Origin of the sequence: uncultured Pseudoteredinibacter sp. (assembly GCF_947500695.1) — a bacterium.
Classification (GTDB): domain Bacteria; phylum Pseudomonadota; class Gammaproteobacteria; order Pseudomonadales; family Cellvibrionaceae; genus Pseudoteredinibacter.
The window spans coordinates 1-57,086 of sequence record NZ_CANMSS010000013.1; the positions used below are offsets into that span (position 1 = coordinate 1).

A 57,086-nucleotide genomic window follows, 5' to 3' on the forward strand; every position below is an offset into this window, starting at 1 on the left:
CTCGCTTGGGTATCAATCGCCGGTGAATTATGAAAAACTATGTGCATGAAAGTGTCCACAAAAGTGGTAGCAGATCACCACCTCTGCTTTGGGCGTTATACCAATGTATGAATCAATAGATACACCGAAGCCAGAATTGTGGGCTGTTACAGCAAATATTGTAAAAACGCGAGAATTTGGCAGCGAGAAAGAACGTAGAAATGGCACAAGGTTTTTTTCAGGTGGTGCCAAGGTATTTGTTGTAGCTGTATTTTGTGGTGCGTGCGTTGATGTGATTGTTGTTGGGCGTCACCGGGGCTCAAAAAAATATATCCATTCGGTAGTTAAAGTGAATTTATTGGAAAACCTCAGGCTTAATCCTATATATAGCCCGAAGGTTCATGAGCTGGCCTCGAATATATCAGAAAATGGGGCGTGGGTGACTACCTCGAAACAAGATGCCCAAGAAATTTTAACTATTTTGCCTCGTTGGCAGGCGAGTTGGGTATAACAAGCGGCTGTAGTCGCCTCACGGGGGTTGGGGCGGCCTTTCCGTTGTTTGTTTATGCGCTTTTCGCTACGCTAGCGCACACTATTAGCTACAAGTCCGCCCCTAAGCCGAGCGTTATATGTACATGAGGTACCCACTATCAAGCTAACAGAAGAACAAGCTTATCTAGCTATGTTTTCCTTTCTGGAAGAGTATTACAGCCTGACTAAGTCCGATGATGTCGGAGCACTGCTGGGCAGTATGACCTTGCTGAATGATGGAACTTCATCTGATCCAGCAATAATTGAAGACTGGAAAGAGGCTGTGAATCGTACTTTGGAAGAAGGTATAGATGCCAAACTTACAATCAAAAGCACATAACATGGCAAAGCAGTGGGCGTCGCAAATCGTCACACCCTTTGCTTTCGCGAAGGCTGCGCCAATTTACTTCGACCGCTGTTTTCGGCGTTATGTGTAAAAGATAATTATGAATTTCAAGTTCAAATGGTACAGCATTCATATACTTGCGATAGCAACGCTACTATTTCTCGTTTATGGTATTTTAATGAACATTAGATTTTTTCTGTTTAACCTCGAGTTTTCGGATATTTCTGATATTGAAATTCGCTTTGTACCAAAACTAGTTCTTCCCGCTTTTTGTTTTTGGGTGTTTATGCTTCGTGACTACTTTAAAAAGCGTCGGCCATCTATCCCAAAGTATTGGGGCTGGTGCTTGGTTGTGTTTAATTTCGCATCTTTGCTTGCCTATTTTACATTAATCTGGAGGCCGAAAGCGCGTGAAGTTAACGCATAACAAGTGCCGGCTAGCGACGTTGCAAAAAGCGTAACTTGATCTGTAACCACTTTCATAGACAACAATTTACTAAACACAAACCTAGCCTTATTTTCTTTCCTGGCTGCGTTGAAAGAGTGATAAATATTACTGATAAAGACCAGTTAATAGAGGCTAGGGCTAGGTCTGCGCACGGCTTGTATTGTAGAAACTAAAATAAAGAACTGGCGCCACCATCTTCTTGCAGCGCCACCAATTTGCTTCAGGCACGCCTAAAACAAGCTATACAACTTATACAAACCAAGACAAGAAACCAAAATCACTACAAATCCGCCTAGACAGTTGGCTAGTGTGCCGTTTTTATAGGTACCCAGTAATTTCTCTTGGTTCATGGCGAGCAATAAAAATATCGCAATTAATGGCAGCAGTAAGCCATTGGCCGCCTGGGCAAAAATAATCGCTGCTAGTGGTTTGGTGCCGGCGATAGCGAATACTGCACCGGTTAGCAATACCACAAACCATACAGCGCGAAAGCGTAGATTGTTAAACTCCGTCGACCAGCCCAAGGCGCCACATACGGCAAAAGCGGCGGCTAGTGGCGCGGCAATGGCGCTGGTCAAACCTGCGGCCAGCATGCCAATGGCGAAGCAATACTTTGCGGCCGGGCCCAGTAGGGGTTCTAGTTGTTGAGCTAGCTGTGCCGCTTGAAAGCTATCGCTCTGGCCAAAAAAGGCTGTTGCTGAGGTGGCGATAATAGCTAGGGTTATCAAGCCACCAAAACCAATTGATAGCCCGGTATCCCAGCGGCTATTACTCAGTGCTGCATCTATATCTTGCTCGCCAGATTCCTGGAAAGATTTGCTTACGCTGCTGGCGTGCAAAAATAAATTGTAGGGCACTACGGTGGTGCCAATCAGGGCAATCACCAATAGTACGCTGCCATCTGGAATGCTAGGGGTAAACAGGCCTTTTAATATGCCAGCCCAATCTGGGTCAACCCAAAATAAAGTTAGCAAGAAAACAAAACTCATTAAAACGACTAATGCAATGAGCGATTTTTCGATGAGTTTGTATTGCCCGCTGGCCAGCAAGGCAAAAGCCAGCAATGCAATAATGGCAGCGGCGGCTTGGTTGGAAAGCTCAATCGCGCTATTAATACCCAGCGCGGCACCAGCGATATTGCCGGTCTGATAGGCTGCATTGCCAAGGCCAATAGCCGCTACAATAAGGAATATACTCAGGTTTTTTAGCTCTGGGCTTTTAAAGCTAGAGCGCACTGCCTCTGCTAGGCCTTTGCCAGTCACCAAGCCTAATCTGGCCGCCATCTCTTGCAATACGATGGTAGCGAATACGGAAAACAGCAATGCCCATAATAAGGCAAAGCCAAAACCTGCCCCGGCCTTGCTGGCGGTGGCTACCGTACCGGGGCCGATAAAGGCTGCAGCGACTAATAAGCCGGGTCCGAATTTTTTCATGGTGAGTGTTTGCCTATCGATTATTAAGAATTGATATTTTACAGAGAATGTAGAGATTTAAAACTGAGGGCCGCGCCTATATTGGGGTATAGGCGCGATGCATTTTAAATGCAGTCGATGTAGCAGGTATTGCCGGCAGGGATTAAGGTGTTAACTGAGCACTGTTGAAACATAGGAGGCTCTGGCATACGGCCATTGTTGGGGCAGCCGCTTGGTAGTTGAATGCTTTTAATTTCTAAGGTGATACCGCTGTCATTGCGATAGTCGTTACTGGTGCCGCCTGAAATTGTATGACTATTTTGTGTGCGGCCGTTAATGGCGATAAAGTTGCCGCTGGCTTGGCTGCTTTCAATTATGCTAATTCCGCTACCTGCGCCAAACAGGATTAGGGATCCAGCTGCTAACAAACCAACATGCAGTTGAGCATGTCCTTTGGCTTTAAACCTATAGGCTACATAGCCGAGTAAGCCACCCAAAAGCAACAGCAGTGGAGCGCCAAAAATGGGGACTTCTTGCGGGCTTGGCGGACCAATAACAATTTGTGCATGGCTGGCTTGGCTAAACAGGAAAAGAGCAGCAATGCTGCCTAAAGCTCGAAGTTTCATAACTCACCTTATGATTTTAGTTTTTGCCCAGCCTTGCTGGGTGCATATATTGAATTTGGAATTGCTACACTAACTACAGAATTACAGGCAATCGATACGACAGCGTTCGCTAGCCGGAATTAGAACCCCGACTGCGCATTGTTGTACGCCTGGAAGGCTGGGTATGGGGTTGTTGGGGCAGTTGCTGCTCGGCAAGTTTATGCTTTTAACTTCAAGCGTGATGCCGGTATCGTTTCTATAATCGTTAAGATCACTTGGCAGAATGTTGTAGCTGTTGTCACCTTGTAGAGTGATGACTACAAAGTTTCCGGCCGTCGCTTCAGAGTACTGAACGAATCCGATACCACCGCCTAAGGACAGTAAGGCTGTGGCTCCAGCTAGCAATAAGCCGCTTTTTAGTCGGATAAGCTTTGGTCCGCGAAAACGATAAGCAATATAGCCTAAGAGGCCGCCAAGAATGATTAATAGTGGGGTTCCCATGATGGGCACTTCTTGGGCAGCCGGGGCGCCAATGACAATTTGGGCTGAGGCGAGCTGTGAAAACAGGCTAAGACATAGAATAGAAAAGCACAGGGAAAGAATGCGCATCTGCAGAACCTCTAAGACATCATTTCTAGTTATTGTTGTTATTTTGAACTCTAACAGATGATATGAAGGCTGTCGATACAGGCGACATCAGAAGTCGTGAGGCTTGGTTTTCTTCTGGCGCTCTCAGGTATTCCAGCCCTAATTGACGCTCGTCCAAATCATCCTTGGGTAGCCTTTTCGCCGTTCTAAACAGGTGGTCATAGATCGACAAAATAGTACCGTAATTGCTATCGGTATAATGCCGTTCACTGAGGTGATGCACCCGGTGGAAATTAGGTGTTGCGATAACGGTTGCCAGAATCTTATCCAACCAATCGGGCAGTAAGGTGTTGGAATGATTAAAGGCGATGAGCAGCATGCGAATAACAGGGTGCCATACCGCTACCATAATAGGTACGCCAATAATGACCATAAACGGAGCCCCTAAAAAGCTATTCACGATAAGCTCTAGTGGGTGATGGCGATGTGCGGTGGTGGCATCAATTCTAGTGTCTGAATGATGGGTGGCATGCAGGCGCCATAGTAGCGGAATGCGATGAGCAAACCTGTGCAGCATGTAGTCAATCAACTCATAGGCTAAAACACCGGGAATAAAATAATAAATCCAGTGCCTGTCGGTTTTGCTTAACGGCGCTGCCCAACTAAACGCTTCTTGCAGCCATTGCCCGATGGCTTGGCTAAAGGGAAGTAAAACCGGCTCTAAAGCGTAAACAACTAGCAAGGTGTTTAGTGTGGCTAGGAATAAATTACCCGGCCAACGTTGCTGGATATTTTGACTGCTGCCAGATCTTTTGTTGATATCATCCCAAAGCAAAAACAACATCATGCTAATGATGGTGCCAGCGATAATGACTAGCTTGGAATTGTGAAAAAGAAAATCAGACAAGGCTCGCTCCGCAACAAGTAGTACCTAATGGCCTCAATGGCTGTTGTTGCGGAAGAATACCGATTTTAACCAGCCAAGGGTACTATTATCGCGCATTACCCAGCGGTCGAGGTCTTGTTGATTTTGTTGGTAGAAGTCGCCGTCTTGAAACATTAGCTCGCGTTTCAGCATGCGGCGATTAGGGTTGAGCTTTTTTATTACCTTGGCGGGGTTACCACCAACCACAACATTATCCGGCACGTCTTTAACCACAACTGAGCCTGCGGCAACCACAGAGTTTTCTCCAATGGTGACCCCTTTGCCCACTTTGGCGCCGTGGCCAATCCAAACATTATCTTTCAATACAATGGGCTTGCTGCAGCGAAATGGACGAAGACGATTGTATAGGCCATGCCAGTCACTATCCGCAATATAGCAATCGGCTGCGAACATACAGTTATCGCCGATGGTAATAGAAACTGCCGAGGTAATGGTTGTGCCAGGAGATAGCAGGCAGTAGTTGCCTATTTTGATTTCACCATCAAGGTTCTTGCCGCTCCATGAGGTTAACCGTACAGGGTTGTAGTTAGAACTGATAATGTGCGGGTAATCCCCAACGTGAATATTGCGGCCAAACACCTCCACAGTTCTGGGTTTTAAAATAGCAGCGCCTTTGCCAAGGTGATCGAACTGCGGGCGCAGAAACCTTTCAATCCACCAAGCTTCAAATCGGCTGACGATATTTTTTAACCAAAAGGGGCGATGCTCTTGTCTCACGGTGTTTTTCCAGTTTTTTATATGTCCTAAGCATATCAGTTTGGCTGGCTTGGGTATGTGGTGTATTTGCACAAATTCAGCGCGTACAAGCTGTTTTTTTGAGCGTTCTTGCGATCTACTGGTGCGCAAATCACTTGCAGCAGTGCTGTGGTGCGCAAGAATAATGAGCTGGCTAATTGGCATACATCTTGAAGTACAGCTTACAGAATATGTAAGAAAAGGTGTCCAATGAAGTATTTAAATCGTCGCGCTGTAAAACATGCTGACTTAAACCCTGCGGCCAAATTATTTGGTGGCGCACTATTAAGCTGGATTGATGAAGAGGCAGGAATTTACGCAAGTTGCCAATTAAGCACTAAGCGATTGGTTACCAAATATATGTCCGAGATTAATTTTTTATCATCGGCGGTTTTGGGGGATATTGTTGAAATCGGGATTGAAACAGTGGCGGTGGGGCGAACGTCGATTACTCTAGCCTGTGAGGTAAGAAATAAAGAAAGCAAGCAGGGGATTATTCGGGTGGAGCAGATTGTGATGGTGGCAGTAGATGCCCAGGGCAAGCCCCGGGCGCATGGAATTGAAAAAGCTTAAGGACCATTACAATCAATTGCACAAAAACTGCCGTCAGCGATGGTGGCGCCAGCGGTACATCGATTGGCGGTTGGGGAGTCAGCGCAAGCTCCTGGCAAGCTAATGCTGATGACTCGTAAAGTAATACCGCTATTATTATCGTATCGATTGTAACCATCGTATACGTTCATGCCTTCACTATCACCGTTAAGAAAGATGCTGTGGCTAGCTTGGCTGTTGCCGGCAATATTTACGCTGTGGTTGCTATTTATTCCAGCTTCCACTTTGATTGCGGGGTAAAGTGCTGCGCTAATGCTGGCAAATCCAAGAACGCCACATAAAATCGCTAAAGAAGTGCGTTGTGCTTGTTTAGTAAACCCCAGCTTATAGGCTAAAAAGGCCAGGAACCCGCCTAGTGCGATCAGTAGAGGAGCGCCAAAAATGGGGACCTCTTGTGCAGTTGCCGGGCCTATTACGATTTGTGCATTTGCACTTGAACAGATAAAGAACAAAATAAAGGCAAGCGCTGCCTTTGTTTGGTGCTTCACAAGCATGGGGTCACTCCTAAGTATTGTTTTGATTGATGTGCGCGGAGTGTATCTAGCTTAACGTGATGTTCTCAACCACTATTACTAGTGTTTAGCGTTAAAAGCGAGACTTGGCGCAACTTTTGTGGCGTTTATGCGCTGCTAATTGAAGTTTTTTGGCATTGCTTTGCGCTGGTTTTCGCTATTAAATGCCTATCTTCGTAAAGCGGTTAAGCTATTTTTAGGAGCAAGCATGAGCATTGAGCTACCCATCGATATTGATCAAATTAAGGGCTTTTTAGCCGAAGATGAAGGGGAGGCGCTGTTCAATTTTGCCCAGCAATCGGCTCAGCTAGGCCCGGTACTGGAAGTGGGTAGCTACTGTGGTAAATCGACGGTTTATTTAGGTGCGGCCTGCAAGGGAAGCCCCAATGTTGTCTACGCCGTTGATCATCATCGCGGTTCTGAAGAGCACCAATTGGGTGAGGAATACCACGACCCAGATCTGTACGATAGCGGTGTCGAGTTGATGGATAGCTTTAAGGCTTTTCGCTCTACCATGCGTGCGGCTGGCTTAGAAGATACCGTGGTGCCGATTGTGGCAAGCTCGGCTTTGGCCTCCAAAGGTTGGAACACGCCACTTGGTATGGTGTTTATCGATGGCGGTCACAGTGAAGAAGCCGCTCAAACGGATTATCGCAGCTGGGTATCCCATATTAAGCCCGGCGGCATCTTAGCGATTCACGATATTTTCCCTAACCCGGCGGATGGTGGCCAGGCGCCATACAATATTTGGAAGCTTGCTAAGGCATCTGGCCTATTTGAAGAGTTACCGATGGTGAATACTCTGGGCTTGTTCCGCCGTAAGTAATCGCCTTCTGTTTTAAGGCAGCCAGCCGGCTGCTATTTTCCTTTTTAATTCATCCAAATTAGCGCAGAAGATAAAATCTGTTGAAATATATTAGTGCTAATATATTATGCTCTAATGAATAATAAAAACACCTTAGAGTCAGAGCTTGGCCTAGGTCAGGCTTTGCGCCGTCTGCTTGATCTTAGTGATAACGATATGGACAGTTGGTATCAGCAATTGTCTTTCCCCTATCGGGCGCGTTATACCCCCCTATTAAGATTGCTTGCCGATGGCCCGCAGATGGTGGGGCAGTTGAGTGAACAGCTGGCTGTTACCCAAGGTGCGGTTAGCCAAACGGTTCGTCTTATGCTGGACGATGGTTTGATCGAAAAAGCTGCCGGTAAGGATGCTCGCCAGAGTGTGATATCTCTTAGTGCATCCGGTAAAGAAGCTTTGGAGCTATTGCGGCCACATTGGCAAGCAATGCTGCGAGCTGTGGATCAATTGGAATCTGAGCTTGGCTGCCCCTTGCGCGATAATTTAAGCGCTGCGGCTGAAGCTTTGGAGTTAGAGCCCTTCAGTGAACGAGTAGAGCGACAAAAAATGGCGCCTATAGAAAAACGTCCGGCTGCTGTTCAACAACAGAACCCATTTTCGATTGCCTCTGCAGAATATCAAAAATTTCGTCCCAGCTATCCAGAGCAGTTAGGGCAAGCCCTTGCTGAGTTGTGTGAGCACCATGATGTGGCCGTTGATGTTGGTTGTGGTAATGGCCAGTTAAGTACAGTGCTGGCGGCTTATTTTAAAAAGGTCATTGCTGTAGATAATAGCGCGGAGCAAATTCAGCATTCCCAGCAACAAGAAAATATTACTTACCAAGTAGGCTCTGCGGAATCTCTGGGTGGCGATATTCATGGTGCAGGTCTGATTGTTGCAGCCCAAGCCGCCCATTGGTTTGATCTAAATAGCTTTTACGGGGAGGCTCGTCGAATTGCTAAGCCCAACGCAAGCATCGCCTTAATTAGCTATGGTGTGCCCTATATTGAAGGGCCGTTAAACGCTATTTTTCAGCAGGGTTATTGGCAAGATTGTTTTTCTTATTGGCCCAGCCAGCGTCGCCCTGTCGAAAACGGTTATGCGGATTTGTATTTTCCTTTCGAAGAAACAAACTTGCCTAATGTGAGCATTGAGCAAGAGATGAGCTTTGAAGAATTGCTTGGCTATATATCCACTTGGTCGGCCTATAAGGCGGCGCAGAAAAAAGATGAATTGGCGGTATTTCACAGCTGGTTTGAGCGCTTACAAAAGCAGTGGGGTGATAAGCCAAAACAAAAAGTGCTTTGGCCTATTGCGGCGAGAATTGGCAAGCTAAGCTAATTTGGATTTCTCAGCTTAGCTTTTATCCTAAAAAATTTGCCGATTAGGCTTCTCGTGCCGCTTGTTTTTCGCTAAGTGATTTTTCATTACTTTTACAATCATAGCGTTGAAACTGGCAGCACTGAAAGATATCCCAAGCGGCGGTGTGCTGGGTTAGTGCATCGGCCGCAAGTAAAATGGCGCCTGCTGTCCAGGTAGTTTTCTCTTCTGGCCAGATGATTTTTTCTTTGTATTGATAGCCTGTCCAATAAGCGCCGTCGTTATTGTCGCGCCATTGATGTAACCAGCTGTAAACTTGTACCGCTTTTGCATGTTCGTCTGCCGCTAACAAGGCCATGGTTAGCTCGCAAGATTCGGCGATGGTTACCCAAGGTTCGTCGCTCACACACAAGCAGCCCATATTGTCCCGCACAAAGGTATCCCAACGTTCGGCAATACGTTTTTTGGCAGCTTCTCCTGTGATAGCACCTGCAAGAATTGGGTAAAACCAATCCATCGAAAAGCGCTCTTTACTCTCCCAGGTGCGGTCGAAATACTCAGGGTGATTAGCTAATGCCGTGCCGAGTTTTTCATAGGCTTGTAGGTAGCTGCTGCAGTCTTCATCAAGTTCTTCAGCGATAGCGATGGCACATTCAATACTTTTGTAAACCGAAGAGCAGCCTGTAACAAGTGCATCTTTAAAGGCGCGGCCATCGGGTTCTATAGCCCAATAGATTTCACCGGTGGGTGCTTGCAAGGATACGACAAGATCGATCGCCTTCTTAACGGCCGGGTACATACGTACCAAAAAGTCCCGATTCTGGCTGATGCGGTAATGGTGCCAAACGCCAGTTGCGATATAAGCAATAAAATTGGTTTCGCGTTTTTCTTTGTAGACTTCTTTGCCGTCTAGATAATTAGCGTACCAGCTGCCATCAGCTAGCTGATTATCAGCTAGCCATTGATAGGCTTTTTCGGCCGCCTCATATTCGCCCGCAATAGATAAACCCATAGCGGCTTCGCTGTGATCCCAAGGGTCGGCCTTATGGCCTTCAAACCAAGGAATCAAGCCGTCTTCAAGTTGTTGGCTAAGAATATAGTCAACGGTTTTGCGAAGAAATTGTTCGGGGAATAAACCCTTGCTTAGCAATAAACCGTCCATCTTATTCGCCTGTTGTTGCGGCATGTGTTGTTGCGGTTGTCGCCGTTGGGTCTTTCTTAAAATACATCACGATACTCTTACCCATGATGGGGTTTAAGATTTTGTCTAAAGCCTTGGTGAGTAATGGCTGCTGCATTAAATCCCAAACTAAAAACTTATGATAATGACGCAGCGCCCATACTTGATCATCTTCTTGGCCCCAGTATTTACACTTCAGCCACCAGTAAGGAACGTGCAGAGCATGTGCCCAGTGGCGGTAATAGCGTGACCAACCTAAGTCTTCTACCTCTTGGCGCAAATGCATGGCATTAAAAATGCGGATATGGCCACCGGGGGTGCGGTGATAGTCTTCGCTTAAGCGCCAGCAGATATCTTCCGGCCAAGCGCGTGGTACGCTGATAGCAATTACGCCATCGTCTTTTACAACTCGCTGAAGTTCTTTTAATACGCCTTGGAAATCTGGAATGTGCTCCAGCACTTCAGAGCAAATCACTTTATCGAAGCTATTGTCTTCAAACGGCAGCTCTAGAGCATTGGCGGTTTGAAAGTGCAGGCTACGATTTTTGTTTTCTGGGTCAACAAATTGTTCGGCTCGCTCACGGGCGGTGGCTAAATCTTTTTCGCTGAGATCAACGCCAATAGCTTCTACATCGGCATGCAAGTATGCCCCGATAGTGTGACGTCCTTCGCCGCAACCGACATCTAAAAATCGTTCGCCGTTTTTTAATTCAAGGCGATCAAAATTAATGGTTTGCATAAATCCTATTTCCGTTCGGCCAGCATCTGTTGGTAGTATTGACCGAACTGTTCTGCGGCAACCTTCCAGCTAAATTTTTCTTCTATTCGTTCACGACAGCGTAAGCCCATCTCTTTTCGGCGCTCAGGATCTTGCAACAACTCAGCAATGGCCTTACTCAAGGCTTCGGCATTACCGGCTGGTACTACCACGCCAACATCACCAACAATTTCAGGGAGGGCGCCACCGTCACTGGATATTACCGCAGTGCCACAGGCCATGGCTTCGCCTGCCGGTAGGCCAAAGCCTTCATATAAAGAAGGTGAAACGGCGATGCTAGAGGCGTTGTAGTGCTGCACTAATTCTTCGGTACTGATACCCGATACAAAACGCACCTGCTGCTCTAGCTTCAGCTTCTTTAACTGCTTAGCGGTATCGCCATCTTCACGCAGTTTTCCGACCACAAGTAATTGCAGCTCAGGAAAATTCTCGCGCAAATTCGCCATTGCATCTAATAAATAACGCAGGCCCTTAAGGGGCTGGTCGGCTGAAGCTGTGGTGATGAGTTGCAGAGGTTGTTTCTCAACGTCGCTACGTGGTCGAAAGGTTTCTGTATCGATGCCGTTATAGACTAGGCTAATGCCATCACTGCTAATATCAAAAGCATCAGCAATATCATGGCGTGATTGCTCAGATACCGTAACGATATGGTTTAGCTTTTGAACCACACGCTTTTGCATTCTTAGAAAAGAATGCCAGCGTTTTACTAATAGTCGATCTTTCCAACCTTGGGCGGCATTCAGTGCCAACTGGCGATCCCGGGTAATTGGGTGATGCACGGTGGCGACTACCGGTAGGCCGCGCTTTTGAATGCTCAGCAGTCCCCATCCGAGGCACTGATTGTCATGCACCAGATCATAGCGGTGGCCGTGTATTTTTAAATACTTAGCGGCGCGGCGACTGAAGGTATAAGGCTCCGCAAAGCCACCGGTTAACATGCTCCACCATTCAAAGGTGTCACTGAAAGATTTCAGATGTTTTGGGCGTAAAGCGGTGACATGGTTGGGGGCACTAAATAGATCCAAGCTTGGCATCTGGATCAGCTTAACGCGAGGGTCTAGATCTGGATAAGGAGGCCCGGATATCACATCCACTTGATGCCCAGCGTCTACCAAAGCCTTACTGAGATACTTGATATAAATACCCTGGCCGCCAACGAAGGGCGCGCTGCGGTAGCCCAGCAGGCAAATTCTGAGGGAGCGTTGTGCGTCGGTATCGGCACGGTTATTGGCATTGCTATCGGCAATGTTTTGGCTAAAGCTGTTCACGATGGATAAAGGCTGCTTTTCTGGCTGCTAATTGCGCTCATTGTTAGCGCCGAAGGCGGTAACAATGACTCTGTGAAATTGCCGCACAGTGTGACACAGCCTATAATCCCTCGGCAATTCCCTCACAGGTAATGACGATCACCTGAAGTAGGGGGAGCTCATTCCTAAAGGTAGTGCTGCCAGGGCAGCTGGGGGAAACATTGAGCCAAGACGAGCTCTCAGATAAGTCCGAGTTAGATGATCAGCCGCAAGAGGCCGCATTTGGACGCATGCTTAAATTTTGGCGCTCCCAAAGTGGTCTATCGCAAGCCCAGCTTTCCGCACGCTTAGGTACTTCTAGCCGCCACATTAGCTTTCTTGAAACCGGTCGCAGCCGGCCCAGTCGCGCTATGGTCCAGCGCTTGCAGCAAGAGTTTGACTTGTCTTCACGTGAGGGTAATTTGCTGCTGCAATCGGCGGGTTTTTTACCTAATAGTGTCGCGACTCGGCAGGTCTTGGGTGAACGCCTGAAGCGCCAAATGGGCTGGATGTTAGAAAAGCACGAGCCTTACCCTGCGTTTATCGTGAATGATCTTGGTGATGTGCTGTTATTTAACCGTGCCTGGTTAAACCTCATGCAGCAGGCGGGTTTGAAAGCGGGTTGTGAAGCCAGCGGTATTCAGATGAATATGTACCACCTGTTTTTCTCAGAAGAAGGCATGCGCTATGTGATTGATGGCTGGGAAGATTTTAGTTGCGCTTTATTAATGCAGGTAAAAGAGCAGCAGCTACTGACCAATGACAGCAAGCTTAATGAATTGATGGAGTGGTTAGAGGCTTATCCAGGTATACCAAAGAATTGGTCAGAGGTTGCCAGGCAGGTGCGCTTTGATTCAAGTTACGATATTCGCGTGACTTTGCCGCAAAGCGATTACTCTATGAAAACGGTAGTCACCGCCATTGAGCCCATCACTTTAAGTGCAAATGGGACTTTTAAACTTCACAGTTATTTTCCGGGCGATTTAGCAACGCAGCAGTGGTGGCAATCGGCGGCGACTCGCAAAGCTTATGGCGAGCTAAAACATCCGCTTCTAGCAACTGCCACCTAGACAGCAATAAAGCTTAGTGATCGCCGTGATCTACACGCTCATCGATGGCATATGCCAACAAAGCTCCGACAGTCAAAATCGCAAAAATTCCCGCCATGAAAACGATCATTACAGCAGCGGTTACAGTCATTGTCTTCTCCTCGACAGATAATTAATGGGTTTTCTGTATGGCTAAGACTACGCCTGTGCTTGGCTTAGCTTATTGATTCACGTCAACAATTGCTCCGCTATATTGAATTTTGCTAATTTACGTGTAAGCCTTTATTTTAAGTGCTTTTGAGTAATCTGTGCCGCTGGTGTTTGACCCCGGCTGAGCGGCCTCATAGACTGATGCCCGCATGCCCATACTGGCCACTTAAAATAAGAACTTAATATGTCCCTAGCCGAGTTACTCCCCCGTATTGAAACCGCTTTAAATCAATTTGCCGATGCTATGTGGAGCACACCGCTGGTAGTGCTATTAGTCGGTGGCGGTTTGTTTTTCGCGATCTATTCCAGATTGCAGCCCTATCGTCATCTTGGTCATAGTGTTGCGGTATTGCGAGGTCGCTACGATGACCCGAATGCGCCGGGGCAGGTTTCCCATTCGCAGGCTTTGTCGACAGCTTTGGCAGGCACCATGGGGCTGGGCAATATTTCCGGTGTTGCTATCGCCATCGCGGCTGGTGGGCCTGGTGCAATATTCTGGATGTGGGTAACCGCGGTTATTGGCGTGGCCACAAAATTCTATACCGCTTCATTAGCGGTGATGTTTCGCGGTAAAGACAGCCTCGGGGAAACTCAGGGCGGTCCGATGTATGTCATTCGAGAGGCTTTACCTAAGGGTTTCTTGCCGTTGGCTTATTTGTTTTGCTTAGCCGGAATGATCGGAACCTTGCCGGTGTTCCAAGCTAATCAGTTTATCCAGCTGCTGCGTGATGCCGTTGCGATTCCGGCAGGCTGGGCCACCGCTGAAAGCCATATCGGTTTTGATTTTATTGCCAGTAGTTGTGTGGCCTTGCTAACGGTGGTGGTGATCATTGGCAAGATTCAGCGAATTGGGCGCTTAACAGTGCGCTTGGTGCCGGCTATGGTGGTGCTCTATTTGCTCTTTACCGCCGTGGTGCTGTTCCAATACATCGATCAAATTCCAGCGATGCTGGCGTTGATTGTTAGCGATGCTTTTACTGGACAAGCCGCTGCCGGAGGTGCTTTAGGCACAGTGATTATGATTGGTGTGCGTCGTGGGGCATTCTCTAATGAGGCGGGTATTGGTACTGAATCCATGGCCCATGGTGCGGCCAAAACCGATGAGCCTATTCGTGAAGGCGTCGTAGCAATGATTGGCCCGGTAGTAGATACCCTAGTGGTTTGTACCTGTACCGCACTGATTATTTTGCTGACGGGCGTGTGGCAAGATCCAGTGGCCGGGGCTGGAGTGACTATGACCGCGACCGCGATTGAAAAGGTATTTCCTGGTGGTGGAATCTATTTGCTACTGGTCATGGTGGCTTTATTAAGCTTTAGCACCATTGTTACTTACTGGTTCTATGGTGCTAAGTGCTTGGGCTTTTTAATAGGAGCTCAGAGGCAGCATTATTATACGCCCTGCTACATTTTCTTGATTGTGCTTGGTGCTGTCGTCTCGCTCGACGTGGTGAATGGATTGCTGGTTGGGGTTTATGCCATCATGGCGATTCCAACCATGATCTCTAGTTTCGTGTTGGCCCCCAAGGTTAATGCGGCCGCTAAAGATTATTTCCGACGTTTGAAAGGTGGAGAATTCGATTAGCCGCTTGTCATAAAGTGTAAGGAAACTTACTTGATCTGTAAGGCGTCTATCACTACATTGGACCTCTAGTACAAGGAGGTATTCTGATGGATTTGGTATTTCAAGCAAGCTGGCCAGCCCTCTGGGCAGCATTGCTAAGCCCGCAAGGCATCATTGCGAGCTGTTTGTTTTGTATTGGGGTGTTGGGTTTTCTGCTGTTTCAAGATATAGGGGAAAACTTGCGCTCTTCGTTGCTGTCGCTAGCGCTTTTTGCATTGCTAGCATTGGCCTATTCTTATTTGCAGTTCAGCCAGCCAGCTATCCCCCCAGCACTGGCTAGTGCTCCTCCTATTAACGCAGCTGCTCCAAAGGAAATTAATAGAGGTATCATTACTCGCGGAGAAGGTGGTTTATCTTCTGACGAAGCGGGTTATATCTATATCGGGCGATACCATAAAAGAAATTGGCAAAGCGCTTTGTTTAACGATCCTGAGGGGCCGCTGCGAACAGGTGATGTTTTGCAGCTGAACACTCATCGCGAGATGTTTGCCTGTGCTCCATACCGCAAGAAGATGCTAGATTTGCGCTTTACCTACTGCAAGGAGGTCATTGGGCAGGCTCAAGCCGAAGACAATGTGCGAGTCGTAAGACCGCCTATTATCGTGGGCTTGAGTAATGTTTGGGTTTACGTCACTAAGGTGAGTGGTTAGCGCTGTTAGCAGTCAGTACCGGTGCAAGTTAGTAAGTAAGGGTCTCTAATAGAGCCGCCTAGACTTGCGTTGGCTTCATCTGAATAGCCACCAATTTCCATTAGCCATAACCAAGAGTGAACTCGCCAGCCTTCTGGGTCGCGTGGTAAATCTAGTTCTTTTTGCTCCATCGTATCGAAGATGCAATTTAAATTGTCTTTAGTGATATGCAGCCGAAAGAACTGTTCTTTGCTGAAAGTCTTGTTGTCGAAGCTGTCGCTATAAATCGATTTTTCAAAAAATCGGCACTGCTCATCACTTTCTTCGGCAGCAAGAAGTGGTGCAGAAACAAAAGCTGAATATCCATCGTGAGCACTGAAGGCGGGGTAGACTCCGCGCATATCGTACAAATTGGCTAAGACACCGATAATTTGCCCGCTGTCGTTTTGTAAATAAACCACCATAGAGGATTGCCCAATCGCTTTTCCTTTGGGTGAATTGGTGTCGCGATAAAACTGCGGCAGGCGATGGAAAAACTGAAATGTCAGGCTCCAGTCTGCCTCATTGCTCCAAGGCCTCGGTGCGTCTTCGATGTCATAAAGGTATTGGTAAGCACAGTGTGGGCCTCCGCCGTTAACAGCTTGCCAGTCAAATTGCCAAGTATTAATCATGCAGCCCGCCTGGTAGCCGTGCAGTTGGATGGCGCTGCTCCCAGTCGGAGGTGCTAGGTCAAACTCCCCAAATTGGTTTTCGGCGTCGGTATGAAATCCCGTGTAATAACCGACATCATAGCTAATATTTTGCTCGGCAGCGTTTGGACCTAAGTGTCTGATAAAAAGCTGCGGCTTATTAGCTTCATAAGGATCAACAGTTATTAAGCCGTTTTGAACAACGATATGATCTTCTGGTGAGCTAATAAATTGTGGGCTGGTGTAGATTTGTCCGATTTGCGCGTGGGCGTGATTGATGGCAAGCCCCGACACTAAAAGAGAAGCAAGTGCAGATCTAAAAAACATTACTTTGGTGTCCATTCCAGAAAATTTGTCTTCAGTTTATATCAGGATGCAATTGAGTCCCTGCGCCCTGATATAAACGGTAACTTCTGCGGCATGAGTGTTATGTATTAGCTATTTTCCGTTTGATATTGAAAGACCTCCTCTAACGGGCGCTGAAATACGGCTGCAATTTTAAAAGCCACTTCTAAGGATGGGGAGTAGCGCCCCGCCTCAATAGCTAAAATGGTTTGCCTAGTGACCCCAACCGCTGTAGCCAGTGCTTGTTGGGTCATTTCATCATGTTCAAATCGCAGGCGGCGTATTTGATTGCTAATTTGGCATTTGCTCATATCACCTCCGACTGCGATTAGATACCGCGATATAGATAATAAAGCTGGCGCCCTGCGTTACTTAGCTCGGCCAAGATTAAGCCGATTAATAACAGTAATAGTGGGTGGGCTAGGCTTAGTTCACCGCGGTCGCCACCAAATTGAACGGTCAGGCCAAATTGCACTAGGGCCAGTACGATGGTGGTTTGGCTAATGGTTGCGGACCAATATGCGCCAAGCTGGGCTGCCTGTTGCTCTCGTTCGTCGCGTTCGTCTTCCGCTTCTTTATTTGCGACGATGGCGATTGCGATATGGCAGAGAATATAGGCGATAACGGCCATAAAGAGCACGCTAGCGACCACCTCATAGGCTTGTTCAATGTTAAATAGAGCTTCATTGCCCGCTAAAATCAATTGCTTCACGGTATATCCGATTAAGCCCAGCATAATTAGGGCGTCGACCCATAACACTTGTTCACGATAAGCCATTACTTCCTCCTTGGTATAACTTGATTAACTTGGTGTTAATAATATTTGACATGGCGAATCCTAGTTTGGCTTTAACACCATGTCAAATATACTTGACATGGTGTTTGTAAAACTTAACAAGCGCCACTGTATTTATGGCAACTTAGCCGGAAGCGCGGTGCTGGCAGCTTAGAGTCTTATGAAAAGATGGCGGTGAGAGAGGGACGAGAGGAAACGAGAAGAACTAAGCTGATCTAGAGGTATAAAAAAGGCCCGGTGTAGCGGGCCTTGTGTACGATTTAGCGCTGCGCTAGTAGGGCGAGTGCGCGCCCTGCGGCTTGGCGAACCTGATCGGGGGCGGTGCCTCCAATGTGGTTACGAGCGGCGACTGAACCTTCAAGAGTAAGAACTTGGAAGACATCGTCGCTGATCTGGCTGCTAAATTGCTGCAGCTCCTCTAGGCTCATATCGGAGAGATCCTTGCCAGTCTCTAGGCCGTAGGCGACGGATTTACCCACAATCTCGTGTGCATCGCGGAAAGGCACGCCTTTACAAACCAGGTAATCAGCTAAATCTGTGGCGGTAGAGAAGCCACGTTTAGCAGCTTCCAGCATGGCCGCTGGCTTGGATTCAATGGCAGGAATCATATCGGCAAAAGCGCGTAGGCAATCTTTAACGGTATCCACCGCGTCGAATAATGGCTCTTTGTCTTCCTGGTTATCCTTGTTGTAAGCCAATGGCTGAGACTTCATCAAGGTGAGTAAGCTGATCAAATGACCATTAACACGGCCTGTTTTACCACGTACCAGCTCTGGTACATCTGGGTTCTTCTTTTGCGGCATGATGGAAGAGCCGGTGCAGAAACGATCTGGCAAATCGATAAAATTAAACTGCGCTGATGTCCACAATACTAACTCCTCAGACATGCGTGACATATGGGTCAGCAGCAGACTGGCAAAGGCACAGAATTCGATAGCGAAGTCGCGATCGGATACGGAGTCCAAGCTATTTTCGGTGGGTTTGCTAAAGCCTAGCAACTCGGCCGTCATATCGCGCTGAATAGCGTAGCTGGTGCCAGCTAATGCCGCGGCGCCTAGTGGTGATTGGTTTAAGCGCTTGCGGCAGTCTAGCAGGCGACCAAAGTCACGCTCTAGCATCTCGTTCCATGCCAGCAGGTGATGGCCGAAAGTCACCGGTTGGGCTGTTTGTAGGTGAGTAAAACCTGGCATGATGGTGTCGGCTTCGCCTTCGGCGAGCTTGATTAAGCCGTCTTGTAGGCGGGTCATTTCAGCGCTGATCAGATCTATCTCATCGCGGAGCCACAGGCGGATATCGGTCGCTACCTGATCGTTGCGAGAACGGCCGGTGTGCAGTTTTTTACCAGTAATGCCAATAGCCTTAGTTAATGCTGATTCGATGTTCATATGAACATCTTCAAGTGGAATGGACCAATCGAAGCGGCCGGCTTCAATGTCGGCCTGCACGGTTTGCAAGCCCTGAATGATGGCATCTCGCTCTTCTGCGCTGAGAACGCCCGCTTCGGCCAGCATAGTGGCATGGGCGACGGAGCCCTGAATATCTTGTTTGTACATGCGCTGGTCAAATTGCACCGAGGCTGTAAAACGTTGTACAAAGGCGTCAGTTGCCTCACTAAAGCGACCGCCCCATTGCTGATTGGTGGCGTCGTTTTGGCTATCGCTCATGGTTAAATCCTGCTTTTTTTAATCTTAAAGTATTGGTTTGCTATTGCGCCTAAATAGGCAGAGCCCACCTTAGGGTGTGGCATTATAGTGCTTCATGCCGCCTAAGGTAACTGATCAACCTTTTGGCCTTGTAGAGTCGGCGCTCTGAAGTATGACACCGTACAATTCAGCTCAGTTTAATTACCACCGTATTGATATGCTCTCTAGGAGAGGCTTTGTTTAATAGAAATAGTGAAAAGCGCCAATTAGAACAAGGGGTTAATGAAGCTCTGAATATTCAGGGTGATTTCCTGCCGGATCTCAAGAAACCATCTGTGGCCTTGATTGTTGTCTTAGTGTGTGAGCTATTGGCGATCACCCTGAGTTTGGCAGCCTTTGGTTTGGAAGGCTTTAATTGGCAGGGTTTTGGTATGGTTTCTTTTGCGGTGCAATGGATTGCGCTGGCATCGCTACTTTTTCTAGCCTTGATGTCGAGCTGGCTCAATAAGCGCCACCCGGCTATAGCAGGCCTAAGCTGTTTCGTCGTGGTTCAGCTGATGACCCTATGCTTGTTTAGCGTGGTTATCTCTCAGTATGGCGATATGCTGCAGTTAAATTATTGGAGTCTTGGGCAGTTTTTGCTGATCTCCATGATTATTTCAGGCATTGGCCTGCGATACATGTACCTGCAGCAGCAAGTGCGTAACCAACAGCAAGCTCATTTGCACTCGCAGCTGCAGGCGCTGCAATCAAGGATTCAGCCCCATTTCTTATTTAACTGTATGAACACGATTGCCTGTTTAATCGAGGTAGACCCGCAAAAGGCAGAGCAAGCGATTGAAGATCTAAGTGAGCTGTTTCGCGCCAGTCTGGCTGAGCCCAAATTGGTAACCCTAAGGGATGAAGTCACTTTATGTGAGCGGTATTTGGCGATGGAAAAACTGCGCATGGGTGAGCGCTTACATACCGAGTGGCAAGTGGCTGACGAAGCCTGGAATATGCCAATACCGAGCTTGGTATTGCAGCCCTTATTAGAAAATGCCATTAAGCATGGCGTGCACCACTTGCCCCACGGTGGCACTATTCGAATAAAGGTGCTTAAACAGAATGACGAGCTACACTTAGTAGTAAGCAACCCTCTGGTTCAAGAAGCCCGCAGCTCTGGTAATCAGCTGGCACTGAATAATGTGCTAGCCCGCCTAAAGGGACACTTTGGAGAGAAGGTTAAGTGGAGTATCGAGCAGAATGACGAACTTTACACAATTAATATTCGTTACCAATTGAAGAAATTATGAGCTGCTGCCGATAGCTATAATTCAACACAGTAAAAAAACAAGTGAGATCTAAGTAATGAGCACAATCATGGATGTTTTGGTCGTCGATGATGAGGCGCTAGCCAGAGAGCGGTTGGTTCGAATGATTTCCCGCATGGATGAGTGTGAGGTTGTGGCGCAAGCTGCAGGTGCCGATGAGGCTATGCAAGCTATTCAGTCGTCAGGTCCAGATGTGGTATTGATGGATATTTCCATGCCGGGTGAAGATGGCCTGTCAGCAGCTAAGCGAATTTCTACGATGCAAGATCCACCAGCAGTGGTGTTTTGCACGGCCTATGATAAACACGCTGTTGAAGCCTTTGAGGCCCAGGCGGTTGGTTATTTATTAAAGCCAGTTAGGCAAGAGCAGCTAGAGCAAGTTTTGCATAATGCTCGCAAGCTTAATCGTATGCAGTTGGCGGCTCTAGATGATATGGGCAAAGAGGATCGCCCAAATGCCCGCAAACACATAAGCGCGAAAACTCGTCGTGGCGTCGAGCTAATTCCATTGGAAGATGTGTTTTATTTTCTGGCCGATCAAAAATACGTAACGGTTTATCATCGTGGGGGTGAAACCTTAATCGATGATACTCTAAAAGAGTTAGAGTCAGAGTTTGAGGCTAGCTTTGTGCGTATTCACAGAAACGCTTTGGTTGCGCGCAGTTACATTGAAGGTATGGAAAGAGCCGCAGAAGGGCACTATGTGATGCGCTTGCGCGATAGTGATGAAAAGCCTATTGTGAGTCGTCGGCATGTAAGTCGTATTCGTGCAATGCTTGCTGAAATGTAATAAATTTTCTCTTCCTTCCAAAAGCCTCGATTGTATCGAGGCTTTTTTGTTTGTGTGCAGAAAAATGACCTTCTGCTTATTTTCTTGCCGAGAATTAATTTTCAAAAATGAAAATTAATTCTCTTTTTATCCGTGGCAAAAATTCTATTAATTGAAATGTAAGATTTATTTATTATTCATAAATGACAGCTTATTGTGAAGAGATATTGCTGGGTTATTTGCTTCGGTATATCTCTCTTATAGCCGCAGGTTACGTTTCTTGTGTTTTTTTGAAAAAAACTTTCTTATCTCTGATTTGGGGTAATGTTTCGTCTAAATCCTTGTGATAGTATCGGTGCCAACAATTACTTCGACAGGGAGCTCGAAACCAAATGGCACGTCCCAGTGTTAAAGCTGAACGCACAGAAGAAATTCTCGATGCATTCGAGAGATGTGTTGCTCGACTGGGTGTTGAGGGCACAACCTTAGAAAGAATTGCCGAAGAGTCGGGTTTGCGACGAAGCCTGTTGCGTTATCATATCGGCAACCGCTCCGAAATGGTGAAAGCCTTAGCGGATCGATATATCAAATCTTCTAGAGCTGAAGCCTGCAAAATGCTTGCTACAATGCCTGAGTCAGAAACTAGCGCACCGTTACTTGATTATTTGTTTATCAATATTGATGAAGATCAACGCCGAAAAATTTTAGTAGCAGAGGCTTTGGTTTCTGGTGCAGATCTCTATCCCGAAATTAAGCACCGTATGAACGAGTGGTACAGCAATTTTGTCATGATACTGTGTCGCATAATTAATGTGGATTACCCTGATGCTGATGCGTCAGCGCAACGTGAAGTTGCATGGGGCTTAATCAGTTTGGTTTTCAATGTTCAAATGATGGCTGCTTTGGGTGGTGGTGAATTAGTGATTCGAGACAGTCGCCGTGCAGCCGAACGTTTGCTACTAAGCCTAAAGGTGAATGACCCAAAACCAGAGGCTGAGCGAAGCTTTGAAGGCACAGCGGAGCTTATTGCCTAGCTTCGCTAAACCTGTAACACAATATAGTTGGTTGTTTTTTAAGCAGCGCTTGCCTGAGCTAAAACATAGGAGCAGGTTCTCTGCTCTGTTATTATAGGCGCTTGATTTATTGATTAAGTGCCCATCATGTCCCGATCTATTCGAATCGCCACGCGTAAGAGTGCTCTAGCCCTATGGCAGGCTGAGTATGTTAAAGCTGAACTAGAACGTCACCACCCAGACTTAGAGGTAAGTTTGGTACCCATGGTCAGCAAGGGCGATAAAATTCTAGATGTGCCGCTTGCCAAAGTAGGTGGTAAAGGTCTCTTCGTTAAAGAATTAGAGCATGCGCTTTTAGAAAAGCGTGCTGATATCGCTGTTCATTCCATGAAAGATGTACCGATGGAATTTCCGGAAGGCTTGGGCTTAGAGGTTATCTGCCCGCGTGAAGATCCACGTGATGCATTTGTCTCCAATGAATTTGCCTCCCTAAATGAGCTTCCGGAAGGTGCCGTAGTGGGAACTTCCAGCCTGCGCCGCCAGTGCCAGCTATTAGCAGCTCGTCCGGATCTGGATATCCGTTTTCTGCGTGGCAACGTTAATACTCGTTTGGCAAAGCTGGATGCTGGTGAATACCAAGCTATTATTCTTGCAGCTGCTGGGCTAATTCGCTTAGAAATGGCTGATCGTATTCGCGATTTTATCGCTCCTGAGCTTAGCTTACCTGCCGGTGGCCAAGGGGCCGTGGGTATTGAATGTCGAGTGGACGATGAAGTCTGTAAGAAGCTTTTGGCTCCCTTGCATGATAATGAGACGGCTAGGGCTGTTTTAGCTGAGCGTGCTATGAATCGTCGTCTAGAGGGCGGTTGCCAGGTGCCTATCGCAAGTTATGCCATAGAGCGAGATGGTAAATTATGGTTGCGTGGCTTGGTCGGCGATCCGGATGGCAGCACCATGCTATTTGAAGAAGCGGAAGGCAATTTAAATAGCGGCGAAAGTATGGGCGTAGCAATGGCAGAACGCCTACTGGAAGCTGGTGCCAAAGAGATTCTCGACAAGGTCTACGGCAATACGCCCTAATTCAGCTTAGGTTTAAAGGTGATGAGCACAATGAACTTAACTGGGCTTAATGTGCTCCTATGTCGGCCAGAGCAGGCAAGTAATAGCTTGCAAGATAAAATCATAGCGGCAGGGGGGCAATGTTTGCATATTCCCTGTATGGAAATTGCTCAATTGGGCGAGGAGGCGGCCATTGCGGCGATCAAGTCTAGAGTTATGGACCTTGATCAATACGCTTTTGTGATCTTTATTAGCCAAAACGCCGTCAAATACGCTGAGCCTTGGATTGATCAGTATTGGCCTCAGCTGCCTATGGGGCAGCGCTATCTGGCAATTGGTGCTGCCACCGCGGCTGCAGCTCGAGCTATGGCCTTTACTGAATTGAGTTCGGCGGAAGGTGCCATGGACAGCGAAGCACTCCTAGAGCTAGGGCAGTTGCAGGATTTAAGCGACAAAAAGATCCTTATTTTTCGCGGTAAGGGTGGCCGAGAGCAACTGGCACAAACATTAAGCCAGCGAGGTGCTAAAGTTGACTATTGCGAGCTTTACTGCCGCATTCGACCGGCAATGCTGAGTACCGCCTTAACTGGTAGCCAGTTTTCTGAGCTATCTGGGCGAAAAGTGATCTTGGTGCATAGTGGAGAGTCCTTAGAACACTTGCACTATGGAATAGAAGAAGCCGGGCTTGGCGCCTGGTTAAGTTACCCATTGATTTGCCCGAGCTTGCGTGTTGCCAATATGGCCGAAAGCTTGGGTTTTGAGAAGGTTTTAGCTGCCAGTAATGCCGGTGAGCCCGCCATGCTGGAAGCCTTAAGTACATTGGCCAGCTAAGCCCGTAATAGAATTTAATTTAAAACCCCGCTGCTAGGGTGACCTTGCACAAATGGAGTTCACATGAGCAATACCGATAACAAAGATCAGCTGCCTGCCGACGATAAGGCAAAACAAGAGCAGCAAAAACCTGAGCAAAAACAGCCAGAATCAAAAACCGCCAGCGCCGCTAAGCCTGCTGAAAAAGCAGCTAGCAAAAAAGCTCCTGTTGCTAAAGAGAAGAGCTCGGGTGCCGGCTTCTTTATTTGGTTTGTGGTCCTACTACTATGCGCCGCCGTTGGCGCTGGTGGATATTTTGGCTGGCAGTTCTGGCAGCAGGATAAAGGTCGCCAGGAACGTGAAACTGAAATGGCGACTTTAATTGAAAGCCAGAATCAGCAGATTCTGAAACTAGCCAGTGAGCAGCAAACGGTATCGGCTTCGGTAGCTGGCACTGATGAAGTTGCTCAAACCGTACAGGATTCATTACAAGCCGTGCATCAGCGTTTAGATGCTCATAATAAACGTCTTATCAGCATTTCCTCTACCAGCCGTGATGATTGGCTATTGGCCGAGGCCGAATACTTATTGCGTTTGGCGAATCAACGTTTGCTAACCGAACGTGCCACCAAAGGCTCCCAGGGCTTGCTGGAAACCGCCGATAAAATTTTGGCGGAAATGGACGATGTGGATCTATTCCCAATTCGTCAGGCTATCGGTGAGGATCTCGCCGCATTAAAGCTAGCGCCAAAAGTTGATCGTGATGGTTTGTTCTTGCGCATGGCGGGTTTGGCAAAGCAGATTGATAATTTGCCGACTTTACCTAAGCGTGTACCGATGGCTGAGCGTAACCACTCAATGGAAGAGCCTGTATTACCCGAAAATGTTACTTGGCAGCATCGTATGCAAGGCTGGGCAACATCGGTTTTCGATTATCTAAAAGGCTTTGTACATATTCGTCGTAATCAGCCGGTCAATGCGCTGCTGCCACCTGAAGCTCAGGCCTATGTGAAGCTTAATCTCCGCTTTATGATTGAGCGTGCGCAATTGGCCATGTTACGCGAAGAAAAAGTAATTTATGAAACCTCGATTCAACAAGCTCGTGAGTGGCTGCAAGATCAGTTTCCGCCGAATAGTCAAATCGAGGCTTTCATATTGGAATTGGATGAGCTTGAAAAGCAAGAAATCGTTGTTCCTCTACCAGACATTACTTCATCGCTCGAACAGTTGCGCGTTTACATTGAACGATTGCATAAAGTGAAGTCGACTCAGCCAAAGCCTAATACTCAGTCTCCGCAAGTAAGTGCGAGCAAGGAGGCTTAATCATGAGATTTCGTTGGAAGTTTAAATTACTGGTTTTGCTGGCAATTGTTGCCGGCATATTCTATCTCGATTATCTAGTACAACATGATAGTGGCTATGTGCTAATTGCCTTCGGTAACATCAGTATCGAGATGAGCTTTTGGTTTACTGTCATTTTAGTTGTGGCTGCTCTATTACTTGCTCGTTGGACGGCTAAGCTATCCAAGGGCAGCGTCAATCTCGTCAAAAAAAGCACCGACTTTATTCTCTTTGGTAGTGCCGCCGCTGCTCAAAAGCGCACTGAGAAAGGCTTGGTAGAGTTTATTGAGGGTGATTTTAAATCTGCTCGCAAAGATCTATTAAAGTCGGCCCACAATGTTCAGGCCCCTGTACTGAATTATTTGGCAGCAGCGCGCAGTGCTCATGAGCTGGGTGATGAGAACCAAGCAAACGAGCTGCTACTAAAAGCCGAAGAAGTGGCTTCAGAAGATAGCTTGGCCATTATAATTACTCAGGCTCGTATTCAGTTCTCTGCAAAGAAGTATGAGCAATGTGTGGCGACTTTAGAGAAGGCTCGCAAAATTTCACCCAAAAATGTTTTGGTGCTGGAATATCTTCGCAATGTTTACACAGAATTAGAAGACTGGGAGTCTCTAGAGCGTCTGCTGCCAGAATTAAATCGCCATAAGGTGGGTAGTGAAGACGAGCGCCTGGCTTTGTCAGATAAATTGTATTTAGCATTGATTGATTTGGCCGGTGAGCAAGCAAGCCGCATGCAAACCAAAAACGCCATCGCTAAACTGCAAGAAGTATGGGAAGACCTGCCTAAGGATGCGAAGAAGCGCCCGGCAATGGTTATGGCCTATACCCAACAATTGCGTCGCTACGATGGCGATGCGATCGCCGAAAATTTGTTACGTCGCCACTTGCAGAAAGATTGGCAAGATAATCTTATCTCCCTCTACGGCTTACTAGCCGGCGAAGATTTGGATCGTCAACTCATTCAAGCCGAGAACTGGCTAAAGCAACGCCCGGCAGATGCGGCCTTGCTGCTCAGCTGTGCTCGCCTAAGCTTACGCAATGAGCTGTGGGGCAAGGCGAAAGAGTATTACCAAAACTCCATCAAACAAAAGCCGAGCGCAGAAGCCTGTGCAGAGCTTGGTCGTTTATTAGCCGCTATGGGCGAGCATGAGCTTAGTACTCAGTACTATCAGCAGGGCTTAAAAAGCGCAGCTAATGTGCAATCTCAGCTTCCCTTACCGAAGCCAGCTTAATGTCACAATTGGGTGGTCAATTGGCCACCCAAGCCTAAAACTCTCTTTTCTGGCGTAAATATTTTCTTTTTTGCAGATCTTGGCGTATGTTTAATACTAGGCCTTTGTTGATTTCGTTTGTTTGAAACGAAGGCGTTGCTGTAGTTTTCTGAGCGCTGATTTGCATTATGTTAAGACCTTTAGCCAATGGTATCTTATGCTTCCTGATTGGGACTTTATGGGTTGGAAGCATCCATGCTGAAAATTTGACAGAATTGATTGAGCGTTTAGAAGTGCGGCGCTTGCAAATGAATTTTGATGCTGATGTTCGAATTCAGCTTGAGTCAAAGCTCAGTGAATACCCTCAGTTGCAGCCCGCGCGACAGGCGCACTATCTAGTGCTGTTACAAGACGCACAGCTGCGCTCTGGTGAGATTAAAAAATCTTTGCATACCCGTGAGAAGCTAAAACCACTAGAGCAATTATTTCCGTCCAAACACTTGAGTCTTTATAGCCTAATGCTTGAGGGCATCGCAAGAGCTTACCTCAACCAAACATCTGAAGCGCAGAAAATTTACGAAAATTTGGCTGTGAAGGCTAAAAAAGAAGGCGATTACCTTTTGTACTTTCATAGCCGCTTGTCCTTAGGCGATTTGCTTACTGGCTTAAGAGATTTTAGCCAAGCTTTGCTGCAATATAGTGAAGCTCAAAAAGTACTTACTGAAACCCTTTTGCCTACGCTTGAAGAAAAAGAGCGTTATAGTAAAGAGGGCGAGATGAACTATCGCATTGGTTATGTCTATGGGCGAATGTTGCGGCACGAAGAAGCAATAGATTTTATTGGTGAGGCCTTGCGTTTAGATACTCTGGCAGGTAACCAGCGCAACGTCCGTTTTGATCTTTTTCGTTTGGCAGAGGAAAACCGTCAACTTGGAAAAACAGATGAAGCCAAGGCTTATTACAATAAACTATTACTTGCTGCGTTAGCTGGGCCACACCCAGATGTCTATAGAGTGTTCGCGGCGAAAGTTGGCTTGGCTCGATTGTATATTGAAGAGGACGATTCTCAGCAAGCTGCTCTTAGTCTTGATGAAGCCTCAGATCACATGAAAGAGGTGGAGAATCGACCGCTTCTAATGCGCTATCATCTTGCCCGCGCACAACTGGCTTTACTGCAGGGGCGGCATGACGATGCTGTGAAGGCAGCTAGTTTATTTATAGATATCGCTGGAACTGAGCAATGGGACGATTTGGGTATAGCAGTTTATGAGGTGCTTGGGGCTGCGTACGAAGCCTTGGGTCAATATACAGAGTCATTATCTTCTTTTCAAAAAATGCATGAGCTCTATAGAAAACGAAGTGACTATGCACGACTCATGGCTGCAGAGGTTGAGCGGACGCGTTTTGACTTCGAGCGTCGAGAATTAGAGCTCAAAAGCCTATCAAGAGATAAGAGGATTGCTGAATTAAAGTTGCAATCTGCTGAAGTGAGCGCTGAACTTGGGCGGGAAAGGTTGGTGACTGCCGTGCTATTGATTGCCTCATTGTTGCTGCTGATTTTGATATTGGTATCCGGGCGACGTCGCTTTAAGCGGCTGGCAGAATACGATGCCTTGACGGGCGTAAAGAATAGACGAGCTATTTTGGGGTATGGCGAGAAAGTCTTTCGTAGTCGTGAATCACTAGCTACTCTTTTAGTAGATATAGACTTTTTTAAGAGAATCAACGATAACTTTGGCCACGCCTGTGGTGATGAGATTCTTTGTGCTGTGGCCAAAATTGCACGTGGACTTTGCGAGCAGAATGTCGAGTTTGGAAGGGTTGGTGGTGAAGAATTTCTGTTTATCTTACCGCGCAAAGACTCCAATGAAATAGGCACTTTTTCTGAAATGTTTATGGACAAAATTCGACAGCTGAAACTACCTGACGGGAGTTCATTAAGTTGCAGTATAGGTATCAGCCAGTCAAACGGTGAACTATCTGATTTTATGGGGCTTATCGAAAAGGCCGATATTGCACTTTATAGTGCAAAAAGATCTGGTCGTGATCGAGTTGTTTACTATTCTTCTGACTTGGAAGCTTAAGTCACCTGTATGGATTTATGGCAATTACTAGTCCGGCGTTCCCTCGTTTCTTGAAGTGAGTAAAAATAGATACTTTACTATTAGTTTTTAGGTTTTCCAGTTGGTATTTTCTAACCCTTTTTTCTGTATTGCCTTTCTCCTTTGGCTAAGTGCTTGCCACTTTCTTCCCTATAAGCTTAAGTTTAAGGGTGTAAGCCCAAATAGTTTGTTCATTCCAATGACTTAGGGGTGATGCGGCTTATCCTGAGTTGACCGTTAGGTCATTCTTCGCTTAAAAACCTGATTGCTGGATTGCTAGATGAGTTTTTATCTTACTGGGCGGCCTCTTTACCTATTATTTCTATTACTCTTTTCGCTATCGTCAACTGCTGAAACACTGTCTGAAGTTATACAGCGTTTGGAGGCAAGGCGCTTAGATATGGACTTTGAAGAGAAAGAGCGTGCTTTGCTAGACTCCTATCGTGATCAGTATCAATCCTTGCCGATTAAGTTACAGCTGAACTACTTGGTTCTCTTGCAAGATGCGCAGGCCCGATCCAATAAAATTTCAGAGTCTCTGAGTACTCGTGAGACATTTAAGAAGAAAAGCGAAGGTGTTGCTGGTGTTGATCATTTAAGACGCTATAGCCTACATTGTGAGGCCATAGCGTATTTTTATCTTCATCGCATAACAGAAGCTGTGCAGGCTATTGAGCAGACCATAGAGATTTCACGTTCTCAGGGAGATCCCCTGCTCGAATTTCATGGCTTGTTAAAGCTGGGCGACGTCTATGCCGGTGATGGAAAGTTCAGCAAAGCTATTGCTGAATTCTCAAAGGCTAAGAAAGTTTATAGTGGAAGGCTGCTGTCTGAGTTAAATGAAAAAGAAAGACACAGTAAAGGTGGTGAACTTAGCTACCGGATTGGTCATATCTATGGACGCATGTTTCGTCACCAAGAAGCTATTAGTTATATCCAAGAAGCCCTACGTTTAGATAAACTTGCAGAAAATCAAAGAAATGTTCGTTTTGATTACTTTCGCTTGGGTGAGGAGCATCTGGCGCTTGGAGACCTAGAATCCTCAAGTTATTACTTTTCAAAGCTAAAAAAGGCCTCTAGTGGTGTGGCAGGGGTTGACGAGGGTATGTTATTTGCCGCAAAGGTTGGCTTGGCTAGAGTCTATTTAGCAAAACAGGATTTCAATTCTGCACAGGAATATTTGAGCTTACCTGCAGGGACGGTAAAGAGGGTAGAAGATCAGTCCTTGTTGATGCGTTACTATTTGGCCTTAGCGCATCTAGCCTTGGCGCGAGAAGATTTTGAGACGGCCTTGATGCATAGTGAACGCCTAACAAATTTGGGGGAATCTATTCTTTGGTACGGAGTCGGTGCAAAGAGTAGCGAAATAAAAGCCCGGGCTTATGCTGGATTAGGGCGCCACGAAGAATCTGCTAAGGCATATTTGGAGGTGGTTGCTCTGGAAAGGGAGCGCAATGATTACCTGCGATTGATAACAGCAGAAGTAGAGAAAACCCGTTTTGATTTTGAGTTGAAATCACTCGTCGTAGAGAATCTTTCTAGAAAAAATCAATTAGCAGAGCTTAAGCTTGAAGCTACCGAAGCACGTGCATCAGCATCGAGAGATCGATTATTCACCGCAATGTTGTTGATCGTCTCGTTATTGGTAGTTGTATTAATTTTGGTTGTCGGTCGAAGAAGGTTGCGTCGCTTGGCTGATTACGATGCCTTAACAAAGGTGCATAATCGACGTGCGATATTGCGGATCGCTGATGAGGCTGTTGCCAAATTTGATGTGCTAAGCGTATTAGTAGTCGATGTGGATTTTTTTAAATTGATCAACGATAAATACGGCCATGGTCAAGGGGATAGAATTCTCTTGGAGGTCGCCGCCATTGCGAATAAGCACTGCGACAAAGATCAGTATTTTGGTCGTATTGGCGGCGAGGAATTCCTTTTTATCTTGCCGAAGCTTGCCCTAGTGGAAGCCTCTTCTTTTGCTCAAGAGTTTTCAGAAAAACTCAGGCAAATTAACTTGCCAGATGGTGGCAAAGTTACGGTCAGTGTGGGAGTGTCACAATCTGAAGTGCGGGGTGATAATTATACTAGGTTGCTGGAACAGGCCGATATAGCGCTTTATCGAGCAAAAGAAATGGGCCGCAATCAAGTGTGTATTCAACGCAGCCCAAATCAGCCGACACTGGTGTCGGCTGTGTGATGCATTTGCTAACAACCTGCTAAATCAGTTTGTTATCGCTTTCGGGCAAACGAATACCAAGATCATCCCACATGGCATCCACCTTATCTTTTACCGCTTGACCCATGGTAATGGTTACGCCCCATTCACGATCGGTTTCACCGGGCCATTTATTGGTGGCATCCATACCCATTTTTGAACCTAAACCTGAAACTGGTGAGGCAAAGTCCAAATAATCAATCGGCGTGTTTTCGACCATGGTGGTATCACGCATAGGGTCCATACGAGTGGTCATCGCCCAAATTACATCTTTCCAATCACGAGCATTCACATCGTCGTCGGTAACGATCACAAACTTGGTGTACATAAACTGTCGCAAGAAAGACCAAACCCCCATCATCACGCGCTTGGCATGACCTGGGTATTGTTTTTTCATCGTCACTACCGCAAGACGATAGGAGCAACCCTCGGGCGGTAAATAGAAGTCGACTATTTCTGGAAACTGTTTTTGCAAAATGGGCACAAAAACTTCGTTGAGCGCCACACCTAAAACTGCTGGCTCATCGGGTGGACGGCCGGTATAAGTGCTGTGGTAAATCGGATCTTTACGATGGGTGATCGTTTCTACAGTAAACACCGGGAAGCGATCTACTTCATTGTAATAACCCGTATGATCACCGTATGGCCCTTCATCGGCCATATCATCGGGATAGATAAACCCTTCAAGCACATACTCGGCACTGGCGGGAACCTGCAAATCATTACTGATGGATTTACAGACCTCGGTTTTATCATCTCGCAGCAAGCCGGCAAAAGCATATTCACTCAAGGTATCCGGCACCGGTGTCACGGCACCAAGAATCGTCGCTGGGTCGGCGCCGAGAGCAACGCTGACTGGATAAGGCTCGCCCGGGTGCTTCTCTTGCCACTCGCGAAAATCTAAAGCGCCACCACGATGGCTCAACCAACGCATAATCAAGCGGTTTTTACCCAGCTTTTGCATACGGTAAATACCTAGGTTCTGACGCTCTTTATTGGGGCCACGGGTAATCACCAATGGCCAAGTAATTAATGGCGCTGCATCGCCGGGCCAGCAAGTTTGAATAGGAATCTCGTCAAGATTAACCTCATCACCTTGCTTAACAACTTGCTGGCAAGCTGCCTTGCTCAACACCTTCGGCCCCATATTGAGCACCTTTTTGAAGATGGGCATCTTGCTCCAAGCATCTTTCAAACCTTTAGGAGGCTCGGGCTCTTTCAAAAAGGCTAGCAATTTACCCACTTCTCTAAGAGCTTCCACACTTTCCTCGCCCATCCCCAAAGCAACCCGCTCAGGAGTACCAAACAGATTCGCCAAAACCGGAGTCTCAAAGCCTACCGGGTTTTCAAAAAGCAGAGCTGGACCACCGGCTCGCAAAGTGCGATCGCAGATCTCAGTCATTTCCAGATTAGGGTCTACCGGCGTATGGATGCGCTTAAGCTCGCCGCGTTTCTCCAGCAGCTTGATAAAATCGCGCAGGTCTTTGTATTTCATGGTGTTACCGCAGTTGATAGGCGTTAAGAGGCCAATAAAAAGCTAACTTTAACATGAAAGGCGCCTCTGTTAAGGTTTGTAGACTCTTTGCTGCACTGTCTTCTTGCAAGCACAGTGGTAGTCAGTAGGGCCTAAGCAAACAATAACAACAAAGGTAACTCTGCGATGAAAAAAGTCCTAATGGCCAGTGTCGTAGCTGGCATCATCATGTTCTTCTGGGGTTTCGTATCCTGGACCGTACTCAGCTGGCACCAAGACGTCTCCCACCGCTTTAGCGACGAAGCCGCTATGGAAGCCAGCATCAAAGCTCAGGCGCCAGAGGCCGGAATCTACTTCCTACCCTTCGAAGAAGAAGGCTTCAAAGAAGGCGGCGCCTCAATGTTTGCCAGCATCGTGCCCGAATACCACCTCAACATGCCCGTCACCTTAGGCGTTGGCCTATTGTGCTACATAGTCTCAGCCTTTCTTGTCTGCCTAGCTCTAAACATGACCTCAGGCCTCGGCTACGGACAACGACTCGGCTACATCTGCCTAATAGGTCTAATCATCGGCTTCGTTGGTCACTTTCCATACTGGAACTGGATGAACTTCTCCACCCCCTATGTACTGGTCATGATTGTCGATTCGGTAATCAGTTGGTTACTGGCTGGGCTGGTGATAGCTAAGTGGGTCGAGGGTAGGGTTCAAGAATAAGCCGGATTGGAGTTTTTCTTTTACTAAATTGTGTTTAATAAATGTACCTCGATGCAGATTTCACCCCGCACGGTAGCGAGTCAGGAACCGTAGGGCGACATGGAGGTCGCGAAGTCGAGCGCCCTCGGATGGTTTTAGCGCGTTCCAGACTCGCTACCGTGCGGGGTGAAAGCGGTCAGTTTGCTACGGTATTTAGATATGGCTAGTTATTTCATGTAGTGATTCCAAATAACGACTATTCACCACCAAACTTGCCGAAGACCGCAGCAACAATCACAATAGAGGGCTAAACAAAACAAAACATAAAGTAAGCATTGGAGTTTACATGAAGCCCGAAACCATAGCATTGCACGGCGGATACGAAGGCGATCCAACGACCAACTCAGCCACCACCCCAATCTACCAAACGACCTCATACACCTTCGACAGCACCCAGCACGGAGCCGACCTATTCGACCTGAAGGTACCGGGTAACATCTACACCCGCATCATGAACCCAACCACCGACGTCCTAGAAAAACGCCTAGCGGCACTAGAAGGTGGAATTGGCGCATTGGCTGTAGCATCCGGCATGGCTGCCATTCGCTACGCCATCGAAGCAATAGCCGAAGTGGGCAGCAACATCGTAAGTACCTCACAGCTATACGGCGGCACCTACAACCTATTTGCCCATACCTTCCCACGCCAGGGAATTGAAACACGATTCGTTGATGCCGACGACTTCGATGCAATAGCAGGGCTAATTGACGAAAACACCAAGGCACTGTTTTGCGAATCCATCGGCAACCCCGCTGGTAACGTCGTAAACCTAAAGCGCTGGGCCGAAATTGCCGAAGCTCATGGTGTACCACTGATTGTCGATAACACCGTAGCGAGCCCAAGCTTATGCCGCCCGTTTGAACTGGGCGCTCATATTGTCGTGCACTCATTAACCAAATATATTGGTGGTCACGGAACAACCATCGGTGGTGCCATTATCGATTCAGGTAAATTTGATTGGGCCAAGCACAAAGATCGCTTCCCAGTAATGAACACACCAGACCCTTCGTATCACGGCGTGGTTTACACCGAAGCTTTAGGTGAAGCCGCCTACATCGGCCGCTGTCGCGTAGTGCCATTGCGTAACACGGGCGCAGCCATCTCCCCGCATAGTGCCTTCCTGATTATGCAGGGCTTAGAAACCTTATCTTTGCGAATGGAACGCCATTGTGAAAATGCCCAAAAAGCGGCCGAGTTTTTACAACAGCATCCATCAGTAAGCTGGGTAAACTATGCGGGCCTAGCAGATAGTCCACACCATGCAAACTGCCAAGAAATCTGTGGCGGTCGTGCATCGGGTATCCTAAGCTTTGGAATTAAAGGCGGCAGCGATGCGGGCGGTAAATTTATCGATGCCCTACAAATGATATTGCGCCTAGTAAATATCGGTGATGCCAAATCGTTGGCTTGTCACCCGGCCAGTACTACTCACCGCCAGCTATCTCCGGAAGAATTAAAATCGGCCGGCGTAAGTGAAGAAATGGTTCGCTTATCCATTGGTATTGAGCATATCGACGATATTATTGCCGATATCGATCAGGCTCTAAAAGCGGCCAGCTAAGCAAAAGCGGCTAAAAGATAGCAACACTGATATGGACATGTTATGGAAAAACTGCAATCACTTTTAGCCGAAATTCCAGGCTTGCTATTACCACTGCTGCCGCTCTTGGCGGTAGTGGCTTTCGCAAGCTTGGTTTTATATTACCTCAGCAAGAAAGGACGCGAACCTTCAGAGGGCGCACGTTACCGTAGCCAGTGGATGACATTGTTAGTGGTGCTGGTTGCTTTATGTGCCGCTATCATCGTGTTGCCGGTAAGCGATAGCCTGCAAGGTAACCTTCTTACCATGCTGGGTTTATTACTCACCGCCATTATTACTTTATCTTCCACCACCATTGCCGCTAATGCGATGGCGGGTTTAATGATCCGCTCATTGGAAAATTTTAAGCCGGGTGATTTTATTCAAGTAAATAATCACTTTGGCCGTGTTACTGAGCAAGATCTATTTCATATTGAAATCCAAACCGAAGATCGCGATCTGCTCACCTTACCAAATGTCTATGTAGCGGCTAATCCAGTAAAAGTAGTGCATGCCAGTGGTACCGTGGTTACTGCTGAAGTGACTTTGGGTTATGAGCTTGATCACCATGATATTGAGAAACTGCTTAAGCAAGCTGCGGAAGATGCCGGCCTATCGGAACCTTTCGTGTATGTGATGGATCTAGGGGATTTCTCAGTCTGCTATCGCGTTGCAGGTTTCTTAGAAAATGTTCGCACGCTGCTATCGGCTCGTAGCAAACTACGCCGTCATATGTTGGATAAATTACATGGCGCCGATGTAGAAATTGTATCACCGAATTTTATGAATCAGCGTCAAGTTGCCGATCAGACTTTTATCCCTCGGCCTCAGTATCGCCCGAGACTTGCTGAAGAGAAGGCACCAGAAGCCATCGTTTTTGATAAAGCGGAAAAAGCACAATCGTTGCAAGAGCTAAAAGACGATTATGAAGAGCTTAAGCAAGAAGTTGCTAAACTAGAGGCCGAGAAGGACGCTGACAATAAAGCCAAGATCGAAAAAAAGCGCCGTAGTCAGAAGGCTATTCGCCTAATGATACAGCGCTTGGAAGAGCGCAAAGAATCTTAAGTCTTTACAGCTTTAATTGATTGGCCAGTAATAAAGTCATTGCATAGCCTGCAGTATAGGCTATGGCCAAAGCTGGGAAGTAACGTAGATAGCTGACAAAGCTCAAGCTCTGCACTTTACTCATGGCAATAATGCCCGCAGCGGATCCAATTGCCAGCAGGGAACCACCCACACCGACGGCATAGGTTAAACCCAACCAGTTCTCGGTATTTAACTCAGGTGATGCTTTTAGAAGCGCTGCCGTTAGCGGTACATTATCCAGTAGGGCCGAGCCAGCGCCGGCCACATAATTGGCGTAGCGTGGATCAAATTCGCGATAAAGTTGGGCCAAATCTTTTAGCACCCCCACTTCTTGCAACATGCCAACTAATAGTAAGATGCCTAAGAAGAACAGCAGGGTGTCGTACTCGATCTCACGGATATATTCCAAAATACGAGTCTGCTCAGCATCTGTTTTAATGCTGCGGCCAACTAAGAACATAAGCGAGAGGCCGCTAAGAAAAGTTAGCACTGGTGGTACGCCATAAAATAAATTCAGTAGCATGGTTGCGCCAATTGTGGCGAAGAATATGACGGCAATAATAATATCGATATTGTGAAAGTTGGCGGCTACTGGGCTGGCGGAAACACGACCCTTAGCCCCAATGCTTAGGAGCATTGCCAGCAATAAAACGCTTAAGCTCGCTGGCAGTAGTAAGGTAATCAGCTGCTGCATGCTCAGATGGCCATCAAGAAAGATCATTAGTGTGGTTACATCGCCGGTAATTAAGGCTACACCGCCAGAGTTCACAGAGAATACTACCAATGCGGCCAGTTTAATTTGTTGTTTGGCTTCGAGCTTAAAGGCTTGTAATAAGCCAAGACTAACCAAGGTAGCCGTTACATTGTCACAGATCGCTGAAAGCAACAGCGCAAATAAGGCCACGATAAACATCAAGGCTCGTAGACTTAATTCTTGGGGCACAATCTTTTGCACCACGTTCTGAATTAAACCCTTAGCGTTTAGGTACGCCACAAAGGTCATGGTAGACATCAAAAACAACCAGAGCGTGGCTATTTCTAGCAGGTTTTCATTAAGCTGTTCTTGAACTTGATGGGAGGCTTCTTTTGAATCGGCTGCAATAAATAAAATTAGCCAGGAAAGGCAGCCAAAAAACAAAGTGGTTTTGGCTTTGTTAACGTGAATAACTTCTTCAAACACAATACCCAATAGTGCGAGCAGGGCAAGTGCAAGCAGGCAGTACTCCAGCATGTCGATCTCTCAATAGTCGGTGGAACGGGGGAGGTGTTTATAGACTATTGTTGTACCTCGGCTGGCGCGCATAAGACCACAGATTGAAGAGGGGCGCAATTACCTATTTGTAGTGCCTGTTGATGTTTAGCGTTTTTAATCTGGTTGTGAAAGTAAGTGGCTTCGATCCGCAACTTGTGTGTTGGGTATGCTTTGCTCCACGAGTGGCGGCCTTCCAGGCTGCCCTCGTTCCCAAAAAAGCCAAGCAAAAAGACGCTTGTCTTTTTTGCTCAGTCGGCGCTCACTCTTAATTGTTCCGCAAAGCACGCCCAACACACAAGCTGCTCAGAAAGGCAGTATTGGCGTTGAGAGGTGGATTGGCAAAGAGGGTTTTAACTAGGAATGGAAAAATATGAAGGGGATAAAGGAAAATGGAAAAAAGAGGGCTGCAAATGCAGCCCTCGGATAATACTTAGTCAACCTTGTGCAAATGCAAATCTTGCTGTGGATATGGGATAGAGATCTTCTTCGCATCGAAGGTCTTCTTAACGGTTTCCTGCATAGCAAAGAACACGCCCCAGTAGTCAGCAGAGTTCACCCAAACACGTACCGTGAAGTTCACTGAGCTATCGGCTAATTCAGCAACCACAATCAAATGAGCTGGGTCTTTTAAAATTCGATCATCAGCAGCAATGATTTCTTCCAAAGCATCGCGAGCGGCATCGATGTCATCGTCGTAGCCAATACCAAAGCTCATGTCCACACGGCGAGTATCTTCCGTGGAGTAGTTAGTGATGCTGCCATTTGAGATTGGGCCGTTAGGAATAATGATGGTCTTATTGTCGCCAGTCTTCATTACGGTGTTGAAGATCTGAATAGACTGAACCACACCAGCATGACCTTGTGCTTCAATAAAATCGCCAACCTTATAAGGCTTGAACAAAATAAGTAGAACGCCACCGGCGAAGTTTGAAAGACTGCCTTGCAAAGCCAAACCGACTGCCAAGCCAGCAGCACCCAAAACAGCTACAAAAGAGGTAGTCGCAATGCCTACCATAGAGGCCACGCTGATAATCAACAGGGCTTTTAAACCGATACCAATAATGCTGCTTAAAAAGCGTTGCAGAGTGACGTCTAGTTCATTCTTTTCCATAGCTTTTACGGTTAGGTTTACCACCTTACCAATTAGCCACCAACCAATAACCAGAACAACAATCGCCATACCCACTTGTGGGGCCCAGGCGGAAACAAACTCGGAAACAGCGTCCATAAAAATCTCCTAAAATGGTCAAACAAAATGCACCGAATCTCTAGCATAGCGCTAACTTAAAGGGCTAGCTAGGTTTGCGAGGGAGTATATGGAAAAAGGCTGTACCCAAGCTTAAGCTTGGGCACTTTTTTTGGGGTGAACTTGGAGTGGGGGTTGTGTTATTTGCTCAAAAATTCAGCACGGTAGCCGGTATCATTCTTAAAGCATCCACCCAGCGCCAAGGTGCTGGTTTGTGAGCTGCTATCCATCACACCGCGAGATTTCACACAGTAGTGAGTGGCTTGCATGCTTACTGCAACATTGTCTGTTTCAAGTAGAGTTTGCAGGGCGAGCAGAACTTGTTGGGTTAAGCGCTCTTGCACTTGGGGGCGCTTAGCAAAGAAACGCACAATACGATTGATTTTAGAAAGACCGATAATCTTCTTATTGGGTATGTAAGCCACTTTGGCGGTGCCATCGATGGTCACAAAGTGATGCTCGCAGGTACTGGTCATATCGATATCGCTGACCTTGATCATCTCATCCACGGCCATTTTGTTTTCGATTAGAGCGATCTTAGGAAAACTGCTGTAATCCAAGCCGGAAAAAACCTCATGGACATACATCTTAGCGATGCGATGTGGGGTCTCGGCGAGGCTGTCATCCGTTAAATCGAGCCCAAGAGTGCTGATGACCTCTTCCATAAGCCCTTGAATTCGTAGATACTTTTCTTCGTTGCTTAGCTGAGTATCTTGCATAGGCGTTTCAAGGCCTGCAGCCACAAGGGCGGCCTTCACGCGTACTGCTTCTGTGCTGATTGTATTATCTTTTTTAATGGGTGATATCGCTTTGTTCATGGTGTTTCCTAAGGTCTATGGTAGCACAAGCTTAGGGCCACCGAATCGGCGAAGCGCAAAGCGTGGGGTTTATCAATGCAGACTTCAGCATAATCAATGCTGGGGTGCTCACTGCATAATTCCAGTACATCACTAACGAGCTTTTCGAGCAACAAAAACTGACCTTGCTCCACATGTTGAATTATTGCTTTGCAGATAGTTTTGTAGTTCAGCGCGCTATCGACATCGTCACTGGCAATGGCTGGATTGGCTTGGTAGTGAATTTCAGCATTGATCACTACGTCTTGATGTTTTTCCCGCTCTTCGGGGTTAAACCCGATCAAGGTGCGTAATCGTAAATTGCGGATATGTATCTTGGCTAAACGTGTGGTCATTGTCGTCCTTATCATAAGCCCTAGAGCTTTTTACGTTTTGCGGCGCAAATTAGATCTAGCCTAATTTTTATACCCACTCAGCTAATGGGGCTTTGCTATTGCGAATACAAAAACGGCACCAATAAAGGTGCCGCTCGTTCGCTACTTAAAGAGAAGTGCTTACTTGCGCTTCATCGATAAGAAGAATTCATCATTGGTCTTAAAGTCTTTCAGACGGTCAACCAAGAATTCAGTTGCGGCAATGTCTTCCATATCGTGTAGTAGTTTACGCAAAATCCACACGCGTTGCATTTCGTCCTCTTTCATTAGCAAGTCTTCACGACGGGTGCCAGAGCGACGAACATTGATTGCTGGGTAAACGCGTTTCTCGGCTACTTTACGATCTAAGTGCAGTTCTTGGTTACCTGTACCTTTAAATTCTTCGTAAATAACTTCGTCCATTTTTGAGCCGGTATCGATCAAAGCGGTAGCGACGATAGATAGGCTGCCACCTTCTTCGATGTTACGTGCGGCACCAAAGAAGCGCTTTGGACGCTCAAGAGCATGGGCATCAACACCACCGGTAAGTACTTTACCAGAGCTTGGAATTACGGTGTTGTATGCACGAGCTAGACGAGTAATGGAGTCCAGTAGAATTACTACGTCTTTTTTGTGTTCTACCAAACGTTTGGCCTTTTCGATCACCATTTCGGCCACTTGTACGTGACGTGAAGGAGGCTCATCAAAGGTAGAGGCAACCACTTCGCCGCGCACAGAGCGCTGCATCTCGGTTACTTCTTCCGGACGCTCATCGATCAATAGCACGATCAAGTGTACTTCTGGGTTGTTGCGGGTAATCGCCTGAGCAATGTTCTGCATCATGATGGTCTTACCAGCCTTAGGTGGCGCAACAATCAAACCACGCTGCCCCTTACCAATTGGCGCAACCAAATCGATAATTCGACCGGTTAAATCTTCGGTAGAACCGTTACCGGCTTCCAGGTGCAAACGATCATCTGGGAATAGCGGGGTAAGGTTTTCAAACAGGATCTTGTTCTTTGAATTTTCAGGCTTATCAAAGTTGATCTGGCCTACTTTTAATAGAGCAAAGTAACGCTCGCCTTCTTTTGGTGGGCGAATCTTGCCGGCAATGGTGTCACCCGTACGCAGGTTAAAGCGACGAATTTGGCTAGGGGACACATAGATGTCATCAGGGCCGGCTAAGTAGGAAGAGTCTGCGGAACGCAGGAAACCGAAACCGTCTTGTAAGATCTCAAGTACACCGTCGCCGTAAATATCTTCACCGCTTTTGGCGTGGCGTTTAAGAATGTTAAAAATAATGTCCTGCTTACGCGAGCGACCAACATTGTCTAGGCCGACTTCTTTGGCAATATTAAGCAGTTCTTCAATAGGTTTGGTTTTTAGGTCTGTTAAATTCATAGAATTAGAATTGGAAAATTTGGCCGGGAAGGAATGGCCTGGGGTGAGTGAACGTTATGTTTAGATCAATATAACTGTAAATTTTAACCTTCGAGCTAGGTTGCGGCTCAAAATTAAGGAAAAAGGATCGCAGGTTTTGGCGCTTATTGTTTGCGTTGCGCTAGACCAGCTAGCACGGGCCTTATGGGGGCAATGGCAAAATCTACCTAGTCAGCACAGAAATATCGAAAGGAACAATAGCAATCGCTAAGTTGATTCTAATGGATAGCTGTGGAGATTAATCTATTGGGAAGATTAGCCGCGAAACGCGCTTAACTGACTGGATTATAGCGTACTTTTTACACCATGCAAGACTTGGGCGGCCAAGAAGGCCGCCATTTGGCTAAATTATAGGCTGCTGTCGATGAACTCAACCAATTGAGTCTTAGACAAGGCGCCAACTTTCATGGCGTCCATGTTGCCGCCTTTGAAGATCATTAGGGTTGGAATGCCGCGGATGTTGAACTTGGCTGGTGTTTCCTTGTTGCCATCAACGTCCATTTTGCAGATCTTGATTTTGTCGCCGTAATGGTCGGCAAGCTCATCCAATACCGGAGCGATCATTTTACAGGGGCCGCACCATTCTGCCCAAAAATCAACCAGCACAGGGCCTTCGGCTTGTAAAACGTCAGCTTCGAAGCTGCTATCGGTTACGTGAACAATGCTACTCATGGGTATTCTCCAGAATGTCAGGCGGCAGCTGACTGCCAAAAAAATTTAGCGTAATGATAAGGATTGGCTGGCTATGAAACAAGGGCTGTAAGCGTCCTGCTGAGTCAATTGCGGCATAAGCTTAGTTCTACAGCCACTCGCCGGCCGTCAATTCACACAGCTTCGACCGGCCCATTTGGGTCAACTTAAAGTTGACCTAATGTCTCCAAAAGCATTTGCTGATGGGGCTTATCATCAGGACTTTGCTTTGCCTGTGGGGCAATGTAGTTACCCTCGGCATTGAGCTCCCAGCGCCCTTGGGGGCAATCCAAATAGCCTTGCAGCTCAGCAATCACACGCTTTGCTAAGTTGGATTTGGCAATTGGGAAGCAGGTTTCTACGCGGCGGTTAAGATTGCGCTCCATTAAATCGGCGCTAGCACAGTAAACCTGGGCCTTAGCATTGGCGAAGTAATAGGCTCGAGTATGCTCCAAGAAGCGGCCGATGATGGAATACACCCTAATGTTCTCAGAAATACCGGCAACGCCTGGGCGCAAGCTACACATCCCACGTATGATTAGGTCTACTTTTACCCCCGCTTGTGAGGCGCGATACAAAGCCTGAATGACTTTGGGCTCAGTGAGGCCGTTGGTTTTAAGGATGATATGGGCTTCCTTACCTTTGGCAGAGGCATCGATTTCATCATCGATTAACTTCAACAGCTGCTTCTTTAAGGTAAAGGGCGCATGTAACAAATGATTTGAGCGCTCGGTTTTGCCCATGCCGGTCAGCATCTGAAAGACCTTGTGCACATCTTCGGCTAGTTCGGGGTTGGCTGATAGCAGCGAGTAATCGGTATATAGGCGAGCATTACCGCTATGGTAATTACCAGTGCCGAGGTGAATATAGCGCTTAAGCTTATCGCCTTCCTTACGGACGATAAGCAGCATCTTGGCATGAGTTTTATAGCCCACCACACCATAAACCACGACAGCGCCGGCCTCCTGCAAGCGGCTGGCGAGTTCTAGGTTTTCTTCTTCATCAAAGCGAGCACGCAGTTCCACTACCGCAGTCACTTCTTTACCGTGACGTGCCGCTTCAATTAGCGCATCCACCATGGGGCTTTGGTCACCGGTGCGATAGAGAGTTTGCTTGATGGCAACAACATTGGGATCTTTAGCGGCTTGGCGCAGCAGGTCGACTACCGGATTGAAGGATTCAAAAGGGTGTAGCAGCAGCTGATCTTTGCTGGCCAGGGCATCAAATAAATTGTCTTTGCGGGTAAGCCCTTTGGGTAAGCCCGGAGCAAAGTCTGGGTACATCAGGTCAGGTCGATTGACCATGCCAGGCACACTCATCATGCGCTTAAGGTTTACTGGGCCATTTACACGGTATAGCTCGTCGTCACTTAGGCCAACTTCTTTTTGGAGGAAATCCACCATTTCATCGGGGCAGTTATCGGCGACTTCTAGGCGCACAGCATTACCAAAGCGGCGTGAATGCAATTCGCCACGTAGTGCTCGAGCCAAGTCTTCCACACCTTCGGTATCAACATCCAAATCTGCGTTTCGCGTAATTCGGAATTGATAGCAGCCCTTTACCTGCATGCCAGGGAAGAGCTCTTCAGCGTGCGCATGAATCATTGAAGAAAGGAAAACAAAATTATCACCGGGTTCGCAAAGCTCATCAGGGAGACGTACTAAGCGAGGCAAGGAGCGCGGTGCCGGAACAATCGCCAGGCCAGATTCACGACCAAAGGCGTCTTTACCATCTAACTCTACAATAAAGTTCAGGCTTTTATTGACTAGCCTTGGGAATGGGTGAGCGTGGTCTAGCCCAATCGGGCTTACTACCGGCAATACTTGCTTGTGAACGAAATCAGAGATCCACTCGGCCTGCGGTTCTGTCCATTGATGGCGACGCAAGAAGCGGATATTTTCCTGCTCCATTGCTGGAATCAAAATATCATTGAGTGTGTCGTACTGCAGTTGTACGGTCTCGTGACATTCTTGTGCCAGCTGATCGAGAATTTGCTGCGGCAATAAGCCATCTGGACCAGGGTTATCTCGACCCAGTTTTAGGCGTTGGTGTAAGCCGGCCACTCGAATCTCAAAAAATTCATCCAGGTTTGAACTGAATATTAGTAAAAACTTTAATCGCTCAAGCAGTGGGTGACTCTCATCCAATGCCTGTGCCAGCACTCGCTGATTAAACTTCAAATGACTCAATTCACGATTGATGTAATACTCAGCGGCACTTACATCGATGTCTTTCGAGCTGTCTGTTTGGCTCTCTTCTTTAGTATTGCTTGGCATAGGTCTTCTTTCTTAGCTTGGTCTCTGTGGCCAATGGCGCTGTAAATTAGCGTATGGAGTATAGCCTTGGGAGCGATTGTTACAATAATATGCGATGTCTGTGACACTTTTATGTGATTTAAAAAGTAGGCTAATGGTTCGATAAACTCTATGCTGACTGTTATATGTCGACAGTCAATGGCCCTTAGCACAGAGAAAAAGTATTTAAGGATTTTGAAATGGTTAAAAAGATAGCTATTTTGGCGGTATTGGCCACAGCTATTGCGGTGTTCTACCTAAACGGTGGTGCGCAGTATCTATCATTGGAGTTTTTCCAGCAGATGGTAGCTGAGAAGCCACTCGTGGCCGGTCTATTGTTCTTTCTTATCTATGTCGGAGTGACAGCAGCGTCTTTGCCAGGTGCCGCTTTAATGACATTGATTGCTGGGGCCGTTTTCGGTTTCTCTTGGGGGCTATTGCTGGTTTCGTTTGCGAGCAGTATGGGAGCAACCCTGGCTTTTTTAATTGCCCGCAGTTTATTGGGTGATTGGGTGCAGGGTAAGTTTGGCGATCAACTGCAGACGGTTAATGACGGCTTAGAGAAGGAAGGTGGTTTTTATTTGTTCACCTTGCGCCTGATTCCGGTGATTCCATTTTTTGTAATTAATTTGGTTTTTGGTTTAAGCCGAATTAAAGCCTGGACTTTCTATTGGGTTAGTCAGCTAGGAATGTTGGCAGGTACGGCAGTATTCGTAAATGCAGGCGCGCAGCTGGCAAATGTAGAAGAGCTGAGTGTCTCTGGTGTATTAACCCCTCAAATTATATTGGCCTTTGTTTTATTAGGCGCATTCCCGTGGTTGGCGAAGTTCTTACTGAAAGCCATGGGCAAGGGAAATTCCGAGCAAGAAAAATCATAAACACCAGCGCAATTAAGAGAGCTAAACAGTATGTTTTCAGGTAAAAAATACGACACTAATTTGCTGGTGATTGGTGCTGGCAGTGCCGGCTTAATCTCGGCCAATATTGCCGCGACCCTTAAGGCCAAGGTGACCTTAATCGAACGCCATAAAATGGGTGGTGATTGTTTAAATACCGGTTGTGTGCCCAGTAAAACCTTATTGCGCTCGGCTAAAATTCGCCACCTTATGAATGAATCGGAGCGCTATGGCTTAAAGGCTGCGGAAGTGGCTGTGGATTTTCCTGCCGTAATGGGACGGGTGCAATCGGTCATTAAACATATTGAGCCCAATGATTCTGTCGAGCGATACACCTCTTTGGGGGTGGATTGCGTTAGTGGTGATGCCAAGTTGATTTCACCCAATAAGGTTTTGGTAAACGGAGAAACAATTTCAGCTAGACACATTATTCTAGCAATGGGCGCAAGACCATTTATTCCTGAAATACCAGGCTTGGATTCCATAGACTATTTGACGTCGGATAATATCTGGCAGCTGGAAGAGTTACCTAAGTCAATGTTGGTTATGGGATCTGGTGCGATAGCCTGTGAGATGAGCCAGGCATTCTCCCGATTGGGCTCAGAAGTGACTATGGTGCAACGCTCTTCTTCTATTTTGAATAAAGAGGAGCCAGAAGTCGGCGAATTTATGCTGAAGGCGTTTGAACAAGAAGGCATTCAGGTAAAACTCAATAGTAAGATTGGCGAAGTAAGAAAAGCCGAGGGTGGCGGCATTGAAGTTTTCCTGCAAGATGAAAGTGGCGGGCATAGTTGGCAGTGGTACGAGCAAATTTTATTAGCGGTAGGTCGCAAAGCAAACACCGATGGCATGGGTTTAGAGGAAGTGGGTGTTGAGCTTAATGCTGACGGCACGGTAAAGGTTGATGAATACCTACGCAGTAGTCATCAAAATATTCTAGCCTGTGGAGATGTCGCTGGCCCTTATCAGTTTACCCATATGGCATCGCATCAGGCTTGGTATGCCACGGTTAACTCATTGTTTGGTTTTGTGAAAAAGTTCAAGGTCGATTATCGAATCGTGCCGAAAGCCGTTTTTACAGATCCTGAAATTGCTAGTGTTGGAAAGTTAGAATCTGAATTGAAGGCCGACGGAGTAGCTTATGAAGTCGTACATTTCCCGCTAGATGATATGGACCGCGCATTAGCTGAAGGTGAAGCCAAGGGCTTCATCAAAGTACTGCTCAAAGATGGCAGTGATAAAATTTTGGGCGTGACGATTGCGGGGGCTCATGCCGCCGAGTTAATCACCGAATTTATTCACATGATGAAAATGGGTAAAGGCCTGAATCATATTTTGGGTACTATTCACATCTACCCGAGTTTCAGCGAAGCCAATAAATATTTGGCTGGGCAGTGGAAGCGTAAACATGCGCCTCAGTGGGCACTCAAAATACTGCAGAAACTACACGCTTGGCGTCGTTGAAAATAGCCAGCTTATTGCTGGCTACTCACTATTGCTCATCTCTTGTATGCCGATACGATTAAAGAGCTCAGCGAAGGCTTTAATGGTAAGGGGTTTGCTTAGGTGATCGTTAATCCCAGCGGTGTACGCATTGTCGGTGTGTTCACCTTTTTCATGTGCCGTTATAGCGATAATCTGACAGGCTCGCAGCTCATTTTCAGATTCAAACTCCCGAATAATGTGGGTGGCTTTAATGCCATCCATAACCGGCATCTCTATGTCCATTAGAATCAAAGGAAACTTGCCAGGGTAGCGCTCGAAGAGCTCAACCGCTTCTAGACCGTTGTTGGCGATAACTGGCTCAATATTAAATTTAGCCAGGATTTTTTGGGCGACAATAATGTTGACATTGTTGTCGTCGACCAGCATCACATTTAAGCCGTCTCCAGCCTGAGGGAGGCTCGTTGTTGAACCTGACTCTGCTTTTTCTCCGTTGCTATTTTCGGGTAGAACTTCTTTTTCTTCTTCTTGCAGCTTTAATTGAAAGGTAAACCAAAAAGTAGAACCTTCTCCGGGCTCGCTCTCCACTCCAATATCACCATGAGCAATTTGAACAAGACGTTTGCAAATAGCTAGGCCTAAACCCGAGCCTCCATAACGGCGTGTAGTGCTGGTGTCGGCCTGTTTGAATGGTTCAAAAAGATTGGCGATTGAGCTTTCAGTAATGCCAATGCCTGTGTCGCTGACGGTAAAGCGGATCAATACATGTTGATCGTCTGTATTTTCAAGACGAGTCGATAATATGACTTGGCCTCTATCTGTAAATTTTACAGAGTTACTTAATAAGTTAACGATGACCTGACGTAAGCGAGTAGGATCACCAGTAACTTTGTTGGGCACAGAGGGATGTCGTACAATTCGAAAGTTTAGATCTTTCTGTTGGGCTTGGCGGGTGTAGATCTGACTGCAGTCGTCCAGCAGATCATGTAAATTGAAAGGGTAGTTTTCAAATATTACTTTATTGGCTTCGATCTTCGAGTAGTCCAGCACATCATTTAGAATATGCATCAAGGAGTCACCCGAGCGGCGCATGATGTTGACATAGTGTTGCTGAGTCTCGTCAAGCTCGGTGTCACCCAATAACTCAGTCATACCAATGATGCCATTCATCGGTGTACGAATCTCATGACTCATGGCAGCTAAGAAGAAACTTTTAGCTTGGCTAGCGCTTTCGGCTTCTTGCTGCTGTTTAATAAAATCCAGTTTTTGTTGCTGTTCATGCACTAGCTGTTGTGACATGCTGCGACGCATTTCGATATCGCGTAGTAGACTAGTTCGCATGATGTTGAAACCCCGAACTACGTTTCCAAGCTCGTCATTTTGTTCGTTTTTACGGCCCAACCGTAAAGGCTGATTCAAATTGCGAAGGGATAAATTACTGGCGTAACTAGCGATATGCGCTAGATGCCGAGTGAAGAGACTGCGAATCAAAAAGAAAATAGCCAGTGATACTAAAAGTGATTTAGTAAATTGCATCGCGATAATAAAGCGAGCGCGTTGCCATAATTTCTTGTAAACGCTATCGAGGCTAACGACTATGCTGAGATCACCAAGGTGTTGCTCGCTGGTATTAATGTCGCTGTAAACCAAAGGATAAATGCGAGTCATTTGGCGCTCGCCCATGGGTTCGGCTTTATCGGACGCTGTTATAGCGCGCGGGTGATCATCCCAATTGGTCCAGTTAACCGTCACTTGCACAACATCATTAACGTCGAGCATGCTATTAACCTGCAGGCGTAGCTGCTCCTCATCGAAATTCCACAAGCTCTTGGTGATGCTGGATAGGGTGCTGATGCGGATCTGTTCTAAACGTAAATCAAGTTCTTTTAGGTCGTCTTGAAAGGAAGAGCGCAGTTGTACAACAACCGCAATTAGCGTGATGCCCGAACTAATAAGCAAGATCCAGGCGAGCAGTCTAACGGTGAGAGAGTTTTGATTGGCGCTATTGTTGAGATCCCACATGTTAATGAGCTCACGGCTTCCCTGTTGTTAACGGCTAATGCAACGAATTTAATGTGTTATTTTTTTGATACTGCAGTTATGCATAGCTGCTACAGGTTAATCGACACAGCGATATATGCCAAGTGTTTAACAGGCGCGCCTTATAACTGCCGCCCTACTAACTTAATCAGACTGGCTGGCTAATCAGCTGGTAGAAAACGTGCAATAACATCGTTCAAAAAGCGCTGCCCCAAATCGGTGGGGCAAAGTAAGCCGTTTTCTATGCTAACTAGGCCCTCAGATTCCAGTTCTGATAATTGTGGTTTAATGGCTGAAAAGGGTAAAAAGGTACGTTGCTCAAATAGATCCAGCTCAAAGCCATCACTCAGGCGTAGCGCGTTCATCATAAACTCTAGAATCAGTTGCTCGCCCTGCACTATCTCTTCGCCAGCCGTGTAACTTCGGCCGCTGTCCAAATAATGGGCAGGCAACCGGGTTTTCCAGTGTCTGTTGACCGCTTGTTGGCGGCTTATCTTTGCATGTGCGCCAGCGCCAATGCCTAGATAATCGCCGAACTTCCAATAATTAAGGTTGTGGCGGCTTTGTTGGCCTCGGCTATAAGCCGAAATTTCGTATTGCTGGTAGCCGTGTTGAGCAAGTAACTCCTGCCCTTGAATTTGAATCTCGGCGAGCTCGTCATCTATCGGTAATAGCGGTGGGCGCTTATAGTATTCGGTATTCGGCTCGATGGTTAACTGGTACCAAGATAAATGCTCAGGCGCCAAGGCGATAGCCTGCTGTAAATCTTGCTTGGCCGACCCTACGCTTTGCTGGGGCAGGCCGTGCATAAGATCCAAGTTAACATTATCAAAGCCGGCTTTGCGAGCCATCTCCATGGCCTTGCTGGCTTGATCGGCGCTGTGAATTCTTCCCAGAGCTTTAAGTTGTTCGTCACCAAAGCTCTGCACACCTATTGAAAGGCGATTGATACCAGCTTGTCTATAGCCCGTAAAGCGTTGCTGTTCGGCAGTTCCTGGGTTGGCCTCCATGGTGATTTCGATATCTTGTTCAAAGCCCACAATTTCTTCACAAGCAGATAAGATGCGTTCAAAGGCATGAGGGCTGAACAAGCTTGGTGTGCCGCCGCCGATAAATATAGATTGCAGCGCACGGCCTTGGCTCAGGTCTTTACTTTGTTGTAAGTCTTCAATAAGGCTGTCGCAATAGCTTTGCTCTGGCAGTTCTTCTTCAGCGCGGTGTGAGTTAAAGTCGCAATAAGGGCATTTGCGAATACACCAAGGAATGTGGATGTATAAAGAAAGGGGGGGGAGCGACTCCCGTATAGGGGCGCTCACCGTTTTTCTTCCATGGCCTGCATCAGCAATGCCAACGCTTGACCGCGATGGCTAATTTTGTTTTTTAGGCTGCGATCAAGCTCGGCTGAACTGCATTGTTGCTCCTCTAGCCAAAACAAAGGGTCGTAACCGAAACCTTGTTCGCCGCGAGCTTCGTGCAAAATGCGCCCTTCCCAGCTGGCGTGGCAGATTAATGGGGTAGGATCTTTTTCGTGGCGCATATATACCAAGACACAGTGGAAGCGCGCGCTACGCTGGCTGTCATCAAGGCCAGCTAATTTTTCCAGAAGCAGAGCATTGTTTTTTTGATCGGTAGCTTCTGCACCGCTAAAGCGAGCAGAATAAATCCCTGGCGCACCTTGTAAGGCATCGACCTCTAGGCCGGAGTCGTCGGAAATTGCCGGCATGCCAGTAATAGCACAGGCATGGCGTGCTTTAATGATGGCGTTTTCAACAAAGCTTAAGCCGGTCTCGTCGGCGTCTTCTACTCCAAGTTCACGCTGGGGTTTGATATCAATCGCCAAAGGTGAAAACAGTGCTTGGAACTCTTTGAGCTTGCCCTGGTTATTGCTTGCCAGGACGATGGTATTGGATGTCATATTCTTAATCGGTATTCATTTTACGGTGGAAGCTAAAGCTATGGCTTTGCTCTGAGCCTTCAGGTGTTACATCGATATGAAAGTGCAAGACTTCTTCATTATCAAAACGTAATGGAGCCAAGTAATAGGTGGCGTTTTGCTCTTTGATTTCAATAAACTCCAGCTCGCGGGTCTGCTGAATTAAATTTTTATAGTTGCCGCTAACGGCCGCTTTGCCGCCGCGGATTTTGCCATTTTTTAGTACTGCAATATTAACTAGAGCTCGATTAGAGCCGCGCACTAAGTTATAGGCTTTGGCAATCTCAGCGGGAATAAAGCTGCTATTAAAAACACTGAAGAATATTTTGTAATCACCAAACTCTTCGTAAGGTTTGCCGAGCTCTCGGGCCTCTTGGGCGAAGCTGTTTATGCTCAAGCTGCAAAGCAATAAGGCGAATATAGATTTTATGGAAGACATGGCTCTACCTATCGTTTACGAAGATGATACATGGCAGTGATGCCAAAGAAATTAGGCAGGGCTTGTTTGATCATTCGGCCGCTACCCTGGGTGGTCACTCGACGACTGATGATTTCTATCGAGAGCTCTTGGCACAAGACTTCAAAATCCTTGAAGGTACAAAAGTGAATATTCGGTGTGTCATACCACTGGTAAGGTAGTAAATCAGAAACCGGCATGCGGCCCGAAAAAGCTAGGTGCCAGCGTGCACGCCAGTGGCCAAAATTTGGAAAGGTAACAATACATTCTTGACCAACTCGTAGCATTTCCTGCAGCACTAAATGCGGGAAGCGCATGGTTTGCAATGCCTGAGTCATGACGACGGTATCAAAACTATTATCGGCAAAGTTACCCAGGCCCTGGTCGAGGTTTTGCTCAACAACATTTACGCCTCGGGCAATACAGCGACTAATTTGTTCTGGCCCAATTTCTAGGCCGTAACCATTAACGCCTTGCTCTTGTAAGCGCTCCAAAAGCGCACCATCACCACAGGCGAGATCGAGAACTTTTTGCCCGGGCTTGATCCAAGTGCTGATGATATCTAGATCACTGCGCATTGTTAGAAACCTCCAATTGCTGGGCAATGCCTTTTAAATAATTTGAAAAGACGGTTTCGTAACGCTGATTGGGGAGCAAAAATGCATCGTGACCGGCGTCGGATTCAATCTCGGCATAACTTACGGATTTACCGGCCGCCATTAGGGCATCGGCGATTTCGCGTGAACGAGCCGGTGCAAAACGCCAGTCGCTGGTAAATGACACCACTAAGAATTTACATTGCGCGTGGCAAAAGGCTTTGACCGGGTCGTGATCATACTCGCGTGCTAAATCGAAGTAATCCAGCGCTTGGGTCATTAAGATATAGCTATTGGCATCGAAGCTGGTCGAAAACTTTTCGCCTTGATAACGAAGATAGCTTTGAATTTGAAATTCTACCGGCTCATCTTGACCTTGCTCGAAAGTTCCTGAGCGTAATTGTCGGCCGAATTTTTCACCCATGCCATCACCCGATAAATAAGTGATGTGTCCGATCATTCTGGCGACCGAAAGGCCAGCACGGGGGATGATGTCTTGTTGCTGATAGTGGCCTTCAGCAAACTCTGGGTCGCTGCATATCGCTTGGCGAGCAGTTTCATTAAAGGCAATATTCTGCGCGCTGAGCTTCATCGCTGAAGCAATAACAATGCAGTTCTTCACGCGTTCAGGATATTCCAGTGACCAGCGCATAGCCTGCATGCCGCCAAGACTGCCGCCAATGATGGCTGCCCAACATTGAATACCAAGTAGATCGGCCAAACGAGCTTGGCTGTTTACCCAGTCGCGCACTCTTAGACGAGGGAAGTCTGGTCCCCAAGGCTTTTGGGTTTCGGGGTTGATACTATTGGGGCCGGTTGAGCCATCGCAGCCGCCGATGTTATTCAGCGATACCACAAAGAACTTGCTGGTATCAATTGGCTTGCCGGGGCCAATATAAGCATCCCACCAGCCTGGTTTGCTCTCTTCATAGCTGTGGAAGCCCGCGGCATGGTGATTTCCAGATAAGGCATGGCAAATCAATATGGCATTACTGGCATCGCCGTTGAGCTCACCATAGCATTCATACATCAGCTGGTATTGCTCAAGCCTGCGGCCGGACGCTAACTCTAAAGCTTCGTTAAATTCAGCGCATTGGGGTTCTACTAAGCCAACGCTATGGTCATCAATCTCGGACATCTTCGCTATACACCAACCATTCTTATACGCCTTCTATTCTTATACACCTACTACCAGGCTTGCGATGGCGCCACCGATGCCTACTTCATAAGCTAGGCTGCTCAGTAAAATGCCTAGAATACCCAACACCAAGAAAGCGAAGATCGGGCTGATATCAAAACCACCAAGATCAGGCACTAGGCGCCGAAACGGTCGCATCATTGGGGCCAATAATTGATTCAATAACAGCACCGCAGGGTTGGGGTTATGTGGCGCTATCCAGCCTAGAATGATCGATATAAACAATCCCCATTTGTAGATGCTTAGGGTTAATCCCAGCAAGCCAACTATAGACCAGGTCAGTACGTGGAAGGGATTTAAAAAGCCCAGGCCAACAACCGCAGCACAGGCTTCAATGAGCAGCCAGTGCAACGTAATGGCAAGCACGACACAAGCCATGTCGAGCCCAAACAGCCCGGGAATTATTTTGCGCAATGGCAACAATAAAGGGTTAGTGGCCTTTACTAGAAATTGCGATACCGGGTTGTAAAAATCGGCTCTCGCAAGCTGTAGCAAAAAGCGAATCACAATCAGCGCGATATATAGGCTGCCAAGTGTTTGTAAGACATAAAGGCCAATTTCATTGAGCGCCCCCATGATGTTCTCCTCAGATAAAAGGGTCTATAAGCTTTGCTGCGAATTATAGGCTATCGTGCCTGTGCTCGCTGCTGACTTTGCGTTGATTTGCAGTTTAGCCCAGCTCTTTGGCCATCTCGCGTGCGCGATTACTGCAGGCCTGCATAGCGCCGGCAAATAAATCGCGTATGCCATTATCTTCAAAATGGGCAATCGCTTGGGCTGTGGTGCCACCAGGTGATGTCACTCGGCGGCGCAGCTCGGCAACGTCGACATCACTTTGTTGCGCTAGGGTGGCGGCCCCAAGTACGGTTTGTATGCACAATTCTGCAGAGCTATCAGCATCAAGGCCTTGGGCAATGCCCTCGGCAATCATGGCCTCCATGGCTAGGAAGAAGTAGGCCGGTCCACTGCCAGAGACGGCGATAACCGAATCGATAAGCGCCTCATCCTCTAACCATTTGACGATGCCTACAGAAGCTTGAATGTCATCAGCCAGTTGTTTTTGATCGGCACTACAGTTTTCATTGGCGTACAGGCCTGCCGCACCAACCCCTACCAGTGAGGGTGTGTTTGGCATGGAGCGCACAATGGCCAAATCTTCGCCCAGCCATTGATTCAAGCTTTGCATTGGAATACCGGCAGCCAGTGAGATGATCAACGGCTTATGCTGCAAATGGGGTTTAATTTCACTGGCCACCTGCTGCAGCATTTGCGGCTTTACGCCTAACACCACGACATCCGCAGCGCTACAGGCTTGGCAATTGTCGTTATCGGTGTGTACTGAGAACTCTTCTCGCAGAGCCTTAAGGTTTTTGTCACTTGGGGCGCAGGCGATTATTTGATCACTTGTGAAGCGGCCTTTTATCATCCCGCCAATAACAGCGCTGGACATATTGCCGGCGCCAATAAATGCGATTTTAGGTGGCTGGCTGTTCATTTTTTCTACACTTGTCCTATCGGCTTTTTCTGTATTTCTGATTAGTTGCGGGGCCCAAAAATATCGCTGCCCACTCTTAACATGGTGCTGCCGGCTGCTACAGCCGCTGCAAGATCTTGTGACATGCCCATCGATAAGGTATCTAAGCTAAGCCCGGCCTTATTAAGCTCATCTTGCAACTGCTGTAAACGCTGCAGGCTTTGAAGTTGCTCTGAATACTCTTGGCGTGGTTTTGGAATCGCCATTAAACCGCGAACCCTAAGCTTTGGTAGTTTACTTATCTCAATAGCCTGTTGCGGCAATTCCTGTGGGCTAAAGCCAGATTTGCTTTCTTCATTATCCAGATTTACCTGCAGGCAGATGTTTAGCTCTGGCTGTTGCTCGTCTCGTTGTTGGGAGAGGCGCTGTGCAATTTTTAATCTATCAACACTGTGCACCCAGCTGAAGTTCTCGGCAACAGCGCGTGTTTTATTGGATTGAATGGGGCCAATAAAGTGCCAGCAGATATTTCTGGCGGCTTGTGCTTCATTTTGGAGCAGGGCTAGCTCTTCCTGTTTTTGCAGGGCTTCTTGCAAATAGTTCTCGCCAAAATCAATCTGCCCAGCACGATAAGCCTGCAAGATATCGATCAGCGGTTTGGTTTTGCTTACAGCTAATAATTGAATATCGCTGGCTGAGCGTCCACTTTGGCTGGCAGCCTCTGTAATGCGTGATTGCACTATTTTTAAACGTTCAGCAACGGTTTGAGCGGGATCGAGCATCTTTTTGCACAAATAGGTGGAAATTAGCGGATGGGTATTTGCTTTTCTTGGGTCTCTAGGTCAAAGTTTACCGTATAGCAAAGGAAAACACCTCAACTATAATTGAGGGTGGCAGCGAGGGCGGTGCACGGTGTATGGCTTGTTCGACTGCTAAATATAAACCACCTAAATGAAGCTCGTTGGCTATTAGATGCGGGCTGCGGTGGGGGAAGACACCAGTTTAAGCTGTTTTGAGGCCATTATGGATATTACGGAGCTGTTAGCTTTTAGTTCTAAACAGGGGGCATCTGACCTCCATTTGTCGGCTGGATTGCCACCTATGATTCGTGTTGATGGCGATGTGCGCCGCATCAACCTCCCGCCGATGGAGCATAAGCAGGTTCATGGCCTGATTTATGAGATCATGAACGATAAGCAGCGTAAGGACTTTGAAGAGCATCTGGAAACGGATTTTTCATTTGAAGTGCCCGGAGTTGCTCGCTTCCGTGTGAACGCCTTTAATCAGAATCGTGGTGCCGGTGCGGTGTTCCGTACCATTCCTTCGAAAGTTTTAACTATGGAAGAGCTGGGCATGGGCCAGGTCTTCCGTGAAATCGCAGCCGTGCCTCGTGGCTTGTGCTTGGTAACAGGGCCAACTGGTTCGGGTAAGTCCACTACCTTGGCGGCGATGATCGATTACATCAATGATAATAAATACGAACATATTTTAACCATTGAAGATCCGATCGAATTCGTACACGAATCCAAAAAATGTTTGGTAAACCAACGTGAAGTGCATCGTGATACCCACAGCTTTAGTGATGCACTGCGCTCGGCTTTGCGTGAAGACCCCGACATCATCTTGGTTGGTGAGATGCGAGATCTGGAAACCATTCGCCTAGCCCTAACCGCGGCAGAAACCGGTCACTTAGTATTTGGTACCTTGCACACCACCTCCGCGGCTAAAACCATTGACCGTGTGGTTGATGTATTCCCTGCTGAAGAAAAATCCATGGTTCGATCCATGTTGTCAGAATCCTTGCAGGCGGTGATTTCTCAAACGCTAATGAAGCGTCAAGAGGGTGGCCGTGTGGCAGCGCATGAGATTATGCGTGGTACTTCGGCGATTCGAAATCTTATCCGTGAAGATAAGGTTGCCCAAATGTACTCAGCTATTCAAACCGGTGGTGCCATTGGTATGCAAACCATGGATCAATGTTTATCGGATTTAGTTGAGAAGCGTATTATTTCTCGTGAAGTGGCGCGGGAAAAAGCCCGTATGCCAGAAAACTTCTAAGCTCGTTTGGTTTAAGGAACCGATATGGAATTTGAACGCTTATTGGCGATGATGGTAGAGAAAGGGGCTTCGGATCTTTTCGTTACAGCAGGTGTTCCACCGTCAATTAAATTACACGGTAAAGTTGTACCTGTTACCACCACACCTTTGTCTCCAGAGAAAACCCGCGAAGTGGTGTTGGGGGTGATGAACGAGCAGCAGCGCCAAGAGTTTATTCAAACTCACGAGCTAAATTTTGCGATCAGTGCCCGTGGTATTGGTCGTTTTCGTGTCAGTGCTTTTTACCAGCGTAACCTAGCTGGAATGGTGCTGCGTAGAATTGAAACCATTATCCCTAAAATTGATGACCTAGGCTTGCCTGCCATTATTAAAGATTTGGCGATGGTTAAGCGTGGCTTGATTATTTATGTGGGGGCGACGGGTACCGGTAAGTCAACGTCACTTGCGGCAATGATCGGCCATCGCAATGGCAATTCAAAAGGGCACATTATTTCAATTGAAGATCCGATTGAATTTATCCACCAGCATCAGGGTTGTATTGTTACCCAGCGTGAGGTGGGGATTGATACCGATTCTTTTGAAGTCGCACTGAAAAACACCCTGCGACAAGCGCCTGACGTTATTATGATTGGTGAGGTACGAACCCGAGAAACCATGGAGCATGCAATTGCTTTCGCGGAAACCGGGCATTTATGTTTATGTACCTTGCACGCGAACAATGCTAACCAGGCTTTGGACCGTATTATCCATTTCTTCCCAGCCGATCGTCACAATCAATTGTGGATGGACTTGAGTTTAAACTTGCGCGCTATTGTCGCTCAGCAACTGATTCCTACGCCGGATGGCAATGGCCGTCGCGCTTGTTTGGAGGTGATGCTGAATTCACCTTTAGCTGCGGACATGATTCGTAAGGGTGATGTTCATGAGCTTAAAGAGCTTATGAAAAAATCCAATGAATTGGGGATGCAAACTTTTGATCAGGCTTTGTACGAGTTATATGACTCGGGTGAAATTACTTATGAAGATGCTC

General features: G+C 47.1%; 54 protein-coding genes (1 of these 54 running past the window's edge). 24 read left to right on the forward strand and 30 right to left on the reverse strand.

The genetic code is table 11. From position 1 onward, the window contains the following. Window positions 1-103: 103 nt before the first annotated feature. Window positions 104-490: a hypothetical protein gene (locus tag Q1A08_RS18720; protein WP_299775773.1), complete on the forward strand. Its 387-nt coding sequence runs from the start codon at window positions 104-106 to the stop codon at window positions 488-490. A gap of 171 nt (window positions 491-661) precedes the next feature. Next, window positions 662-850: a hypothetical protein gene (locus tag Q1A08_RS18725; RefSeq protein WP_299775774.1), complete on the forward strand. Its 189-nt coding sequence runs from the start codon at window positions 662-664 to the stop codon at window positions 848-850. A gap of 684 nt (window positions 851-1,534) precedes the next feature. Here Q1A08_RS18725 and Q1A08_RS18730 read toward each other — a convergent pair. From Q1A08_RS18730 to Q1A08_RS18750, 5 genes are all read right to left on the reverse strand, one after another. After that, window positions 1,535-2,737 carry an Nramp family divalent metal transporter gene (locus Q1A08_RS18730; protein ID WP_299775775.1) on the reverse strand — a complete coding sequence of 401 codons (1,203 nt, stop codon included), beginning with the start codon at window positions 2,735-2,737 and terminating at the stop codon, window positions 1,535-1,537. A gap of 104 nt (window positions 2,738-2,841) precedes the next feature. Continuing rightward, a complete protein-coding gene (locus tag Q1A08_RS18735) occupies window positions 2,842-3,342 on the reverse strand; it encodes a midcut-by-XrtH protein (RefSeq protein ID WP_299775776.1) in 501 nt (166 codons plus the stop codon). Between the two features lie 81 nt (window positions 3,343-3,423). Beyond that, window positions 3,424-3,930 (reverse strand): midcut-by-XrtH protein, encoded by a 507-nt coding sequence (locus Q1A08_RS18740; protein WP_299775777.1) that lies wholly within the window; start codon window positions 3,928-3,930, stop codon window positions 3,424-3,426. A gap of 25 nt (window positions 3,931-3,955) precedes the next feature. After that, window positions 3,956-4,816 (reverse strand): sterol desaturase family protein, encoded by an 861-nt coding sequence (locus tag Q1A08_RS18745; RefSeq protein ID WP_299775778.1) that lies wholly within the window; start codon window positions 4,814-4,816, stop codon window positions 3,956-3,958. A 33-nt stretch (window positions 4,817-4,849) separates the two neighbouring features. After that, entirely contained in the window at window positions 4,850-5,572 is a 723-nt protein-coding gene (locus Q1A08_RS18750; RefSeq protein WP_299775779.1) for an acyltransferase, read from the reverse strand. Window positions 5,573-5,800: 228 nt separating this feature from the next. Between Q1A08_RS18750 and Q1A08_RS18755 the strand changes: the two genes are divergently transcribed. After that, on the forward strand, window positions 5,801-6,163 hold the full coding sequence (locus tag Q1A08_RS18755; RefSeq protein WP_299775780.1) for a hotdog domain-containing protein: 363 nt from the start codon (window positions 5,801-5,803) through the stop codon (window positions 6,161-6,163). Here Q1A08_RS18755 and Q1A08_RS18760 read toward each other — a convergent pair. Further along, window positions 6,160-6,696 carry a midcut-by-XrtH protein gene (locus tag Q1A08_RS18760; RefSeq protein WP_299775781.1) on the reverse strand — a complete coding sequence of 179 codons (537 nt, stop codon included), beginning with the start codon at window positions 6,694-6,696 and terminating at the stop codon, window positions 6,160-6,162. The genes Q1A08_RS18755 and Q1A08_RS18760 overlap by 4 nt on opposite strands. Window positions 6,697-6,922: 226 nt before the next feature. On the opposite strand from Q1A08_RS18760, the gene Q1A08_RS18765 reads away from it, so the two are divergent. Together Q1A08_RS18765 and Q1A08_RS18770 are read left to right on the forward strand one after the other, a co-directional pair. After that, window positions 6,923-7,540: a class I SAM-dependent methyltransferase gene (locus Q1A08_RS18765; RefSeq protein ID WP_299775782.1), complete on the forward strand. Its 618-nt coding sequence runs from the start codon at window positions 6,923-6,925 to the stop codon at window positions 7,538-7,540. Window positions 7,541-7,654: 114 nt separating this feature from the next. Further along, the gene (locus Q1A08_RS18770; RefSeq protein ID WP_299775783.1) at window positions 7,655-8,896 is read left to right on the forward strand and encodes a methyltransferase domain-containing protein; all 1,242 of its coding nucleotides are present in this window, start codon (window positions 7,655-7,657) and stop codon (window positions 8,894-8,896) included. A gap of 43 nt (window positions 8,897-8,939) precedes the next feature. Here the strand turns inward: Q1A08_RS18770 and Q1A08_RS18775 are convergent, their stop codons facing one another. From Q1A08_RS18775 to Q1A08_RS18785, 3 genes are read right to left on the reverse strand one after another with little or no spacing between them, the layout of a single operon-like run. Beyond that, window positions 8,940-10,037 (reverse strand): prenyltransferase/squalene oxidase repeat-containing protein, encoded by a 1,098-nt coding sequence (locus Q1A08_RS18775; RefSeq protein WP_299775784.1) that lies wholly within the window; start codon window positions 10,035-10,037, stop codon window positions 8,940-8,942. Window position 10,038: 1 nt separating this feature from the next. After that, window positions 10,039-10,794, reverse strand: coding sequence for a class I SAM-dependent methyltransferase (locus tag Q1A08_RS18780; protein ID WP_299775785.1), 756 nt, complete (start codon window positions 10,792-10,794; stop codon window positions 10,039-10,041). 5 nt (window positions 10,795-10,799) lie between these two features. Next, on the reverse strand, window positions 10,800-12,101 hold the full coding sequence (locus tag Q1A08_RS18785) for a glycosyltransferase family 4 protein (RefSeq protein WP_299775786.1): 1,302 nt from the start codon (window positions 12,099-12,101) through the stop codon (window positions 10,800-10,802). Between the two features lie 200 nt (window positions 12,102-12,301). On the opposite strand from Q1A08_RS18785, the gene Q1A08_RS18790 reads away from it, so the two are divergent. The 3 genes from Q1A08_RS18790 to Q1A08_RS18800 all read left to right on the forward strand — a co-directional run bounded on the left by Q1A08_RS18790 (window position 12,302) and on the right by Q1A08_RS18800 (window position 15,649). Further along, the gene (locus Q1A08_RS18790; RefSeq protein ID WP_299775787.1) at window positions 12,302-13,189 is read left to right on the forward strand and encodes a helix-turn-helix domain-containing protein; all 888 of its coding nucleotides are present in this window, start codon (window positions 12,302-12,304) and stop codon (window positions 13,187-13,189) included. Window positions 13,190-13,562: 373 nt separating this feature from the next. Then, complete coding sequence (locus Q1A08_RS18795) at window positions 13,563-14,960, forward strand: amino acid carrier protein (protein WP_299775788.1); 1,398 nt, start codon at window positions 13,563-13,565, stop codon at window positions 14,958-14,960. An 86-nt stretch (window positions 14,961-15,046) separates the two neighbouring features. After that, window positions 15,047-15,649, forward strand: a complete 603-nt coding sequence (locus Q1A08_RS18800) for a hypothetical protein (RefSeq protein ID WP_299775789.1) — start codon at window positions 15,047-15,049, stop codon at window positions 15,647-15,649. 5 nt (window positions 15,650-15,654) lie between these two features. Here the strand turns inward: Q1A08_RS18800 and Q1A08_RS18805 are convergent, their stop codons facing one another. The 4 genes from Q1A08_RS18805 to argH all read right to left on the reverse strand — a co-directional run bounded on the left by Q1A08_RS18805 (window position 15,655) and on the right by argH (window position 19,122). Further along, the gene (locus Q1A08_RS18805; protein WP_299775790.1) at window positions 15,655-16,644 is read right to left on the reverse strand and encodes a hypothetical protein; all 990 of its coding nucleotides are present in this window, start codon (window positions 16,642-16,644) and stop codon (window positions 15,655-15,657) included. Between the two features lie 107 nt (window positions 16,645-16,751). Then, window positions 16,752-16,973 (reverse strand): helix-turn-helix transcriptional regulator, encoded by a 222-nt coding sequence (locus Q1A08_RS18810; protein ID WP_299775791.1) that lies wholly within the window; start codon window positions 16,971-16,973, stop codon window positions 16,752-16,754. Window positions 16,974-16,990: 17 nt separating this feature from the next. Next, window positions 16,991-17,440 carry a hypothetical protein gene (locus Q1A08_RS18815; RefSeq protein WP_299775792.1) on the reverse strand — a complete coding sequence of 150 codons (450 nt, stop codon included), beginning with the start codon at window positions 17,438-17,440 and terminating at the stop codon, window positions 16,991-16,993. A 278-nt stretch (window positions 17,441-17,718) separates the two neighbouring features. After that, entirely contained in the window at window positions 17,719-19,122 is a 1,404-nt protein-coding gene (argH, locus tag Q1A08_RS18820) for an argininosuccinate lyase (protein WP_299775794.1), read from the reverse strand. Between the two features lie 215 nt (window positions 19,123-19,337). On the opposite strand from argH, the gene Q1A08_RS18825 reads away from it, so the two are divergent. From Q1A08_RS18825 to Q1A08_RS18865, 9 genes are all read left to right on the forward strand, one after another. Next, window positions 19,338-20,396: a histidine kinase gene (locus tag Q1A08_RS18825; protein ID WP_299775796.1), complete on the forward strand. Its 1,059-nt coding sequence runs from the start codon at window positions 19,338-19,340 to the stop codon at window positions 20,394-20,396. A 67-nt stretch (window positions 20,397-20,463) separates the two neighbouring features. Further along, complete coding sequence (locus Q1A08_RS18830; RefSeq protein WP_299776001.1) at window positions 20,464-21,204, forward strand: LytTR family DNA-binding domain-containing protein; 741 nt, start codon at window positions 20,464-20,466, stop codon at window positions 21,202-21,204. Between the two features lie 371 nt (window positions 21,205-21,575). Further along, entirely contained in the window at window positions 21,576-22,217 is a 642-nt protein-coding gene (locus Q1A08_RS18835) for a TetR/AcrR family transcriptional regulator (protein ID WP_299775797.1), read from the forward strand. A 126-nt stretch (window positions 22,218-22,343) separates the two neighbouring features. Then, on the forward strand, window positions 22,344-23,276 hold the full coding sequence (hemC, locus tag Q1A08_RS18840) for a hydroxymethylbilane synthase (protein ID WP_363323552.1): 933 nt from the start codon (window positions 22,344-22,346) through the stop codon (window positions 23,274-23,276). Window positions 23,277-23,297: 21 nt separating this feature from the next. Continuing rightward, a complete protein-coding gene (locus tag Q1A08_RS18845) occupies window positions 23,298-24,086 on the forward strand; it encodes a uroporphyrinogen-III synthase (protein ID WP_299775799.1) in 789 nt (262 codons plus the stop codon). Between the two features lie 63 nt (window positions 24,087-24,149). Beyond that, window positions 24,150-25,388, forward strand: coding sequence for a uroporphyrinogen-III C-methyltransferase (locus Q1A08_RS18850; protein WP_299775801.1), 1,239 nt, complete (start codon window positions 24,150-24,152; stop codon window positions 25,386-25,388). Between the two features lie 2 nt (window positions 25,389-25,390). Then, on the forward strand, window positions 25,391-26,641 hold the full coding sequence (locus tag Q1A08_RS18855) for a heme biosynthesis HemY N-terminal domain-containing protein (protein ID WP_299775803.1): 1,251 nt from the start codon (window positions 25,391-25,393) through the stop codon (window positions 26,639-26,641). A gap of 245 nt (window positions 26,642-26,886) precedes the next feature. Next, window positions 26,887-28,704: a GGDEF domain-containing protein gene (locus tag Q1A08_RS18860; protein ID WP_299775805.1), complete on the forward strand. Its 1,818-nt coding sequence runs from the start codon at window positions 26,887-26,889 to the stop codon at window positions 28,702-28,704. Window positions 28,705-29,002: 298 nt separating this feature from the next. Then, on the forward strand, window positions 29,003-30,919 hold the full coding sequence (locus Q1A08_RS18865; RefSeq protein ID WP_299775808.1) for a GGDEF domain-containing protein: 1,917 nt from the start codon (window positions 29,003-29,005) through the stop codon (window positions 30,917-30,919). Between the two features lie 19 nt (window positions 30,920-30,938). Here the strand turns inward: Q1A08_RS18865 and ubiD are convergent, their stop codons facing one another. Beyond that, entirely contained in the window at window positions 30,939-32,432 is a 1,494-nt protein-coding gene (gene ubiD / locus Q1A08_RS18870; protein WP_299775810.1) for a 4-hydroxy-3-polyprenylbenzoate decarboxylase, read from the reverse strand. 165 nt (window positions 32,433-32,597) lie between these two features. Between ubiD and Q1A08_RS18875 the strand changes: the two genes are divergently transcribed. The 3 genes from Q1A08_RS18875 to Q1A08_RS18885 all read left to right on the forward strand — a co-directional run bounded on the left by Q1A08_RS18875 (window position 32,598) and on the right by Q1A08_RS18885 (window position 35,808). Beyond that, the gene (locus Q1A08_RS18875) at window positions 32,598-33,125 is read left to right on the forward strand and encodes a hypothetical protein (protein WP_299775812.1); all 528 of its coding nucleotides are present in this window, start codon (window positions 32,598-32,600) and stop codon (window positions 33,123-33,125) included. Between the two features lie 325 nt (window positions 33,126-33,450). After that, complete coding sequence (locus tag Q1A08_RS18880) at window positions 33,451-34,725, forward strand: aminotransferase class I/II-fold pyridoxal phosphate-dependent enzyme (RefSeq protein WP_299775814.1); 1,275 nt, start codon at window positions 33,451-33,453, stop codon at window positions 34,723-34,725. A 42-nt stretch (window positions 34,726-34,767) separates the two neighbouring features. Further along, window positions 34,768-35,808, forward strand: coding sequence for a mechanosensitive ion channel domain-containing protein (locus Q1A08_RS18885; RefSeq protein ID WP_299775816.1), 1,041 nt, complete (start codon window positions 34,768-34,770; stop codon window positions 35,806-35,808). Window positions 35,809-35,812: 4 nt separating this feature from the next. Here Q1A08_RS18885 and nhaD read toward each other — a convergent pair whose 3' ends face one another. The 7 genes from nhaD to ppk1 all read right to left on the reverse strand — a co-directional run bounded on the left by nhaD (window position 35,813) and on the right by ppk1 (window position 43,943). Next, window positions 35,813-37,060, reverse strand: a complete 1,248-nt coding sequence (gene nhaD / locus Q1A08_RS18890; protein WP_299775818.1) for a sodium:proton antiporter NhaD — start codon at window positions 37,058-37,060, stop codon at window positions 35,813-35,815. 451 nt (window positions 37,061-37,511) lie between these two features. Continuing rightward, window positions 37,512-38,309, reverse strand: coding sequence for a mechanosensitive ion channel domain-containing protein (locus Q1A08_RS18895; protein ID WP_299775819.1), 798 nt, complete (start codon window positions 38,307-38,309; stop codon window positions 37,512-37,514). A gap of 158 nt (window positions 38,310-38,467) precedes the next feature. Further along, entirely contained in the window at window positions 38,468-39,145 is a 678-nt protein-coding gene (gene folE / locus Q1A08_RS18900) for a GTP cyclohydrolase I FolE (protein WP_299775820.1), read from the reverse strand. An 8-nt stretch (window positions 39,146-39,153) separates the two neighbouring features. Further along, a complete protein-coding gene (gene folX, locus Q1A08_RS18905; RefSeq protein ID WP_299775821.1) occupies window positions 39,154-39,519 on the reverse strand; it encodes a dihydroneopterin triphosphate 2'-epimerase in 366 nt (121 codons plus the stop codon). Between the two features lie 159 nt (window positions 39,520-39,678). Then, window positions 39,679-40,938 carry a transcription termination factor Rho gene (gene rho / locus Q1A08_RS18910; RefSeq protein ID WP_299775822.1) on the reverse strand — a complete coding sequence of 420 codons (1,260 nt, stop codon included), beginning with the start codon at window positions 40,936-40,938 and terminating at the stop codon, window positions 39,679-39,681. Window positions 40,939-41,325: 387 nt separating this feature from the next. After that, window positions 41,326-41,649 (reverse strand): thioredoxin TrxA, encoded by a 324-nt coding sequence (trxA, locus tag Q1A08_RS18915; protein WP_299775823.1) that lies wholly within the window; start codon window positions 41,647-41,649, stop codon window positions 41,326-41,328. Window positions 41,650-41,834: 185 nt separating this feature from the next. Then, entirely contained in the window at window positions 41,835-43,943 is a 2,109-nt protein-coding gene (gene ppk1, locus Q1A08_RS18920; RefSeq protein ID WP_299775824.1) for a polyphosphate kinase 1, read from the reverse strand. A 218-nt stretch (window positions 43,944-44,161) separates the two neighbouring features. Here ppk1 and Q1A08_RS18925 point away from each other — a divergent pair, with 218 nt between their 5' ends. Both Q1A08_RS18925 and Q1A08_RS18930 read left to right on the forward strand, forming a co-directional pair. Beyond that, window positions 44,162-44,839 carry a TVP38/TMEM64 family protein gene (locus tag Q1A08_RS18925; protein WP_299775825.1) on the forward strand — a complete coding sequence of 226 codons (678 nt, stop codon included), beginning with the start codon at window positions 44,162-44,164 and terminating at the stop codon, window positions 44,837-44,839. Window positions 44,840-44,869: 30 nt separating this feature from the next. Then, the gene (locus Q1A08_RS18930) at window positions 44,870-46,321 is read left to right on the forward strand and encodes an FAD-dependent oxidoreductase (protein ID WP_299775826.1); all 1,452 of its coding nucleotides are present in this window, start codon (window positions 44,870-44,872) and stop codon (window positions 46,319-46,321) included. A gap of 21 nt (window positions 46,322-46,342) precedes the next feature. Here the strand turns inward: Q1A08_RS18930 and Q1A08_RS18935 are convergent, their stop codons facing one another. The 9 genes from Q1A08_RS18935 to Q1A08_RS18975 form a co-directional block, all read right to left on the reverse strand. After that, on the reverse strand, window positions 46,343-48,322 hold the full coding sequence (locus Q1A08_RS18935) for an ATP-binding protein (RefSeq protein WP_299775827.1): 1,980 nt from the start codon (window positions 48,320-48,322) through the stop codon (window positions 46,343-46,345). Window positions 48,323-48,501: 179 nt separating this feature from the next. Then, the gene (hemW, locus tag Q1A08_RS18940; protein WP_299775828.1) at window positions 48,502-49,656 is read right to left on the reverse strand and encodes a radical SAM family heme chaperone HemW; all 1,155 of its coding nucleotides are present in this window, start codon (window positions 49,654-49,656) and stop codon (window positions 48,502-48,504) included. Then, the gene (gene rdgB, locus Q1A08_RS18945) at window positions 49,653-50,255 is read right to left on the reverse strand and encodes an RdgB/HAM1 family non-canonical purine NTP pyrophosphatase (protein WP_299775829.1); all 603 of its coding nucleotides are present in this window, start codon (window positions 50,253-50,255) and stop codon (window positions 49,653-49,655) included. The genes hemW and rdgB overlap by 4 nt, the downstream gene beginning before the upstream one ends. Window positions 50,256-50,259: 4 nt before the next feature. Continuing rightward, window positions 50,260-50,712, reverse strand: a complete 453-nt coding sequence (locus Q1A08_RS18950; RefSeq protein WP_299775830.1) for a DUF4426 domain-containing protein — start codon at window positions 50,710-50,712, stop codon at window positions 50,260-50,262. 8 nt (window positions 50,713-50,720) lie between these two features. Beyond that, a complete protein-coding gene (metW, locus tag Q1A08_RS18955) occupies window positions 50,721-51,308 on the reverse strand; it encodes a methionine biosynthesis protein MetW (RefSeq protein WP_299775832.1) in 588 nt (195 codons plus the stop codon). Next, entirely contained in the window at window positions 51,298-52,464 is a 1,167-nt protein-coding gene (locus Q1A08_RS18960; protein ID WP_299775834.1) for a homoserine O-acetyltransferase, read from the reverse strand. The genes metW and Q1A08_RS18960 overlap by 11 nt, the downstream gene beginning before the upstream one ends. 39 nt (window positions 52,465-52,503) lie before the next feature. Then, window positions 52,504-53,100: a YggT family protein gene (locus tag Q1A08_RS18965; RefSeq protein ID WP_299775836.1), complete on the reverse strand. Its 597-nt coding sequence runs from the start codon at window positions 53,098-53,100 to the stop codon at window positions 52,504-52,506. Between the two features lie 94 nt (window positions 53,101-53,194). Next, on the reverse strand, window positions 53,195-54,019 hold the full coding sequence (proC, locus tag Q1A08_RS18970; RefSeq protein WP_299775838.1) for a pyrroline-5-carboxylate reductase: 825 nt from the start codon (window positions 54,017-54,019) through the stop codon (window positions 53,195-53,197). Window positions 54,020-54,060: 41 nt separating this feature from the next. Beyond that, window positions 54,061-54,780 (reverse strand): YggS family pyridoxal phosphate-dependent enzyme, encoded by a 720-nt coding sequence (locus Q1A08_RS18975; protein ID WP_299775840.1) that lies wholly within the window; start codon window positions 54,778-54,780, stop codon window positions 54,061-54,063. Window positions 54,781-55,021: 241 nt separating this feature from the next. Between Q1A08_RS18975 and Q1A08_RS18980 the strand changes: the two genes are divergently transcribed. Together Q1A08_RS18980 and Q1A08_RS18985 are read left to right on the forward strand one after the other, a co-directional pair. Further along, a complete protein-coding gene (locus Q1A08_RS18980) occupies window positions 55,022-56,056 on the forward strand; it encodes a type IV pilus twitching motility protein PilT (RefSeq protein ID WP_299775842.1) in 1,035 nt (344 codons plus the stop codon). Between the two features lie 24 nt (window positions 56,057-56,080). Further along, on the forward strand, window positions 56,081-57,086 hold the 5' portion of the coding sequence (locus Q1A08_RS18985; protein ID WP_299775844.1) for a PilT/PilU family type 4a pilus ATPase. 140 nt of this gene lie beyond the right edge of the window; 1,006 of the gene's 1,146 nt are visible here — the first part of the coding sequence; its start codon is at window positions 56,081-56,083; its stop codon lies off the right edge, out of view.

What these genes read in the sequence shown, in the direction of transcription:
- Q1A08_RS18720 (WP_299775773.1), top strand. Translation starts at nt 104, where the DNA reads ATGTATGAATCAATAGATACACCGAAGCCAGAATTGTGGGCTGTTACA.
- Q1A08_RS18725 (WP_299775774.1), top strand. Translation starts at nt 662, where the DNA reads ATGTTTTCCTTTCTGGAAGAGTATTACAGCCTGACTAAGTCCGATGAT.
- Q1A08_RS18730 (WP_299775775.1), bottom strand. Translation starts at nt 2,737, where the DNA reads ATGAAAAAATTCGGACCCGGCTTATTAGTCGCTGCAGCCTTTATCGGC.
- Q1A08_RS18735 (WP_299775776.1), bottom strand. Translation starts at nt 3,342, where the DNA reads ATGAAACTTCGAGCTTTAGGCAGCATTGCTGCTCTTTTCCTGTTTAGC.
- Q1A08_RS18740 (WP_299775777.1), bottom strand. Translation starts at nt 3,930, where the DNA reads ATGCGCATTCTTTCCCTGTGCTTTTCTATTCTATGTCTTAGCCTGTTT.
- Q1A08_RS18755 (WP_299775780.1), top strand. Translation starts at nt 5,801, where the DNA reads ATGAAGTATTTAAATCGTCGCGCTGTAAAACATGCTGACTTAAACCCT.
- Q1A08_RS18760 (WP_299775781.1), bottom strand. Translation starts at nt 6,696, where the DNA reads ATGCTTGTGAAGCACCAAACAAAGGCAGCGCTTGCCTTTATTTTGTTC.
- Q1A08_RS18765 (WP_299775782.1), top strand. Translation starts at nt 6,923, where the DNA reads ATGAGCATTGAGCTACCCATCGATATTGATCAAATTAAGGGCTTTTTA.
- Q1A08_RS18770 (WP_299775783.1), top strand. Translation starts at nt 7,655, where the DNA reads ATGAATAATAAAAACACCTTAGAGTCAGAGCTTGGCCTAGGTCAGGCT.
- Q1A08_RS18775 (WP_299775784.1), bottom strand. Translation starts at nt 10,037, where the DNA reads ATGGACGGTTTATTGCTAAGCAAGGGTTTATTCCCCGAACAATTTCTT.
- Q1A08_RS18780 (WP_299775785.1), bottom strand. Translation starts at nt 10,794, where the DNA reads ATGCAAACCATTAATTTTGATCGCCTTGAATTAAAAAACGGCGAACGA.
- Q1A08_RS18795 (WP_299775788.1), top strand. Translation starts at nt 13,563, where the DNA reads ATGTCCCTAGCCGAGTTACTCCCCCGTATTGAAACCGCTTTAAATCAA.
- Q1A08_RS18800 (WP_299775789.1), top strand. Translation starts at nt 15,047, where the DNA reads ATGGATTTGGTATTTCAAGCAAGCTGGCCAGCCCTCTGGGCAGCATTG.
- Q1A08_RS18805 (WP_299775790.1), bottom strand. Translation starts at nt 16,644, where the DNA reads ATGTTTTTTAGATCTGCACTTGCTTCTCTTTTAGTGTCGGGGCTTGCC.
- Q1A08_RS18810 (WP_299775791.1), bottom strand. Translation starts at nt 16,973, where the DNA reads ATGAGCAAATGCCAAATTAGCAATCAAATACGCCGCCTGCGATTTGAA.
- Q1A08_RS18815 (WP_299775792.1), bottom strand. Translation starts at nt 17,440, where the DNA reads ATGGCTTATCGTGAACAAGTGTTATGGGTCGACGCCCTAATTATGCTG.
- argH (WP_299775794.1), bottom strand. Translation starts at nt 19,122, where the DNA reads ATGAGCGATAGCCAAAACGACGCCACCAATCAGCAATGGGGCGGTCGC.
- Q1A08_RS18830 (WP_299776001.1), top strand. Translation starts at nt 20,464, where the DNA reads ATGGATGTTTTGGTCGTCGATGATGAGGCGCTAGCCAGAGAGCGGTTG.
- Q1A08_RS18835 (WP_299775797.1), top strand. Translation starts at nt 21,576, where the DNA reads ATGGCACGTCCCAGTGTTAAAGCTGAACGCACAGAAGAAATTCTCGAT.
- hemC (WP_363323552.1), top strand. Translation starts at nt 22,344, where the DNA reads ATGTCCCGATCTATTCGAATCGCCACGCGTAAGAGTGCTCTAGCCCTA.
- Q1A08_RS18845 (WP_299775799.1), top strand. Translation starts at nt 23,298, where the DNA reads ATGAGCACAATGAACTTAACTGGGCTTAATGTGCTCCTATGTCGGCCA.
- Q1A08_RS18850 (WP_299775801.1), top strand. Translation starts at nt 24,150, where the DNA reads ATGAGCAATACCGATAACAAAGATCAGCTGCCTGCCGACGATAAGGCA.
- Q1A08_RS18855 (WP_299775803.1), top strand. Translation starts at nt 25,391, where the DNA reads ATGAGATTTCGTTGGAAGTTTAAATTACTGGTTTTGCTGGCAATTGTT.
- Q1A08_RS18865 (WP_299775808.1), top strand. Translation starts at nt 29,003, where the DNA reads ATGAGTTTTTATCTTACTGGGCGGCCTCTTTACCTATTATTTCTATTA.
- ubiD (WP_299775810.1), bottom strand. Translation starts at nt 32,432, where the DNA reads ATGAAATACAAAGACCTGCGCGATTTTATCAAGCTGCTGGAGAAACGC.
- Q1A08_RS18875 (WP_299775812.1), top strand. Translation starts at nt 32,598, where the DNA reads ATGAAAAAAGTCCTAATGGCCAGTGTCGTAGCTGGCATCATCATGTTC.
- Q1A08_RS18880 (WP_299775814.1), top strand. Translation starts at nt 33,451, where the DNA reads ATGAAGCCCGAAACCATAGCATTGCACGGCGGATACGAAGGCGATCCA.
- Q1A08_RS18885 (WP_299775816.1), top strand. Translation starts at nt 34,768, where the DNA reads ATGGAAAAACTGCAATCACTTTTAGCCGAAATTCCAGGCTTGCTATTA.
- nhaD (WP_299775818.1), bottom strand. Translation starts at nt 37,060, where the DNA reads ATGCTGGAGTACTGCCTGCTTGCACTTGCCCTGCTCGCACTATTGGGT.
- Q1A08_RS18895 (WP_299775819.1), bottom strand. Translation starts at nt 38,309, where the DNA reads ATGGACGCTGTTTCCGAGTTTGTTTCCGCCTGGGCCCCACAAGTGGGT.
- folE (WP_299775820.1), bottom strand. Translation starts at nt 39,145, where the DNA reads ATGAACAAAGCGATATCACCCATTAAAAAAGATAATACAATCAGCACA.
- folX (WP_299775821.1), bottom strand. Translation starts at nt 39,519, where the DNA reads ATGACCACACGTTTAGCCAAGATACATATCCGCAATTTACGATTACGC.
- rho (WP_299775822.1), bottom strand. Translation starts at nt 40,938, where the DNA reads ATGAATTTAACAGACCTAAAAACCAAACCTATTGAAGAACTGCTTAAT.
- trxA (WP_299775823.1), bottom strand. Translation starts at nt 41,649, where the DNA reads ATGAGTAGCATTGTTCACGTAACCGATAGCAGCTTCGAAGCTGACGTT.
- ppk1 (WP_299775824.1), bottom strand. Translation starts at nt 43,943, where the DNA reads ATGCCAAGCAATACTAAAGAAGAGAGCCAAACAGACAGCTCGAAAGAC.
- Q1A08_RS18925 (WP_299775825.1), top strand. Translation starts at nt 44,162, where the DNA reads ATGGTTAAAAAGATAGCTATTTTGGCGGTATTGGCCACAGCTATTGCG.
- Q1A08_RS18930 (WP_299775826.1), top strand. Translation starts at nt 44,870, where the DNA reads ATGTTTTCAGGTAAAAAATACGACACTAATTTGCTGGTGATTGGTGCT.
- Q1A08_RS18935 (WP_299775827.1), bottom strand. Translation starts at nt 48,322, where the DNA reads ATGTGGGATCTCAACAATAGCGCCAATCAAAACTCTCTCACCGTTAGA.
- rdgB (WP_299775829.1), bottom strand. Translation starts at nt 50,255, where the DNA reads ATGACATCCAATACCATCGTCCTGGCAAGCAATAACCAGGGCAAGCTC.
- Q1A08_RS18950 (WP_299775830.1), bottom strand. Translation starts at nt 50,712, where the DNA reads ATGTCTTCCATAAAATCTATATTCGCCTTATTGCTTTGCAGCTTGAGC.
- metW (WP_299775832.1), bottom strand. Translation starts at nt 51,308, where the DNA reads ATGCGCAGTGATCTAGATATCATCAGCACTTGGATCAAGCCCGGGCAA.
- Q1A08_RS18960 (WP_299775834.1), bottom strand. Translation starts at nt 52,464, where the DNA reads ATGTCCGAGATTGATGACCATAGCGTTGGCTTAGTAGAACCCCAATGC.
- Q1A08_RS18965 (WP_299775836.1), bottom strand. Translation starts at nt 53,100, where the DNA reads ATGGGGGCGCTCAATGAAATTGGCCTTTATGTCTTACAAACACTTGGC.
- proC (WP_299775838.1), bottom strand. Translation starts at nt 54,019, where the DNA reads ATGAACAGCCAGCCACCTAAAATCGCATTTATTGGCGCCGGCAATATG.
- Q1A08_RS18975 (WP_299775840.1), bottom strand. Translation starts at nt 54,780, where the DNA reads ATGCTCGATCCCGCTCAAACCGTTGCTGAACGTTTAAAAATAGTGCAA.
- Q1A08_RS18980 (WP_299775842.1), top strand. Translation starts at nt 55,022, where the DNA reads ATGGATATTACGGAGCTGTTAGCTTTTAGTTCTAAACAGGGGGCATCT.